The sequence below is a fragment of the uncultured Psychroserpens sp. genome (assembly GCF_947501425.1).
GTDB lineage: Bacteria > Bacteroidota > Bacteroidia > Flavobacteriales > Flavobacteriaceae > Psychroserpens.
On sequence record NZ_CANMVN010000001.1, the window covers coordinates 230,686 to 288,356 of the forward strand.

The following is a 57,671-nucleotide window of genomic DNA, read 5'->3' on the forward strand; positions in this document are numbered from 1 at the left end:
GAAATTGAATGTTCACATACCCTTCTTTATCCAAAAACACTTTCTGATTAGCATTTTTGTAGATATGCTGATGTTGAGAATTAGAAAATGCGAAGTCAGCAATATGATTAAAAAACCTATTATTGAACTCAACAACAGTGCGATAACTCCGATAATTAATTGGTAGATTTTTTACTTTTTTTTCAATATGAAACGGATTTCCTTCAGAATACAGATCTATAAACTGTTCTGCTCTTCCGCCTCGCCATCTGTAAATAGCTTGCTTGGCATCACCTACTAGCATAGCTGTTCCTATTTCACCTTTTAAGTTTTGTCCAGTTACAGCATTACTTACTAGCGGAATTAAATTCTCCCATTGAAGCACAGAAGTATCTTGAAACTCATCAATAAAATAGTGTTTAAATTTTTCACCTATACGTTCATAGATAAAGGGTGCAGGTTGTGTTTTGATCTCGTTATTAATGATAGAATTAAATTCAGAAATCAACAATAAGTCGTCTTCATCTTTAATATCCTGAAGTGATTTTGAAATAGCACTCAAGACAGATAATGGTGTGATATTTTTAAGAGCATTATTTAGAAATTTAGAGCTATAAACCAATTGTTTGATGGTAAGATAGCTAGCCTCTATTTCTGGCAGTAAATCGTCTATAGCCCTTGCCTTTTGTTCATCTAATTTGGAGCTATAAATTTTAGTGCGTTCAGCTAAATTTCCTTGTAAGTTATTACTGTATAATCCTGTAAAATTAAGAGCACCAGCTTTTTTGAAATGATTAGGTAGCGTTTGTCTGGTAAAGTCTTCAAACTCTAAACCATTTGATCTAATAGATGTCAAAATAGTCTCTGAGCGGGCAATAATTTGTTGTTCAACCTCTTTTTGTTGTTTTTGTAATTTAGTTTTTAATGCTTTAAAGTCGTCTAATGTTTTATCTTTTAACCTATCTAGGTAAGGAATTTCATTCTCATTGACCAGTAGTTTTGCAATGTTGTTAAAGTCATACGAAATGTCCCAGCTTTTGTCGTCATCAGTCTTCTCAATGGCAAAATCTACCAACACTTTTGTGAGTTCTTCATCACTTCCAGCTTTATCAATGAGTTTGTCTACAGCTTTACCAAGCATGGTTGTTGTATCTAGTTCAACTTCAAAGTTTACAGGAAGTTTGAGGTCGTATGCAAAAGTTCGGATGAGCTTATGGTTAAACTTGTCAATGGTTGAAATATCAAAAGCAGCATAATTGTGAATGATGCGTTCTAGAATCTGTTGAGAATTTCTATGGAGTTGTTTTGGTTCTATTTGTAATTCGTCAACCAGAACTTTAAACATGCTATTTGGTGATTCCAGAATTGAGGCTTCTGAAAATAGTTTAAGCATTTCAATAAGGCGCGCTTTCATTTCGCCAACAGCCTTATTAGTAAATGTAAGAGCAAGAATATATCTAAAGGCTAACTGGCTTTGCGATTGAAATAGAAGTTTGAGATAGTCTTTAACTAACGTAAAGGTTTTTCCGCTTCCTGCAGAGGCATTATAAATAGTTAAAGGGGATTGGTTTTGCACGCTTAAAATTATAAAAACTATCTATGAGTTCATAGGCATTTAATATTTTTAATTGCGCTGTTTTATCCTTAAATTTGGTATCATTAAATATTAACATTTAAAAAACTAAATATTATGGCTTTCGAATTACCGAAATTAAAATATGCATACGACGCATTAGAACCACATATCGATGCGCGCACAATGGAAATACATCACACTAAACATCATAATGGTTATACCACAAAACTAAATGCTGCTATTGAAGGTACAGATTTAGAAGGAAAATCTATAGAAGAGATTTTAGGAAACCTTGATATGGATAACAAAGCTGTTAGAAATAATGGAGGAGGATTTTACAACCACTCTTTATTTTGGGATGTAATGAACCCGGAAGACAGAGGTTATCTTTCTGGAGACTTAAAGGATGCTATTGAAGCAGAGTATGGATCAAAAGATGCGTTTGTTGAAGCATTCAGTAAAGCAGCTGCTACTCAGTTTGGTTCTGGATGGGCTTGGTTGTGTGTTCACAAAGGAGGAAAAGTTGAAATTTGTTCTACACCTAATCAAGATAATCCGTTAATGCCAGGAGTTACTTGTGGTGGAACACCAATATTAGGATTAGATGTTTGGGAACATGCATACTACTTAAACTATCAAAACAGAAGACCAGATTATATTGATGCCTTTTTCAAAGTCGTCAACTGGAATGAAGTTGAAAGACGTTACGCTGAGGCAAAGTAACGACCTAGTGTCATAAATAAACAAAGCAAACTCAATCGGGTTTGCTTTTTTTATACCTCAGAAATACAACTGGACGACAAATCTATTGCGGACTAAAAATGAAAAAAGCCGGACGAGAGTCCGACTTTTTTGCCCCAAATCTACCATAAACTTAACCTACTTATGTTATGGTGAAACAAATATAACAGCACTTTTATTTAATATTTTAATTTATTAGACCAACGACGAATAAATTGGCTTAAACGGAAAAATCAGTGTTTCTGAGGGTTTCGCAATGTGAAATGAATCACAAGTTTACATAATAAGCAAAACGTATTGATTAACAGAAGTTTATAAGCCTTTAAAAAAGAGTGGTAAAAGGAGTAAGCATTTAAAGTTTAAAGGAAGCTTATTTCAATAAAAAAAGGTGAACAGAAGTTCACCTTTTTTTGCCCCAAATCTACCATGAACTTAACCTACTTATGTTATGGTGATACCAATGTATGTGTTATTTAGCTAAAGCCTTATAAATATTAGACGAAATGCACTTTTATCAGGTAAAAAGCACTTTTTTTAGGATAAAGTGCCAAGAATGAGCATTTTATCTAGTAGGCCCTTTCTTTATTTCCTTCATAAAAATTGACGAAAGCTCTGTTGACAACCCTATTTCCTCCGGCTGTTGGATAATTACCTGTAAAGTACCAATCTCCCAGATTTTTTGGACATGCTTCATGTAAGCTTTCAATAGGTTGGAAAATGGTCTTTACTTTAGCTTTAACAGAATCATCAGAAATTAATTCTGCTATTTTATCTGAGATTTGATCAGCTGTAAATTGACTGTATAGGTCTTTGACAAAGTTTTTAACTTCGGTGTCTTTTAGTTCTAATTGTGCTTTACACTTGTGATAAACCTCCTCAACCATATGGTATTTATCATTTTCCTTGAGCAATTCTAACATGGCTCTAAATGCAATGAGGCTTTCGAGATTAGCCATATCAATACCATAACAATCAGGATAACGAATTTGTGGTGCTGAGGATACAACAACAATTTGTTTTGGGTTTAGCCGATCCATCATTTTAATGATACTCTTCTTTAGTGTAGTTCCTCTTACAATACTATCATCAATAATAACTAGGTTGTCTTGAGGTTTGATTACACCATAGGTAACATCGTAAACGTGTGCAACGAGATCATCTCGACTACTATCTTCAGTAATAAATGTTCTCAGTTTTACATCTTTAATAGCAATTTTTTCTATTCGAGGTCTTTCAGATAATATATCTGTGACATGCTGTGCTGATAATTTTCCATTACCATCTAAAATGGCTTTGGTCTTTCGCTCATTAAGATGTTCTTCAACAGTTTCTATCATTCCGAAGAACGATGTTTCTGCAGTATTTGGAATAAAAGAGAATACGGTATTCTTAGTATCAAAGTTAATAGCCTCTAATACTTTTGGCATCAATAATTTTCCTAGTGTTTTTCGCTCTTGATATATTTCAGCGTCACTTCCTCTGGAGAAATAGATACGTTCAAAAGAACAGGCTTTTCGTTCTAAAGGTTCAATGATTTGTTCAATGAAGACTTCACCAGACTTCTTGGTAATGATAGCATGTCCTGGATCTAATTCTTTCACATCATCAAAATCAACATTAAAAACAGTTTGAATTACCGGACGTTCTGATGCGACTACAACCAATTCGTCATCTTCATAATAATAAGCTGGTCTTATACCAGCTGGATCTCTGAGAACAAATGAATCACCATGACCTAAAAGTCCAGCCATAGCATAACCTCCATCCCAATTTTTAGATGCTTTTTTTAAGATCTTAGCAACGTTTAAGCGTTCAGCTATTAAAGGAGAACATTCACTTTTACTATATCCTTCTTTTTTTAATCTCTTATAAATTTTTGCAACAGCATCATCTAAGAAGTGACCGATTTTTTCCATGATTGTAATGGTATCGGCTTTTTCTTTAGGGTGTTGTCCAAGTTCAACCAATCCATCAAATAGTTGGTTTACATTGGTCATATTAAAATTTCCTGCTACGATGAGGTTTCGATGCATCCAATTATTTTGTCTCAAAAATGGATGTACACTTTCAACACTATTTTTACCAAAAGTACCATAACGCACATGCCCTAAAAGTAATTCGCCTATGTAAGGAATGTGTTTTTTTTGCAGAGCTACATTGTTTTGGTATTCTGGGTGTTCCGTTAATTCATCATTGATTCGCTGATTGATTTGGGCAAAAATATCTTGTATGGGTTGTTGAGCAATAGAGCGCACTCGACTTATATATCGTTCTCCCGGAGTTGTGTCTAATTTGATACTTGCAAATCCAGCACCATCTTGTCCGCGATTGTGTTGCTTTTCCATCATGAGGTACATTTTGTTCACGCCATAAAATGCACTTCCATATTTTTCTTTGTAATACTCTAATGGTTTTTTAAGTCTTATGAGTGCAATTCCGCACTCATGCTTTAAAGCATCGCTCATTGTTGTGTTCTTATTTTTGAGTGTTCCAAAATTATAAATTTTGGGTTTAGTATTAAATAAAAAACGCGCTCATTTTTGAGCGCGTTGGTTTATGACAATTCAATATTAAATTGTGTGAGTTGCTTAAATTGCTGCATACGTTTATGGACTTCACTATTCTCTAAGTTCACCATACGCTCTGTTCCAAATTTCTCTACACAGAAAGAGGCTAGTGTTGATCCGTAGATCACAGCATTCTTCATGTTTTCAAACGAATAATCTTCAGTTTTTGCTAAATAGCCTGCAAATCCACCAGCAAAAGTATCTCCTGCACCTGTTGGATCAAACACTTCTTCTAACGGAAGAGCAGGAGCATAAAACATATGATCATTGTGAAATAATAATGCACCATGTTCCCCTTTTTTAATCACTACGTACTTTGGACCCATTTCATGAATCTTTCGAGCTGCTACAACTAGCGAATACTCTCCGGTTAATTGTCTGGCTTCTTCATCGTTAATGGTAATAACATCTATTTTCTTAATCACATTGTGTAAATCTTCAAGAGCACAATCCATCCAAAAGTTCATCGTATCTAAAATGACAAGCTTAGGTTTGGTAGTCATTTGTTCTAAAACACCCATTTGTACTATGGGATGAAGGTTACCCAACATTACAACTTCAGCATTTTTGTAAGCTTCAGGTACTACAGGATTAAAATCTGCTAAAACATTAAGTTCAGTGACAAGCGTATCACGAGAGTTCATATCGTTATGATACTTTCCACTCCAAAAAAATGTTTTGCCTTCTTTTACAATTTCCACACCATCAATGTTGACGTTTCTTTCTGATAATAAATCTAAATATTCCTGTGGAAAATCTCCTCCTACCACAGAAACTGCAGCAGCATCTACATTAAAATGAGAAGCAGCTAAACCAATAAAGGTTGCTGCGCCACCAAGAATTTTGTCTGTTTTACCAAAAGGAGTTTCAATAGCATCAAAAGCTACTGTACCTACAATTACTAATTTGCTCATAAAGCGTTTTAAAATTTGTTCACCTTCACACTAAAATGCGATGGCGTTTGAGGTTGCAAATATACGTTTTTTAAGGACTAAAAAACGAATTTATTTTCTCCCAAAATCTGCAGGGATTTCTCCCCAAGCTTTGGTTTCCCATTTTACAATAGTAGTTGTATAGCTGTTGTTTTTCAACCAGTCTACTGCGCGATCTACTAAGTCAAATAAGGTCTTGTTTTTTTCATTGCGCTCTAATTTGGTATTGCAGGTTTTCTTCTTTACCCAACTCATAGCTGTTCTGGAATCGGTATAAATGATAAGGTCACTACCTTTCTTTTTGAGTAAAGCAAGTCCGTGAACAATTGCCAAGAATTCACCAATATTATTAGTCCCCTCCTCAAAAGGACCTTGAATAAAAAGCTGTTTTTTACTTTTAGTGTCTACACCACGATATTCCATCTTTCCTGGATTACCAGAGGAGGCCGCATCTACAGATATTGATTTATAATTAGGTTGTCCAATTTTTTTAAGTTGTTCATCCGAAAGTTCGCTCTTAAACTTCTTATGTTTTCCCACATAGTCTTTATAGTTGCCCTTATATGCTTTTTTTGCTGCATCAAATGTTGCAAACGATTTGTATTGAGCACCTTGAAAATCTTTAATTTGGGCTTTACAATCATCCCAAGATTCGAAGACTCCTGTATGATGTCCTTTCCAAACAGTGTAATATTTTTTCTTTTTTTTACTCATCTAACAACTGTGCTACAACCTTCGGAAAGTGTTCCATTTCCAATTCATGAATCTTTTTAGCAACATCTTGAGCAGTGTCTAATGAATGGATTTCACATTTCGCCTGAAAGATAATTGCTCCTTCATCATAATTTTCGTTTACGTAATGAATGGTTATTCCTGTTTCTTTTTCATTATTAGCAACAATTGCTTCATGAACATGCATACCATACATCCCTTTTCCGCCGTATTTTGGTAATAGAGCTGGATGAATATTAATGACTTTATTTGGAAATGCGCTTAAAATGTGCTCTGGAAATTTCCAAAGGAAACCTGCTAATACAATGAGATCTGGTTTGGAAGCCTTTAAAATATCTAATACATCTTCTGTTTTTGTAAAGGCTATTCTGTTGAATGACAAGGCGCTAACTTTTAGTTTTTTAGCACGATCTAATACTTTGGCATGAGGATTGTTAGTGAGTACCTGAATGACAGAAGCATTTTCTCTGTTGTGAAAAAACTTAATTAAATTTTCAGCATTAGTGCCACTTCCGGACGCAAAGATTACAATACGTTTCATTTACAGACAAAGAGTTAGTGTTATTCGAAAACAAAAAAAAGAATAATAAATAACAATTAGACCGTAAAAGATAAATTCTTAAAAGTTATTTTAGTAAATTACAAACACATTTTTAATGTAAAGGTGTGTATTAAAATAAAGTTTTTTTATTTTTGCGACCTAATTAAAACTTAAAATTAAAAAATTATGTCAGACATTGCATCAAGAGTAAAAGCGATTATCGTAGACAAATTAGGAGTTGATGAAAACGAAGTTGTAACTGAAGCGAGCTTCACTAACGATTTGGGAGCAGATTCATTAGACACTGTCGAGTTAATCATGGAATTCGAAAAAGAATTCGATATTCAAATTCCAGACGATCAAGCTGAAAATATCGCAACAGTTGGTCAAGCTGTATCTTATATAGAAGAAGCAAAATAAGAACTCTATTTTTATGGAATTAAAGCGAGTAGTAGTTACCGGTTTAGGAGCACTTACACCAATTGGGAATACCAAAGATGAATATTGGGATGCCCTTGTTTGTGGAAAAAGTGGTGCCGCACCTGTTACGCATTTTGATGCTGAAAAGTTCAAAACGCAATTCGCTTGTGAAGTAAAAAACTTTGAAGTTACTGACTTTATTGACAGAAAATTAGCAAAGCGAATGGACAAGTTTTCGCAGTATGCTATGGTTGCTTCTGATGAAGCAATTGTAGACTCGAAACTTGACCTTGATAAAGTAGACAAATTAAGAGTTGGAGTAATTTGGGGAGCCGGAATAGGAGGTTTAGAAACATTTCAGGAAGAAGTGTTAAACTATGCTGCCGGTGATGGTACGCCTCGTTTTAATCCATTCTTTATTCCAAAAATGATTGCTGATATAGCACCTGGAAACATATCTATAAAATATGGTTTTATGGGTCCTAACTACACAACGGTTTCTGCCTGTGCATCTTCCGCTAATTCAATGATTGATGCTCTAAACAATATTCGTTTAGGTCATTGTGATGTTGTAATTACTGGTGGAAGTGAAGCTGCAGTTACTATTGCTGGTATGGGAGGATTTAATGCTATGCACGCTATGTCTACTCGTAATGATAGTCCCGAAACAGCTTCCAGACCATTTGATGCAAACCGAGATGGTTTTGTATTGGGTGAAGGAGCAGGAGCTATTGTTTTAGAAGAGTACGAACATGCAAAAGCAAGAGGAGCTAAAATTTATGCTGAAGTAGTAGGTGGAGGATTATCATCTGATGCTTATCACATGACAGCACCTCATCCAGACGGTATTGGTGTTGTTGCAGTTATGAAAAATTGTTTACAAAACGCAGGTTTAAATCCTGAAGACGTAGATCATATTAATACACACGGAACATCAACACCTTTAGGTGACGTTGCCGAATTAAAAGCTATATCTGAAGTATTTGGTAGCCACGCTAAGAACATAAATATTAATTCAACGAAATCTATGACGGGTCACTTGTTGGGTGCTGCAGGAGCAATTGAGGCAATCGCTTCAATCTTAGCTATTGAGCATGGTGTCATACCTCCAACAATCAACCACGAAACGGTTGACGAAAATATAGATCCAGAATTAAATTTAACACTTAATAAAGCACAGAAAAGAGATATCAAAATTGCTATGAGTAATACGTTTGGATTTGGCGGACATAACGCTTGTGTATTATTCAAAAAAATAGACTAAATCCCGAATGAGCTTCATTCGTAACATATTAAAAAATTCCCGTGCCCATAAGGACGGGAATTTTTTTTTATTACTCAACGATATTCTAGGCTATAAAGTCAAGAATAAATCCCTTTACATCAAAGCGTTTACGCATCGCTCGATGAACATTAAAGATAAGGACGGGAATGCCATCAACTATGAACGGTTAGAATTTGTTGGAGATGCCATGCTTGGTGCAGTTATAGCTTCCTATTTGTTTGAAGAAGTACCTCATGGAGATGAAGGTTACCTGACCAAAATGCGATCTAAAATTGTAAGTCGGGAACATCTTAACGAACTAGGAAAAGAGCTTAACCTTATTGAGTTGGTTGAAAGTAAAATTCCAAAGGCAAATTTCGGAAACAATATTCATGGTAATCTTTTTGAAGCTCTTGTAGGCGCCATTTATCTAGATAAAGGATATAAGTACTGTGAGCAGTTTATTCATAAGCGTGTCATCAAACCACATGTTGATATTGAAACCTTAGAAGGAAGAGTGATCAGCTATAAGAGTTTGCTGATAGAATGGTGCCAAAAAGAAAAGAAAACATTTGATTATAACGTTTATGAAGACACAGGAAATGATGATCTTAAACATTTTTCTGTAAAATTATCAATAGACGAAAAAGTAATTTCCAAGGCAAGAGCGACTTCAAAAAAGAAAGCTGAAGAAAAGGCTTCAAAGCGTGCGTTTTTCGCATTTCAAAAAGAAATTAGCAGAGCTTTTTAAATCTGTATTTCTTAACAAATACAAAACTTACCAACTATAACGTTTTCGTTGTTCTGCTTGATTAAGATTAACCAAAACTTCACATTTTTATAGCTTTTATATATTATATTTACAACTTGTAGTTGATAAATTATGGCATTACACAAGTTAGTTGTTGACGATTTTTATGATGCTTCTTTTTCGCTTCTGGCTATTCATTGCAGGCTAGAAGATTATCGATTGGCTTACCTTCTTAATAAACACTTAGGACTTAATTTAGAACGAAAACCAAAAGACTTAGACTACAATTATTTCGCAGCCTCATTCTCTATTTATGAATGGGAAGACAAAAAATTTGATACTGTCTGGAACCTAGTATCTAATATTTGTAAAAAAGAGGAAGCTGCGCTCCAAAGTTCAGGTTCGTTATTTGAAAATCAATCAATGGTTACCCGAACCTTTAACCTATTACCAGAATTGAAAACAGTGGATTATCTTATTAAAGTCTCAAATGAACACCGAAATTTCAATGAGAAACAAATCCTAAATAACATACAATCTATACCACAGATCATTACAACTTACAGTGTAGATGTTGACCAAATAAAATCTAAAGAACACTTAATTTTTGATTAATGTTAAGAACAAAGAAAACTAAAATAGTAGCAACATTAGGACCAGCAACAAGTAGCAGAGAGGTGCTAAAAGCTATGTTGGAAGAAGGTGCTAATGTATTTAGAATTAATTTCTCACATGCCGATTACGATGACGTCAAAGAGCGTGTTGACATTATAAGATCCCTAAATGAAGAATTTGGTTTCAATGCTTCCATTCTTGCTGACCTTCAAGGACCAAAATTAAGGGTAGGCGTTATGAAAGGTGAGGTCATTGTTAATGAAGGTGATGAAATTGTATTTGCTACAGGAGAGCGTTTTGAAGGCACAAAAGAACGTGTCTATATGACTTATGACAGATTTCCTCAGGATGCAAAACCAGGAGAACGCATTCTATTAGATGATGGAAAGTTAATCTTCGAGGTCGTATCTACTGATAAAAAATCTGAGGTAAAAGCTCGTGTTATTCAAGGAGGACCATTGCGCTCTAAAAAAGGAGTGAACCTTCCTAATACTAATATTTCTCAACCAGCTTTAACTGAAAAGGATATTGAAGATGCAATTTTTGCTTGCAGTTTACAGGTAGATTGGATTGCATTATCATTTGTTCGCCATGCTGAAGACCTCATGCAATTAGAGGAATTAATCAAAGAAAACAGTAATCATAAAATTCCAATTATTGCCAAGATTGAAAAGCCTGAAGCAGTAGAAAATATCGACAAGATTGTCGCCTATTGTGATGGATTAATGGTGGCTCGTGGTGATCTTGGAGTTGAGATTCCTGCTCAGGAAGTCCCTTTAATTCAGAAAAAACTGGTATTGCGTGCTAAGCGCGCCAGAATTCCTGTGATCATTGCCACGCAAATGATGGAAACCATGATTACTAGCTTAACACCAACACGTGCTGAGGTTAATGATGTCGCCAATTCAGTTATGGATGGAGCTGATGCCGTAATGCTATCTGGAGAAACTTCTGTGGGGAATTATCCAGTGCAAGTCATCAGTCAGATGGCGCGAATTATTAGAAGCGTAGAAGATTCAGATTTGATTCAGGTGCCACAATCACCACCTCATATTCGTACGAAGCGTTACATTACGAAATCCATTTGCTACCACGCTGCAAATATGGCCAACGAGATTAATGCCAGAGCTATTTCTACATTAACCAATAGTGGTTATACAGCCTTTCAAATATCAGCTTGGCGACCAAGTGCACATATTCTGGTATTTACTTCTAACAAACGAATCCTAACCCAGTTAAGTCTGCTTTGGGGTGTTGAGGCATTCTACTACGACAAGTATGTCAGTACAGATGAAACTATCGAAGATGTAAACGCCATAGCTTGTAAAAAAGGGTATCTGGAAGTAGGAGACATGTTAATCAGTTTAGCTGCTATGCCTATCCAAGATAAAGGAATGGTAAATACGTTACGTGTGACTGAAATCACGAGTTGTAGTTTTTAATCCTACACCAAGTCTTCGGATTATAAATGCGTTTGTCATTTAGAGTGTAACGAACAATCTCAATTTGGTGTGTCAAACTAAGCTTTTTAGCCTTTACAGTTAAGCTAATAGTACCTCCGCTAAAGTTTCAGCGACACGTGGGTGGCGAAGTAGGCTAGTGTAATTTGGGCGTTTGCTACTTCACTAAAGTTTCATAGCACTGCGCTTTCTGCTTTATCTTTTTACAGGTTCTCGATACAATGCTTTCCTTTGGTTGCATCTAACTCGAACTGTTGTAAAAAGGATGCCACATCAATCGCTAACGCTTGAGGCAATTATTATAATAAGAATCCAGTTGTAGTCATATGATTCATTTGTTAATTTTGATCTTATGAAAAAGCTATTGGTATTAGTTATTTTGACTTTGATGTTTTATTCATGTGTAAGTACAAAGTTTGATTGTATTGATAAACGTGCATGTAGAGAATATGAGAAGAGACTAGATTCTCTTTCTGGTTTTTTATTTTTTCAAAAAAACCTAACGAGTTCTACAGACAAATGGTTTGATGGTTTTTTTGAAAAAATTACAGGTCATAACTCTGAAGCTGATATATCCTATAATGGAATTGATCCGCCCACGATTAACGATTATAGTGCCTGGACCAGTTGGTATGTTCGCTACCATAATCGCTTGAGATTTGATAAAAAAGAAAATCAAGTTTACGTTAAAAAAAGCTATTTAAAATACCTCGAAGAAGATGCAAAACAAGTAGAAAGTAGAGATATTTTAATTTTTTCTAATGACGGTCCTGTTTTGATTTATTTAAGTGATAAAGTCAATGGTAATGTCCCTAATGTTGATCCTAATCAGCACCATATACACAGTAATCTAGAGGATATAAAAGCAGTTTTTAATATTTTAGACCTTCACGATACCATCATGGAATTGTATACTTATCCGTTAAATCAAGGTGATAAAGGCTATATTGAGTTCAATTCAAAAGCAACAAAAACATCAAAAGGTGTTAACCTGTTTATACAAATGAATATGGGATTTGCTTTGCATACCGATACTTACTTTGTCTTAATTGAAGACAAGGCAAAAGCTATTAAGGTTTTAGAAGACTTAGCACACCAGTTTAGAGATAACCCTAAAGGATTTCAAAAACTTATTAAGGAATTAAAGCTTTAAAATCAACCTTGTAAATTCTACTGGAACCATTGTCGTATTTATTGATCTCTGAAATGAGCTCTTCAACATTGGTAAATCCACCTTCTTTTTGCTCAACATTACTCCTTCTACTAGTAAAATACAAGGTTTGATTGTGAACAAACGGACAAAAATCAGTTTGTTTAGAATTGATCTCTGCACCTAAGTTTTCTGCAGGAGACCATGTTCCATTGATGTTTTTACTTATGTATAGATCTCCAGCTCCAATACCATCTGGCCGACGCCAACCACCAAAAATAAGATAGGATTCATCAGGTGCAATAAAGGCATTAAACTCAGCCCCTTTTGTATTCACACCTTCACCCAAAGGCACAGGTTTGCTGTAGCTATTGTTTTGCCATTGACTCATAAAAATGTCATCAGCAGATTCTAATTCTTCTTTGATACAGGTAAAGTACAAATTATGGTTGCTGGCTACTGCAGGATAGAACTCATCAGCTTCAGTATTTATCGGAGCACCTAAATTTTTAGGTTGTGACCATTCAGCAGAAACAGAAGCACGTTCAACATACCAAATATCATAGTCTTTAGCATTAGTACTATCTTTAGAAATAGGTCTGTTAGATGCAAAATACAGCTTCAAATTATCTGGAGATAAAAACGGTTCTAAATCTGTGTATTTGCCAGAGAAACTACTAATTTTTGGATCTTGCCAAACCTCATTCTCTCTCTTAATTGACATAATTACTGAAAGTTCTCTTCCAGGACTTTGCAATGAGAAGTAAGCTTCATCTTCGTTGGTATTAATTGTAAAATCTCTAACATTTGTAAATTTTGAAAAGATATGTTCTGCAAAAGGCTGGACACCTTCCTTAGGAATTTCGGTTATTTCTATTGTCTTTTCTTGAGTTGTCTCTTTGGTATTTTGACAAGCAAAAATTATCAGTAGCAATACAAATAAAAGGATTGATTGTGTACGTTTCATGATTGTAAGTTTTAGTCGGTAACATAAACTTAAGAAATTCAACACATTAAAAATCGAACTTTAACTGTACGCTAACAGATTTTTTTTCTTGCTTTGAAGGTTTAGGTTTGTTAGCATCAGTATTTAAATTAGATAACGAGATTCCTAAAAGCCTTACAGAATTATTAAGCTTTTCCTGATACAGTAAATCTTTGGTGGTTTCCAAAATAATACTCTTATCACTAACAAAGTATGGAAGCGTTTTACTTCGAGTTTGGAGTGTAAAATCACTATATTTTATTTTTAAAGTTACTGTTTTTCCAGCCACGTTACTTTTGTGGAGTCGTTTGGCAACTTCTTCAGCAATATGATCTAATTTTTCGAGCATAAAGATTTCCGAAGATAGATTTTCGCTAAAGGTTCGTTCGGCAGCCAGTGATTTGCGAATGCGATTAGGTTTCACTTCACTGTTGTGAATTCCGCGAACTACATAGTAATAGTAACGTCCAGATTTTCCGAAGTTCTCATCGAGATACTCCAGAGATTTTGACTTAAGGTCTTTTCCTGTAAAGATACCTTTCTGGTACATTTTTTCGGCAGTGACTTTTCCAACACCATAAAATTTCCTAATGTCTAAGTCCTCCAGAAATTGGAGCACTTCCTCTGGATTGACTGTCTTCTGTCCGTTAGGTTTGTTGTAGTCACTTGCTACTTTAGCAATAAATTTATTGATAGAAATTCCTGCCGAAGCGGTTAGTCCGACTTCATTAAAAATTCGAGCTCTAATCTCCTGAGCAATTAAAGACGCACTTGGGTTTCCTTTCTTGTTTTCAGTAACATCCAGATAGGCTTCGTCAAGAGATAAAGGCTCAACCAAATCTGTATAATCGTAAAAAATACGCCGAACCTTTTTGGAAATTTCTGTGTAACGTGCAAAATCGGTTCTTACAAAAATAAGATCAGGACAAAGCTTTATCGCTAATCTGCCAGACATCGCGCTTTTAACACCAAACTTTCGCGCTTCATAACTTGCAGCGCTAATCACACCTCGTGCGCCACCACCACCAACTGCAATAGGTTTCCCTTTGAGGTCAGGATTGTCCATTTGTGCAACAGATGCGTAAAACGCATCCATATCTACATGAATGATCTTTCTAATTGGTAAATCGTTTGGCATAGTGTAAATTTAGACATTAAATGTCTTTTATTAATGATAGAAATTGAACGAAAGTTTTTAGTGACTTCAGAAAAGTTTAAATCAGAAGCGCATACACAGTATAGAATCATTCAAGGGTTTTTAAATACAGATCCTGAACGAACGGTTAGGATACGATTGAAAGGTGAAAAAGGAATCCTGACTGTCAAAGGTATGTCTTCTGATGACGGTTTATCCCGTTTTGAATGGGAACAGGAAATTTCTAAAACCGATGCTGAAGCCTTATTGCAATTATGCGAAAAAGGAGTGATTAATAAAATACGATATGAAGTTTCTGTTGGGAGTCATTTATTTGAAGTGGATGAGTTCTATGACGATAACCATGGATTAATAATTGCTGAAGTCGAGTTAGAACATGAAGAAGATATTTTTGAGAAACCAGATTGGTTAGGTCAAGAGGTTACTGGAGATATACGTTATTACAATGCACAATTAAGTAAGCAACCTTTTAAATCTTGGATATAAAAAAACCACTCAATTTGAGTGGTTTTTTTATTGTAGTATTGAGTGACTTAAATTAAGCCTTCATTTCGCAACATGCCATTTTGCAATCTTTCTTGCAAGCCGCTTTTTCAGCTGCTGTCATTTTTGCACAAGCTTCTTTATCGCAATCAGCATTACATTCATGTTTTTCAGAAGAAAAAGACTCTACAGTTTTCATGTCTTTTACTTTGTAAGTGTCTCCTGCTTTTGCTACAGCTTCTTCTAATGAATTTGGCGTAACCATGGCTTCGTCATATTCAACCATTGCTAATTCTTTTTCGAAATCTACTTTTGCAGATTTTACACCATCCATTTTGGCAATTTTCTTTTCAATGGTTTTTGCACAACCCATAGCGCAAGTCATACCTTCAATGCCAAATTCTGCTTTCGCATATGTTGCATTAGGATCTAATTTCTTTGCAGCATTAGTATTAATTGCTGTTTCTTCAGTGTCTATCGTTTTTACTTCAGGTGTTTTATCGTCTTTACAGGCAATCATGGCAACTGAAATACATGCGATAGCTAATATGTTTCTAAATGTCTTCATAGTTAAAAATAATAATATTGTGAACAAACTTAATAAATATTGATGTTCCTTGCACTATAATTAACGATTTTTGTGAATTAGTTAAGAATCCTCATGCAAAACACAACTAAGAAATGGTTATTTCTGCTTATTTTATCTCTCATTTGGGGTAGTTCTTTTATACTAATTAAGAAATCGCTTCTAGGGTTATCACCTTATCAATTAGGAGCTTTACGTACAATAATTACAGGTTTATTTTTGTTTGCTGTAGGTCTTAAGAGCATAAAATCTATAGATAAAAGAGAATGGAAATGGGTGGTACTCTCTGGGTTTTTAGGCTCGTTTATTCCTGCATTTCTATTTGCTATTGCGGAAACTGAAATCGACAGTGCGATTACTTCAGTTCTCAACTCACTTGTACCATTAAATGCTATACTATTAGGATTTGCAATATTCAAAATAGGGTTTACAAAACGGCAGTTTTTGGGTGTGGTTATTGGTTTTATTGGAACTAGTATTTTAATCTTGAGAGGTGCAGATCTCAATCCAAATCAAAATTACTTGTATGCTGGATTTGTTATAGTTTCAACAGTCATGTATGCTCTTAATGTCAATATCATTAAGAAATACCTTCAGAATGTCAAACCACTTAGTATTGCTACAGGAAACTATGTTGCTATTGTTATACCCGCAATTATTATTTTACTATGTACCGATTTCTTTTCTGAAAGCACCTATTCACAACCAGATTTTCAAATGTCTGTTGTTTATGTTGCAATTTTATCGTTGTTTGGAACTGCCCTCGCTAAAGTATTATTTAATACACTGATACAAATATCTACACCTGTATTCGCTTCTTCAGTTACTTACCTGATGCCAGTTGTTGCCTTAGTTTGGGGATTACTGGACGGCGAATCGTTTGGATGGATTCAAGTTGTTGCCAGTCTTATTATTTTAATCGGTGTTTACTTGGCCAATAAAAGACATGCATAAAAAAATCCGAAGCAATAATGACTTCGGATTTTTGTATTTCAATAATTTAAGATTTAGTCGAAATCTGCATCACTAACACCTTCGTTTACTTTTACTGATTTTACAATGAAATCAAAACGACGTGGACCAGCAGTTTGTCCAATTTTAAACGGAAACTTGATGCCTCCAACATCTTTATACTCTGAATAGAACACCGATTGTGATCCTGCAGGAGATGATTCTACTTGCTTGATTTTCAATCCAGTTTCTACACTGTAATATAAGGACTTATTTTCTCCAACATTGATTTTATAAGCATTCTCTCCGTCAACATTTTCGATTTTTTCTAAAGTTACTCCACCGTTAAGGTAATTTACTTCTGGGAAAGGAGATGATTCTACTTTAGCCTCTTTCAATTCTTCATCGGTCATATCTTTACGTTGGCCTTGTTGAACAATATATCCACCTTCAGGACTAACAACAGATTTTACAAATGATTGACCCATAGCAGTAACTTCAGACATAGATTGATTTTTAGAGGTTTTTTTCATCTCTAAATTCATCATTACTCCTGGTTGAAGTTCTGCCTCAGCTGTCATGTAAACAGAATTAACTTTATCTAACGCATCTTTTCCTCCGATAGCGTCAATATAAGCTTGCATCACCTTAGTAGCATCCATATCAGCTGGCATTTCTATCTCATACTCAGGCTTCTTAGTTTCATTAGCATAGGCATCATAGTATTTGATTGGAATTCCTGTTTTTTCAAGGTTTTCTAATACCTCACTGCCTTTACCTACAACTACAAAACGTGCATTTTCAGTTTTAAAATATTTGTTTGCCACACGTTTTACATCATCAGTAGTAACTGCATTGATTTTCTGTAAGTATGTTGTGTAGAAATCGTCTGGAAGGTCATTAAGCTTAATATTTAAAGCATATCTGGCTATGGTTTGTGGACTTTCAAGAGCCAATACAAAGTCGCCAACATATTTCGCTTTTGCGTTTTTAAGCATGTCTTGTTCTACAGGTTCTGTTTTGATACGATTAATTTCTTTAAGTGTTTGAACTACTGCACTATCAGTTACCATATTTCTTACAGCTGCACCAGCTCTAAAACGTGCTGCATATTTATCTGTGCCAATACTAGAACGAGCTCCATAAGTATAACCATGCTCCTCACGAAGGTTCATGTTTAAATAACTATTAAATCCACCTCCTAAAATCTTATTAGCAATTAATACCGAATGGTAGTCATCATCTTTCATTTCTAAATCTACATTGTTTGTCAATGAAATATTAGACTGAACGGCATTAGGCATGTCTACAAAGTTAATTTGTGTATACTGAGCATTAGGTGCCTCTTCAGGAACGTTGTAATCTATGTTAACAGATTTTTCCCATTTTCCAAAGTGCTTTTTGATTTGCTTTTGTACATCTTTAAAATCTACATCGCCAACAACAACTAGGTATGCATTATTTGGATTAAAGTATGTTTCATAAAATGCAACCACATCACCAAACGACACATTATTAACAGTCTCTTCGGTAGTAAACTCACCATAAGGGTGTTTTTTTCCGTAAGCTAATGCAGATCCTACTCGTCCTGCAACAGCGTCAACACTTTTTTCGTTAGATTTTAAACCTTCAATAAGTTTTTCTTTTTCTTTTTCAAACTCTTCCTCAGTTAGTAAAGGATTGATGGCTGCATCTGCCATTAATTCTAAAATACGATCTGAGTATTTAGATAAAGATCCTGCAAAAGCTCCACTAAATCCAAAGTTGATATTAGCACCAAGGAAGTCCACTTCTTCATTAAATTCATCTTTAGGAATATTTGTTGTTCCATTTCCTAGCATACTTCCTAATAGACTTTCAACGCCTGCCTTTTCTCCAACAGTCATTGGCTTATTGTCTATAGTTAATGAGTAAGAGACTCTTGGTAATTTATGGTTTTCTACAACCAAAACAGTCATCCCGTTTTTTAGAGTAAACTCATTAGGCTTTTCCAAAGAAATTTTTGGAGCTGGTCCTGGTTCAGGCATTTTTGAACGGTCAACTTGTGCAGATACACCAACCGACATTAAAAATGCTACAATTAATACTGATATGTTTAATTTCATTTTCATTTTATTTTTTAGTTGTCACTTTTTTCTTTTGGTAAGTATTCTAACTCAACACGTTGGTTTGGGTTTAGGTATTTTTTAACCACATCTTGAATCTCTTGTCTTGTAATAGATCGGTAAATATCAATTTCATTATTTATCAAATTGATATCATCGTAAAGCATGTAGTATCTTACCAGAGAATTAGCTATACCCTGAACGCCAGAGTTTGAGTTTACAAATCTGTTTTCAAATTTATTCTGAAGTTTTTGATAGTCTTTTTCAGAAATTAATTCTGTTTGCATTTTTGCTATTTCTTCATCCATTTCAGCAAGCAAATCATCAAGTGATGTGTCTCCTAAAGGTAATCCATAAACAGCATAAATACTATAATCCATTTGCGCAACATTGATAGCGCCAGCCTGTAATGCCATTTTTTTATCATCCACTAATTTTTTGTACAACTTAGATGTTTTACCATCACTTAAGTATGCAGAAACCATATTTAGCACATAAGAATCACGTTCTTTAAAACCAGGTGTTCTGTAAGCAGTGATAATGGCTGGAATTTGAATATTAGGATCACGGTATTCTGCCTTAATTGTTTGGGTAATAGGTGCTTCTTTTGCAAAACTTCTCGTCGGTACAGGTCTGCTTGGAATATCACTAAAATATTTTTTGATCATTTCTTTGGCTTCAGCACTGTCAATATCGCCAGCAACAACTAAAGCGGCGTTGTTAGGACCATACCATTTTTTAAAGTAATCTTGAAATTCTGCTAAAGTTGACGCATCAAGATCAGCCATTTCACCAATGTTTTTGTTCTTATAAGGATGAGCTTTGAACAAGTTTTCACTTACAGCGAATAAAAACTGACCATAAGGAGAGTTGTCATAACGCAGACGTTTTTCTTCTTTTACAACCTCATTTTGTGTGTCAACACCAACTTGGTCAATCACAGGGTGTAGCATTCGTTCTGATTCCATCCATAATCCTAACTCTAGATTATTTGACGGAAAAACTTCGTAATAATATGTACGATCAAGAGATGTGTTTGCATTATTGCTTCCACCATTGGAAGATACAATAGTAAACCATTCGCCTCTGTCAATATTTTTTGTGCCTTCAAATAAAAGGTGTTCAAAAAAGTGAGCAAAACCTGTTCTAGGAGCTTCAGGACTTCCACCTAAATCTTTTCCACCAACATCGTACATTACACCTACGGTGACCACTGGTGCAGTATTATCTTGGTGTAAGATAACATGAAGACCGTTATCTAAATCAAATTCTTCAAATTCAACTTTTTGAGCATTGGCAGAAAATCCAACAACCATCAAAGAAGCCAAAAATAATAAGCATTTTTTCATTTTGAGTTTGTTTTAATTAATGTGAGTTTGTTTTAATTTTTTCAGATGTGTTATGAGTGTTTCATTTTAATGAAATGTTACACAATTTCCACAAAAATAGCGAATAGCATTGCTTTTTTAATGATTTTAAGGTTAAAAATATCTCGAAAAGAATCATTTTTGTATGCTACAGATTTCAATTTGAATTCATCTGTGTTTTCTGAAATGCTAAAAAACACGATAATCTATTGTAAAACGTAGAAAAACGTTTGTAGATTAATTAATTAGAATGTATATTTGCACCCGCTTTCTGAAGAGATAGCATGTATTTTAAACAAAATAATTAATAAAAACGTTACGCTATGTACGCAATTGTAGAGATAGCAGGGCATCAATTTAAAGTTGAAAAAGACCAAAAAGTTTTTGTTAACCGTTTAGCAACAGAAGAAGGTAAGAAAGTTTCTTTCGACAACGTTCTTTTAATTGGAGATGGTAACAATGTAACTTTAGGCGCCCCAGCTATAGACGGAGCACAAGTAAGTGCTAAAGTCTTAAAGCACCTTAAAGGTGACAAAGTGATAGTTTTCAAAAAGAAAAGAAGAAAAGGTTACCGTGTAAAAAACGGACACAGACAATCTTTATCTGAAATCGTAATCGAAAGCATCGTTGCTTCAGGAGCTAAGCCGACTAAAAAGGCTGAGCCAAAGAAAGAGGCTAAAAAAGCTGAACCAAAGAAAGCTGAGGCAAAAGCTGCTGCTCCAAAAGCAGAAGCTAAAAAAGCAGCACCTAAAGCTGCAGCAAAGAAAGCTACTGGTAAAGCTGACGATTTAAAGAAAATTGAAGGTATTGGACCAAAGATCGCGTCAACATTAGTTGAGGCAGGAATTGCAACATTTGCAGATTTGGCAAAAACTAAACCAGCAAAAATTTCTGAAATCATCGCAGGTGTTCGTGGAAATCACGTGACTGACACATGGCCAGAGCAAGCTCAATTAGCTGCTGATGGTAAGTGGGATGAGTTAAAGAAATGGCAAGACGAATTAGATGGTGGTAAAGCTTAATTGCTAAATCACTTAAGTATAACAATATAAAACCTTAAGACAATGGCTCATAAAAAAGGAGTAGGTAGTTCTAAAAACGGTAGAGAATCAGAATCGAAACGCTTAGGTGTAAAGATTTTTGGTGGACAAGCTGCAATAGCTGGTAACATTATCGTAAGACAAAGAGGTAATACACACCACCCAGGTGAAAATGTGTATGGAGGAAAAGACCACACTTTACACGCTAAAGTTGATGGTGTTGTAAAATTCACAAAGAAAAAAGACGGTAAGTCATTTGTTTCTGTTGAGCCTTTTGAAGCTTAATCGAAAAAGTTCTTCAAGAATTTTATCTCAAAATATTTAAAACCCATTCTAATTAGAATGGGTTTTTATTTATAGACTGTCATTCAGAGCGTAGCGATGAATCATTTATAAAAACTCAGATAATATGAGATTCTTCGCTGCGCTCTGAATGACATATGTTAATCCACTATCTTCATCTTCTTCAATAGAAAGCTGGCATTCATATTTTGACAAATACCTTTTTTGAGTTTGTAGTCGAAGTAGAGCTCATCGTTTACAATTTCAGCATCAAAATAATAGTTTTTGACGTCGTTCAATTCTTCAGAAATTTCACACAGACTTAAATCGTGTGTGGCGATGATGCCTGTTGCATTGCCAGCAACTAATTTTTCGACAAATTTTCGAGATCCTATGGCTTTATCAGTACTATTGGTGCCTTTTAATATTTCATCCAGAATGATAAAATAAGGTTCTTTATCAATAGCATCAACAATAAATTTTAAGCGTGTTAACTCTGAAAAGAAGTAACTACTATCATCAGTTAGCGAATCACTGGTACGCATACTTGTAATGAGCTTTACAGGAGAGTAGATGCTGGTTTCTGCACATACAGGCAAACCAACATTTGCCATGACGATATGTAATGATACTGTACGGAGAAATGTACTTTTTCCAGCCATATTGGCTCCAGTAACAATAAAGAACTGTTGATTATCAATAGTGAGATCACTATCAACTCGCTTATCAATATTAAGCAAAGGATGTCCTAGATTTTTAGCTTGAATTACAGGGGCTTCTTTAGAAATCTCAGGAAACACATGTGATGGATGATTAAATGCATAGTTTCCTAAACTATTGTAAGCGTCAAAAAATGACACGACTTCAAACCAGTCTTCGACTTTGTATGCATATTCTGAGATCCATTGCTCTACCTTATAGGTGTTTTTAATGTCTGAAAGTAAATATCCGTTGCCAAAAATTGCTCCAATAAGATTATTACGATTATCTAATGCATCTAAATGTTTTGAGAACTCAGTAAAGATGGTAGAAGCTTTTTTGCTTTCAGACCTAATCTGTTCTTGCTTTTTCTGAAGAAGTTCAGAGGAAAAGGTTTCGTTCTCAATTTGTAATAATAAGGAAGCATATTGTTTAAAAGTGTCTTTAGTTTTATCTGAATTGGCAGCCAGAACATTAATTTTCTTTAAATAACGTCCTGTTATTGCCAATCCAGCAAAAAGCCAATAGCCAAAAAATGCAATGTCTAGAACTTTAACTATTGCTAAAACCAACAAAATTAGAGAGACAATGGTAAATACCCATGGCAGCCATTTCATATATTTTGGGATGACATTTTTATGAGTCTTTAACCAATGAATTATTGCTAGAGCTGGTGTTTCTGTATTTATCAGACTGGCTGTTGCAGCATAAAGCTGAGTCCATTCTGTTTTTTGAGATAGTTCTTTTATGGCTTCCTGACGTTCTTTAATATTAGAGACATTATTTGCTTTTAAAGCATTAGCAAGCTGAACCTGTCCCTCCTTAGAACTTGTACGATTGATGTATTGAAAAAAAGATCCTATTCCGAAGAGATCAATATCTAAACTGTAAAAATGTTTAGGATCTTGAAATGTATCTCCTGAAATTCTATGATGAAAATCTCCTGAACTAATTTTGAGCTCCTCTTCGTTAATATTAACTAAGGCTTTATGGAGTTCTCGTTTTGATTTTGTGTCTGTATATTTTGATAAGAAAAAAATAAAAATAGCTAAACCTACAATTGTACAAGCTGCAACTGTTGACCAATTTGGAATTGTGAAGTAGATAACAATACCTGTAATTACAAACGTGAGTAATCGTAAAGTGCTTAATACTACTAATCGCTTTTGTAAATCACTAACCACTTGTTGATAGGTTTGTAATTTATCTTTATAAAATATATTTGGGTCTGTCATATTTAAATGTAAAATATAAAGAAACAAAAAATCCCAAGATTGCTCCTGAGATTTTTGTTTATTTAAGACGTATGTCTGTCGTTTTTATTTAGCCTTTAAGACTAGCTTTAAGGTACTCTTGATTCATTCGAGCAATGTTCTCTAATGAAATTCCTTTAGGACATTCTACTTCACATGCTCCAGTATTGGTACAGTTTCCAAACCCTTCTTCGTCCATTTGCTTCACCATGTTTAAAACACGATCTGTAGCTTCAACCTGTCCTTGTGGTAATAATGCAAATTGAGATACCTTAGCACCAACAAAGAGCATTGCACTCGAGTTTTTACATGTTGCAACACAAGCACCACAGCCAATACAAGTTGCAGCATCAAAGGCTTTATCTGCATGTTCCTTTTCAATAGGAATAGCATTAGCATCTTGTGTGTTTCCTGAAGTATTTACTGAAATAAATCCTCCAGCTTGTTGGATACGATCAAAAGCTGTTCGATCTACGATAAGATCTTTTACCACTGGAAACGCTTTAGCTCTCCATGGCTCAATATAAATGGTATCACCATCATTAAAACTACGCATATGTAATTGGCATGCTGTAATTTTAGTTTGTGGTCCATGAGCTCTACCATTGATATATAACGAACATGTACCGCAGATTCCTTCTCTACAATCGTGATCAAAGGCAACGGGTTCTTCTTGTTTTTCGATTAATTCTTGATTAAGCACATCAAGCATTTCCAAAAAAGACATATCTGGTGATACATCAGTAACATCGTAATCAACCATGCGTCCTTTTTCACTATCATTCTTCTGACGCCAGATTTTCAATTTTAAATTCATAGCTTGTTTTTTTATTTGTAACTTCTCTCTTTAACTTCAATATTCTCATAAGTCAACTGTTCTTTGTGATGTATAGCTTCACTTGGTTGACCTTTATATTCCCATGCTGATACATATTGATATTCAGGTTTTCTTAAAGCTTCACCGCTTTCAGTTTGATATTCTTCTCTAAAGTGTCCACCTGCAGATTCTTCACGTTCAAGAGCGTCTTTGGCAAATAATTCACCCAGCTCTAAAAAGTCTGCTACACGACCAGCTTTTGCTAGCTCTTCGTTGTATTCATTTTCTGTTCCTGGAACATAAACATCTTTATAGAACTCAGCTCTGAGTTCGGCAATTTCAGTAATAGCTGATTTAAGATCTTCAGCGTTACGTGCCATACCACATTTGTTCCACATAATTTTTCCTAAGCGTTTGTGGAAGTGATCAACAGATTTTGTTCCTTGATTGTTGACTAACTTATCAATATCATTTCGAACTTTTTTCTCAGCTTCATCAAATTCAGGTGAGTTTGTTGGAATAGTTCCAGTTCTAATATCATGAGCCAGATAATCACCAATAGTGTAAGGTAATACAAAGTATCCATCAGCTAATCCTTGCATTAATGCTGAAGCACCAAGTCGGTTAGCACCATGGTCAGAGAAGTTTGCTTCTCCAATGGCATATAAACCAGGAACAGTGGTCATTAAATTGTAATCTACCCAAAGTCCGCCCATTGTATAATGAACAGCAGGATAAATCATCATAGGAGTTTCATATGGATTTTGATCTACGATTTTCTCGTACATCTGGAATAAGTTTCCATATTTATTGGCAATAACTTCTTTACCTAGTTTTTGAACAAGTGCATTATCATTTTCATTGAGACCTTTAACGTGAGCTTGCTCTTTTCCGTAGCGTTCAATAGCGGCAGAAAAATCTAAATACACAGCTTCTCCAGTTTGATTTACACCATACCCAGCATCACAACGCTCTTTAGCTGCTCTTGATGCCACATCTCTAGGCACTAAGTTACCAAAGGCTGGATAACGACGCTCTAGGTAGTAATCTCTATCTTCTTCAGCAAGTTGAGTTGGTTTTAAGCTTCCGTTTCTAATAGCCTCAACATCTTTCATGTGTTTAGGCACCCAGATTCGTCCATCATTTCTTAACGACTCAGACATCAATGTTAATTTAGACTGATGATCTCCGGAAACAGGGATACAAGTTGGGTGAATTTGCGTATAGCAAGGATTTGCAAAAAAGGCACCGCGTTTGTGGGCTTTCCATGCAGCAGTAACGTTGCTACCCATAGCATAAGTTGATAAATAGAAAGCATTACCGTAACCACCTGTTCCAAGAACAACTGCATGAGCAGAATGACGTTCAATTTCACCAGTAACAAGATCACGAGCAATAATACCTCTGGCTTTTCCATCTACTATGACAACGTCTAACATTTCGTGACGTGTGTACATTTTTATTTTACCACGTCCAATTTGACGGTTCATAGCAGAATAAGCACCTAATAATAATTGCTGACCAGTTTGTCCTTTAGCGTAAAAAGTACGTGATACTAGTACACCTCCAAACGATCGGTTATCTAAAAGCCCTCCATATTCTCTTGCAAAAGGGACACCTTGTGCCACACATTGATCAATAATATTTGTAGAGACTTCTGCTAAACGGTATACGTTGGCTTCTCGTGAACGATAATCGCCTCCTTTTACAGTGTCATAGAATAATCTATAAGTTGAATCTCCGTCACCTTGGTAGTTTTTTGCAGCGTTAATTCCTCCTTGGGCAGCAATTGAGTGTGCACGTCTTGGAGAATCCTGAAAGCAAAATGCTTTTACATTGTAACCTAATTCTGCTAAGGTTGCTGCAGCCGAACCACCTGCTAAACCAGTTCCAACAATGATTACATCTATGAGACGTTTGTTAGCTGGGTTAACAAGATTGATTTCGTTTTTATGATTAGTCCACTTTTCTGCCAGTGGTCCTTTAGGTATTTTAGAATCTAAAGCCATATTTAGATGTGTTTTTTAGTGATTAAAATGATGGAATAATGCAATGAAAATGAATCCTAATGGAACAGCAATTGAATATACTTTTCCAAATCCCTTTAATCCTTTTGTGTATTTATTATTTGCTCCAACAGATTGGAACGAAGAATTAAAACCATGTAAAAGGTGAAGTGCTAAGAACACAAAACCTATACAGTATAGTGCGACTCTCCAGATAGGCTCAAATTTATGAACCAATTCTTCATAGTACCTGTAACCGCTATCAGCAACATTAGGGTCTACTAATCCTGACATGTCACCAGCAATGTACTTGGTGTTTATTTCTGGAATCCAGAAATCAATAAAATGAATAACAAGAAATACCAGAATAAAACCTCCACTCCAGATCATGTTTCTACTCATCCACGTAGAGTTACCAGATGGACTATTTTTTGCATATCCAACAGCACGTGCTCTGTTGTTTTTGATTTCCAATACAAATCCCATTACAAAATGGAAAATCACACCAAAGATTAATACAGGTTGCAGTAGGTATTGAATGACCCAAAATGTTCCCATAAAGTGCGAAACATCATTAAATGTGTCAGGACTGAATACCGAAAGGATGTTAATTGCAAAATGTTGTAAAATGAAAATCATGAGGAAGAGTGCCGAAAGTGCCATGGCAAACTTTCTTCCTATCGACGAATTAAAAATTCCGCTCATTATAATTGTAGTTAATTATTTGTACAACAAAGATAGTGTAGATAGCACTGTACTACAAATTTTCGCTTTTATTTTAGTTATTTAGAATGGGTATAATTAAAAGTTGAATCTCGGATTTACAATTGAATTGTATATAGAGCCAAACTGATAGCTAAAACCAAGACTTACAAAATAATTGTAACCTGATTGCAATTGTTGTTGTTGAAGCAGTAGCTCTTCAAGCGATATGTCACCTGCTGGAAGATTAATTTGATCTCTTGTAATTCTGTAACTTCCACTTACATTAAAATTAAATCCCTTAAATATTCGGATGTTAGCGCCTAGGAAAAAACCAAAAGAGTGCAATGATGTATCGTGTAAATATTGATTAAAAGAAGCTTCTCCGTTAATGTTTCCCCATTCTTGTCTGAAACTCCCTCCTAATAAAAATGAATGTTGAAATAGCAGCTCTTTTTCTTCAGCAAAAACTGTTCGTTCAATATAGTCGTTGAATACCATTCCGTTTCTGTAGGATACAATGAGTTGTTTTTTTGCAGATTCTGCATATCTAAAGAAGTTGTATTCTAAGGCAGGTCTAAGTCTCCAAAATAAATCGTAATTGCTAAATGTTGAGGTGCCGATATTTCCGAAGACACCATAAGACCAATGATCGTTGATGCTTATTACATCACTTATATTAAGAGATTTATTATTGTTGATGGCTACAATATCTTCACCATCAAAAGTAAATACCGATTTATTTTCACCGAAATTAGCTCTGAAAGAAAATTTATTTTTTTCAGTCACACGTCGTGCTGAAAGGTTAACATTGAGTCTGCTAAATGTGTTAGACTCTTGTCCGTCAAAAAAGCCATTGGCTCCTACTCTGAACACCCAGTAATTCCAGGGGTCTTTTTCAACAACATCTGTGGTTTCATCCTCAGGACTTGGAACAGAGACAGTCACATCAGATAGATTATCATTAGCAATCCAAAAACGAACTAACCCAAGTTTAATGTACTCCAATGTGCGTCTTCGTTCATCATCGCGTGTCATGTTAGAATCTGTTGAAAACTTTAACTTGTAGTTGATGTTTTCAAATTCATTTTTACCAATAAAATCAATTTCATAGAGTCGTCCTCCGCTTCCATTTCTTTGAGTTACAAAAAAGAGGTGAACATCACTAAGTCCTTGATCTCTTACAAATTGCACATTACCTAGATTTTGTCGCATGTAAGTATTATCACATACATTACAATCGAGAAATATTTTGAGATCATTGTTCAAATTATCTTGTGAAAACACAAAAGAAGTGATGAACAATGCTATAAGTAGTAAGGCGGACTTTAGCATAGTTGATTTTAGTTAGTGTGCAAATATGATATATTAAAATGTAATAGTCTTCCTGATTTAAAAACTTTTAAGTGTATGTAACTGATGATAAAACTAACAAGCGTATTATAGATAAGTGTCAAAAAAGTGTAAAAGAAATGTCAATCTTTTAGAACACATTCTTTTTTTTTGACTTAAAAATAATGGACTTAGTTTTAGTGAAACATATTATTCTGATACTATAGGAATTAATCCTCTTAGTCCCATATCGACAACTTGTTCTCCTGCTTCTGGCTCGTATTTACCATCTGTGTTAACTTCTGTCCATTCGAAACTATTATTTATTGAAAATGATAAGGTCACAGTAATATCTTGTGTTTCATTGCCTGTAATTGTAAACCCATTCTCAAATTCACCTGTTACTACACATGAACCTTGTGGAATAGGCGAGGAGTCAAATAGAGGATTTGGAACAGTAGTTGCTCCTTCTGGTGCCTGACCTTGAGTTGTAAAGCCCAAAGCTTCAAAAGCCCAAAATCCCTGAGCTCTATTGCCATTAACAGCAATAGTGTTTCCGTTGAGATCAAAAGAAGAAATATAAGAATTATAGCCAACAAAACTCGCCAAGGTTCCAGTAATGTCTTGATTGTTAACACGTAAATCAATATTGCCTTCCTGATAGGCTAAAGACACTCTTACCCATTCGTAACTCCCTGAAGACACTTCACTAAGCGGAATAGTTAAAAATGTATCATTATTACCTGCAAATATTGAATTTTGAAAATGTATTGCTTGTGCACCACCAGCAGTAGTTTCATCTCCTTCAAAAATAATTTCACCTGTACCAAGCGCAGTTGTTGCTGTTGGTGCAAATTCAATATAGTTGGCACTCATACGATTTATTGTAGGTGTTTGAGCAGCATTACCTTGAGCCACTGAAACTGGCTGACCAAGATTTCCCAGACGCTCCTGATCAGGGTCAAATTTTAATTTAATAATCAAGTTAGGTGTTGCTGTTTGTAGTGTATCATCCTGATTATCACTACAAGACAAAAGTAGTCCCAGAAACAGAAGTGTAAGTAATTTAAAAGCTTTCATTAATTAAGAGTTTGTATTATAACTCAAATATTATTAAAAAATTATAAGATTAGGACTTATCTAATGCATTTAGATTTTTATTGAACATATCTTTATAGTATTCGTAGTTTTCAGAATCATAATTGCTTTTTGTTTTTTCTAGAACATCTATCGCTTTTTTATAAAACACTTTAGCTTGCTTCATGTCACCTGATTTTGCAAGAGCTTCGGCTTTGCTATCGTAAATATTAGCATCATCTGGATATAACTCAATGGCCCAATTAAAAACTTTTAAAGCTTCATCTGTTTTGTCCAGAGCTAAACAGTCATACCCAAAACTATTAATTTCGTTTATTGATGGCAACACCTTATAATTTGCCCATTCAGACAAATTATTGTAAAATAGTTTTAGGTCTTTAACAAATGGTTGTGAGGCGTCATCAATAAGTGTTTTCTTTTTGTCTTCGGAAATCGTCCAGATTTTAGCCATTTCCTGAAACCCTTTACTAATTGTAAACAAAGGTGTGGTACTATGGTTTTCACCATCCATAACCGTGTAGTAATACATCAATTCTTTTGGATTGTGATATTTGATTACACGATCTAATTTTTCAGCAGAACTTCTAAATCTATTTTCCATACTACCTATAGTTCCTGCAGACATATAGATAAATTTCTTCATAGATGCATTTGATTTAAAGTAGTTGTCAAAACGAGTGACGATCTGCTCATAATCGTAAGACAAGTTTGGGCTAATAGCAATTACAGCTTGAAAAAAGTCTGGTCGAGAGAGTAAGGCGTTGAGTACAAATGTGCCTCCTAACGAATGACCAATAGCTAATTTAAATGGTTCTACCCTGTAATTGTTTTCAACCAATGGGAATACTTCTTTTTCCAGATGATCTTCTAAAAGCTGGGCTTGTCCTATTTCTGTATCTCCCCAATCTTTTTTAGTTCTCTCATCTGCATACATAGGTGTAAATTCTCGCGACCTGTAGGTAGTTTTAATACCAATAATAATGTATTCGTTAAGCTCACCCATTTGCGACATATAATCCATTGTGCCGCTGGTCATATCAAAAAAAGCATCAAACTGGCCGTCAAACAAATAAATGCTTGGATACTTTTGTGTGTTATTTTCAGTATAAGAAAAGGGTACAAATACACGGATTTCGCGTTCTGATTCAAAAACTTTTGAGTCTATCTTATGAGTTTTAGAAACTCCAGAGTACTCTTGGGCATTAGCTATTAGACAAGAGAAAATAAAAATAGCGAACAAGGATAAACGTTTCATAATGTTGTTTTTTGATATTGAACATTACAAATGTAAGTGGGTAAATGCATTAAAAATTGTAAAAATGGGACATTACACTATTTTGAATTTAATACTGTCCAAAAGGTATCTTCAGATCCCAGGTGAGATAAGTTACCAAAAAATTGTTTGGGATTAAAGCCAGTTACTTTTTTAAAATGTTTTATAAAATCAGATTGATCATAGTAATCATTTTGATAAGCTAGATCAGTTAATGCAGGTTTCTGTTTTTGATAGATGTCGATGGCTTTTCTAAATTTTATCAAATTAGAAAACTCCTTTGGAGCACAGTTGAGGTGCTTTTTGAATAAACGCTGTAGCGTTTTTCTGCTAATGTTTAATGTTTCCGAGATTTCTGAGACTCCGAGATGACTATCAAACATAAGATCTATAGCCTTTAATAGTCTTTGGTCTTTGAACGGTTGAATCCTGGCGTCAAAAAAACAATCTAGTTCATAGACTTTTTCTTTGGGATCAGAAAGCGCATAGACCTGCTCCAAGGTTTTGTTTAGCTCATTTCCGAAGTAATCAAAATCAGATTTTGGATCTTCAGTAACAATTGCACTCAACGACTCAGATATAAAATTATTAATACCTAAAGGCTGAAACACAATACCTATCTTATCAAAAGGTGCATGGATCTTTCCAATTCTACTTTGAGAATGAATCCCTGTGTAAATGATTTCTAAGGCTTTTTTTGAATTTGGAGTTACGGTAGATCTATTATCTGAAAAGGAAATTTTAGAGTGTTTGTAAACCGTTATAGCATTTCTAAAATGTGGATAAAAGATGTATTCTTTTGTATAATTTTTTTCTTCTGATGTATTAAAATAGTAGTAAGCAATATACTTACGAAGCGTATCTAATTTTGGTTTAATGGTTATGTAGGTTTCATCAACCATCTTTTATTCTTTTGAAACCGTTGGACTTCCCGTTATTTTTTAATCTGAAAGTCCAACGGTTTTTATTTTACTTCAAACGTCGTTTTTTCATCGCCAATTTGAATTGTATATATGCCTTTAGGCACATAATATTTGTCATTTTTAGCTTTATTAATGTCTATACTAGAGTTCTCTTTAAGTAGTGCTTTCCGTCCTTTTTCTGTAAGTGTTAGATCATAACTTGTATAATTGAACCCTTTGTCGGCATTAACTTTCATCTCATTTAATAATGCCCCTTTTTCAGACAATACTTTAATGGTTTTTTCTTCGGAAACATTAGAATAAAAAGTTATATCAACTTCTGGTTCATACGGATCAAACCATTTGCTCCATGCACTTCCCCATCGTGACGAATATCTAGTGTCATAGATTTTGAATACCGTTTCAGATTTAGATCTCATAGTCTCGTTCATTTGCTGAAGAGGTGCAATATCGGTTTGGTAAATACTTCGTCCGTGAGTACCAAGTAATAAGTGTTTGGCATCTGCCTGAACCACAATATCGTGCACAGCAACATTAGGTAATCCATTGCTAAATGCTTCCCAACTATCCCCTTGATCGAATGAGACATAAGCGCCATTGTCTGTTCCCAGATACAGTACATTTTCGTTTTCAGGATCTTCTTTAATAACATTTACAGGAGACGCAGGAATATTTGAACTTATACTTTTCCAGGTTTGTCCGTAGTCATTACTCATATAAGCATAGACTTTGAAATCATCCCAACGATAACCGTTAAGTGTTGCATATACGCGTTCTTTTTTATGTTGAGATGCTACCAAACGACTCACCCAAAGATCTTTGGGTAGTGTGTTAGAAATATTAGACCAGCTTCCACCACCATCTTTTGTAACATGTATTAAGCCGTCATCACTTCCTGTGTAAATTAATCCGAACTGAAATGGAGATTCGCTAATGGTTGTTAAAGTTCCATAGGCTACATTTCCTTTTTTTCCACCATTGGTCAAATCATCACTAATAGCAGTGAAGTCATCACCTTGATTCATAGAACGCATTAATTTGTTGCCACCTAAGTATAGGATATCCTGATTGTGAGATGATAACAGGATTGGTGTTTGCCAATTAAAACGATAAGGGTTTTCTCCTAATTTATGTTTTGGTTGAATGTATCTTTGGTCTTGAGTTTCGAGGTTTAATCTGTAGTAATTTCCAAATTGAAACCCAGTATATACAATGTTGTTATTTCTACTGTCTATTTGTATTTGCATACCATCACCACCCATGATACTTTTCCATGGATATTGACCATTTTGATGCCAGCTTTTGTTTTCTGGAGAACCGTAGGCACCAACCCAAACACCATTATCTTGTAAACCTCCATAGATGTTATAAGGTTTTGCATTATCTACATTGATGGCATAAAACTGTCCTACAGAAGGCGAGTTGTTCTTAATCCAATTTTCACCATCATCATAAGTGATATTGACACCACCATCATTGCCGTTGATCAAATGATCTGGATTTTTAGGATTGATCCAAAGCGCGTGGTGATCGGCATGTACATTTTCAGCACTTATTGAAGTGAAAGTTTTACCTCCATCTTTTGATTTTACGATTGGAACACCATAAATGTAAATATGATCTGCATTATTTGGTGCTACATAAATGTGTCCGAAATAATACCCATAACTGTAATAGATGTCGTCTAAATAGTCATCATGTGTTTTTTTCCAGGTGATGCCTCCGTCTGTACTTTTGTAAACCTCGGTTCCAATAACAGGCGTATCAAACAACATAGAATTAGCGTCTTCAAGGTATTTAGCAAGATCGATAGGTTCTACATTTCCACTACGCACCATTTGTTTAACGTTATCTGCTCTATATTTCTCTTGGAAACCATTTGTTTTTAAATACGCGTTAAGCTTTTTGTTGTCAAGTGCTAAAAATGATTCGGTGGTCATTGATTTGAAATCGTCTTTATTCAAGGTATTTGATTGTTCCTTTTTGTCTTCGGAAACTCTACGGAATTGACTATCGTGAACGGCATACACAACATTGTCATCATAAATCGCTAAGCCAATTCTTCCAACACCTTGACCTGTTGGGAAACCGCTGTTTTCAGTTGAAACTTTAGTCCATGTGTTACCAGCATCTGTACTTTTATAAATTCCTGAATTATTTCCGCTGCCATCAAAATTCCAAGCTTTTCTGTCTTTGGTCCATGACGATGCAAACATCACATTGTAATTGTTAGGATTGGTTTGAACATCGATAATACCACTCATATTATCAACAAAAAGTTTTTGAGACCAAGTCTTACCTCCATCTGTGGTTTTGTATATCCCACGCTCCTGATTTGGAGAATATAGATGTCCAGTAACTCCAACAACAACTTCATCAGGATTATTTGGGTTGATCAAAATACGACCAATATGGTGAGAATCTTTTAATCCCATATTTTGCCAGGTCTCACCATTATCTGTAGATTTTAGGATCCCAATTCCTGCATAGCTGGATCTGGAACTATTATTTTCTCCTGTACCTACCCAAATGGTTTTACTGTTCCAATCTACAGCGATGTCGCCAACATTTTGAGTGTCTGAAGTGTCAAGAATTGGTGAAAAAGTTGTACCATTATTAGTTGTGTGCCACACACCTCCAGAGGCATATCCAACATAGAATTCAGTTGGATTATCTGGATTTACAGCCAGATCTACAACACGACCACTCATGATGGTTGGCCCCATGTTTTTAAAGGCTACATTTTTGACAAGAGATGACTTAACAAGTTGCTCTTTTTTATTGAGAGCATCCTCAATAATTTGTGCTGATGTTGATGGTTGTTGTGCGTTTAGAAGTAAAGAGGCACCTAAAAAAAGATAGCAAATATGTTTTAACATGATGGTTGATTTTAATGTGCACTAAAGGTAATAAATATAGATGACGGACTTGTCAGAAATTTATAGTAGCGATAACCTTACTTATAAATTTTGTGTAAAAATGTTAATTAAATTGAATAATATTTATTTTTTTAACTAAAAAATTCACTACTTTTCAAAATATTAACTAATAACTTTATTGAAAATGGAAGAGTATTTACCTTTAATTATCCAATTAGTAAGTGGAGCCGTTGGCGGAAACTTAGCTGGATCCCTTATGAAAAAGTTTTCTTTAGGAACCCTTGGTAACTCAATTTTAGGCATTTTAGGAGGCGGACTTGGTGGTCAGCTTTTAGGTATGCTAGTTGGAGGTGCCGAAGCAGCAGAAGCTTCAACAAGTATGGACCTATCAAGTATCCTTGGCAGTGTTGCAGGAGGTGGTGTAGGAGGAGGCGTTCTCATGGCTATAGTGGGAATGATAAAGAAAGCTATGAGTAAATAGCTTACTAGTATATCTTAGATAAAAGGTGTTCAATATTATTTTGAACACCTTTTTCTTTTCTATAATCTACTTATCTTTACCATCATAAAATATGACTTATGAAATATCACAAAATAGATCGCAACTTGTTTGTCAAAAATCGTAAAAACTTCATGTCTAAAATGAAACCTGGTAGTTTAGCGGTTTTTAATTCTAATGACATATACCCTATAAGTGCTGATAGCACAATGCCGTTTGAACAGCATCGCGATATATTTTATTTGAGTGGTGTAGACCAGGAGGAAAGTATTTTGGTGTTATTTCCCGATTGTCCAAAAGCACACCATCGTGAAATCTTATTTTTAAAAGAGACCAATGAACATATTGCTGTTTGGGAAGGTGAAAAATTAACAAAAGATGCCGCTTTTGAAACCAGTGGGATAAAAACCGTGTATTGGCTTCAGGATATGGAAAAAATCATGTTTGAACTTATGACCCAATGCGATACAGTTTATATTAATACTAATGAGCATTATCGCGCTTCGGTAGAAACTGAAACGCGTGAAGACCGATATACTAAGTGGCTAAAAGATAAATATCCAGCACATGCTGTAGCAAAAAGTAATCCTATCTTACAACGCTTACGCTCAGTTAAAGATCAGATTGAATTAGACCTTTTGCAACAAGCTTGTGACATTACTGAAAAAGGCTTTCGTCGCGTATTGAATTTTGTAAAGCCTGATGTTTGGGAGTTTGAGATTGAAGCTGAATTTATGCATGAATTTTTACGTAACCGATCAAAGAAATTTGCATACACACCAATCATAGCAAGTGGTAATAATGCCAATGTCTTACACTATATTGAAAACAACCAACAGTGTAAGACTGGAGACCTCATTCTTATGGATATAGGTGCAGAATACGCTAACTACTCTAGCGATATGTCTCGTACCATTCCTGTATCCGGACGATTTACCGACCGTCAAAAAGAGGTGTATAATGCGGTGAATCGCGTAAAGAATGAAGCTACAAAACTATTAGTTCCTGGAACACTCTGGGCCGACTATCATGTTGAGGTTGGAAAACTGATGACTTCGGAATTGCTCGGACTTGGATTATTAGACAAAGCCGATGTTCAAAATGAAAACAAGGATTGGCCAGCTTATAAGAAGTATTTCATGCATGGCACGTCTCATCATATGGGACTAGACACACATGATTATGGGATTTTGACTGAACCTATGCAAGCCAATATGGTATTTACTGTAGAGCCTGGAATTTATATTCCAGATGAAGGTTTTGGTATTCGTTTAGAAGATGATGTGGTCATACAGGAAAAAGGAGAACCATTTAATCTCATGCGAAATATTCCAATTGAAGCTGAAGAGATTGAGGAACTGATGAATGGGTAATTAAATCAGTTGAGATATTTAGAAGTCTAAAGTGTGAACTTTAGGCTTTTCTATTTCCAACCAATCCAACTCCCAAACAAGTCAGGAGCGCAGGCAATACCCAACCCAGACTATGTTGGGCTAAAGGAATATAACCGATAAGTGTTTTTAGACCTTCCGACGGACGTATGAAACCAATCACATCTGGAATGCTAAAAATAAAAGTGACTATAACCACAGCTCTAAACACCAATGGTGTTGAGAATTGTTTAGGTAATACATTGAGTAAGATCAAAACAATTGTAATTGGATAAATTAATAGTAACACAGGCACAGCGAATAGTATTATGGAGTTGAAATCCAACTGACCAACAACAACACCTAACACACAGGCAATAACAGCTGTGGTAATATATACGGATTGAGAATTGCCTAACAAGCCTTTAAAATAGTCGGCTGTTCCAGCAATAATTCCTACTGCTGTGGTGAAACAAGCTAGCGAAATAAGTATACTTAATACTGTGTTTCCAAAAGTTCCTAAGGAAGCAATACTGATACCTCTAAGCAAATTAGCGCGTTGCATGTCACTGCTCAGTTCTTCGTTGATATTAATTTCAGAACCGTAATACGCCCCAACCGAAATGAGTCCGGCATAAATAATAAATAGTCCGAAACCAGCAATCCATCCCGATTTTGCGATTAATACTTTTTTGTCTTCAAAACTACCTTGATGGCGCATGTTGATAGAGATGATAATTACAGCTCCAACAACGACAGCTCCAATAGCATCAAAGGTTTGATAACCTTCTAAGATTCCAGCAACAACTGGTGTGTCAAATTGTGATGTGCTCGTAAGCATTTCCGAAGAAAAGAGTCCGATGCCTATCACCAACAAAAGCATAATTACAATTAGAGGTGTTAGGAATTTACCAATAAAACTTAATATTTTAGAGCGATTGAGCACAAATACCAAAACCAATGCAAAGTAGATAGCGCTGGTTAGTACCGGACTTGTGCCAAACGATGGATGAATGGCAATTTCGTGCGTAGCGGCTGCAGTTCTTGGTGAAGGTATAGCTACTGCAATAACATAAATAAGGATACAGTATATGAGACTAAACTGAGGCGACACTTTTTTTCCAAAGTCATATAAGGTCCCTTGAAGTTTAGCATGTGCTAAAATTCCAATAATTGGAATCACTACAGCAGTGATCATAAACCCTATGGCTACCCAAAACCAGTTATCTCCTGCATTGTAGCCCAAAAGTGGTGGAAGGAGTAAGTTTCCTGCTCCAAAAAATAGGGAAAATAATGCAAAGCTTGTTATAAAAAGTTCTTTTCTTGAATTCAATTAGTTGGTCTTTTTTAGGTTGAGGTCGTGAAAATCAAAACTGAAATCTGTAATGGGTGCAATGTATTTCATTTTGGCTCCAGTAGCGTTTCCAGATTCGTCAAAAGTAAACAAAACAAAAACATCGGCATCGTAGCTTCGGTTGTTCCATTTAGCTACATATGTTGTTGGGTTGTATGGGAGTAATTCTCCAGTAAGGTAAGGAGAGCGTTCGCATGTTATGGTATAACTATTTCCGTTGTGAGAAATCATAATATTTCCAAACCAATTATCTGTGTAAGTTCCCGTAATTTGAGATGGTTTTGGAAGATCAGTTTGTGTTTTAGCAGTTTCAATCTTAGTATATACATCTACTTTAATACTGTCATTATATTTTAAATAATCTGTATGTCTCTTGCCATAACGTTGTAACCAATCTCTATTGTCATAACCTAAATAACTATCTTTTATGGTATTGGTAATGGTGTTGAATGCCGAACCAACCATTTGGTTAGTAAGCACTACAATGGCCAGATCCAAATCAGGAATCATAGTAAATTGTGTCACAGTTCCAATAAGTCCTCCAGTGTGGTAGACTTGTTTGTAACCTCCTTTAACATCGGTTAAAAACCAGCCTAGTCCATAACCTCGAAAATTAGAATTGTACCAATCTCCCTTTCTAACTCGTAATGGCGTTTGAAGTTGCCAAAGTTCATGAAGTTGTTCAGAGCTAATGAGACGTTGTCCATCAGCCGTCACACCATCATTCATTAAAAACTTTGCCCAAGTCAGCATATCAACTACATTACTCATAATACCGCCTGCTGGATTTGCTGTTTCACTCCAATCATGAGGGATTTGAATCACCTTACCATCAGCTCTGGTATGTGCATCGATAATATTTGATCTATCGGAAACACGATTATAAGACGCTTTACTGCTGCTCATGCCCACAGGTGCCATGATTCTGGTTTCAATAAAATCTTCCCATGATAATCCGCTTACGCGTTTTAAAACTTCGCCAGCTATGATAAACATATTGTTGTTATACTGAAATTGGCTTCTAAAAGAACTTTCAGGTTTTAGATGTTTGACATTGGCTATGATATCATTGGTATCAAAATTATTACCTTCAGGAAAGAACATCAAATCTCCAGCGCCAAGACCAAGTCCGCTTCTGTGCGTGACAAGATCTCTAACTGTAAAATGTTCGGTTACCCATGGGTCGTGTAATTGAAATTCAGGAATATATTTTCTAACGGGATCATCCCATTTGAGTTGTCCCTCATCAACCAACATTGCTAATGCAAAACAGGTAAATCCCTTACTGTTTGAAGCTACACCAACTAAGGTGTTCGCATTCATGTCTTTGTTTGTAGTTAGAGACCGCACTCCATGTCCTTTTGTATATATGAGTTCTCCGTCTTTTAAAACACCTACAGAGATGCCTGGTACATCAAAGGTGGTTAAAGTTTTCTGAATTAATTCATCTAATTTCTGTTCTTCAATTTGAGCGTTGGCAGTTAGAAATGAAACAAGCAAAACAAACAGAATGCATCTTTTTAAGATCATGAGATGTAATTTAGAGATTGTGTTCAAATATAATAAATACTTATGCATGTTTCTGGTTTGAATCAGCTATTCAAATAGTATCTTTGTAGTCTATGGTTTTACACTACAAAAACACACCTGTATTTTACAAAGACGACGGACGAGGAGACGTTGTTCTACTACTTCATGGCTTTCTTGAAAATTCAAGTATGTGGGACAATTTAAAACCTATTATTAAAGAAACTCATAGAGTCGTTACAGTTGACCTTTTGGGTCACGGACAAACAGGCTGTTTGGGATATATTCATACCATGGAAGACATGGCTAATGCGGTTTTTGCAGTCCTTGATCATTTAAAAATTAAAAATTTTACAGTGGTTGGGCATTCGATGGGAGGTTATGTAGCTCTGGCATTAGCCAAGAAGACGCCCAAGTCTATTAATGGATTGTGCTTAATGAACTCTACTTACATCGCTGATGATACAGAGCGTAAAACTATTCGTGAACGCGCTAATGAAATGGCCAAGATTAATTTTGAAAGTGTTGTTCGGCTATCGTTTACTAATTTGTTTTCTTCGGAAAGTAGAATAACCTACAAAGACGAGATGGAAGCGGCATTAACAATTGCATTACAAACATCGCTTCAAGGTTATATAGCAGCTCAGAAAGGGATGAGTGCGAGATTTGATGCATTTGAGTTTTTTAAAACTTTAAAAGCGAAGAAACTTATAATCATTGGACGAAAAGATCCAATAATACATTACGACCGTATATTAAAAGATACAGATGGAACTGATATTGTTTGTGAAGCATTAGCTTATGGGCATATGAGTCATATTGAAAATAAATCAGAATTATCTTACATTATAAATCACTTTGTCGAATAAAAATACTTTTAGACGCATTTAACAACTTTTTTTTCTAAGTTTATAGTCCCCAAATCTAACAGCCATGAAAAAAACTACAAAGACTACAGGTCCGTTAAAAATTTACTGCGATATTTTTGGACACAATTATGAGATGACTAAAAAGGTAACATCTCATGTAAAAGAGTATACTTGTAAATGTTGTAAACGTCAATTAACTACAAGTGGAAATGGTAAGCTCACTGAACTGACACCAAAGTACAAAGAAATAAATGCCATTTTAGAAGATATTTATACACGTAGAATGTCTCGTTTAAAGAAGAAAACACTCAGTTCGTCGATATATTAGCGTAAAATCTTACCTTATTACATGGTTTTCATATATTTAGACATCCTCTAAATTAATAACTAAAAACCATAAATAGGTGAAAAGTCTCTACTGCACAATTTTTGGACATCAATACGAAGTCTCAAAACACATTACTTATCACGTTAAAGAATACAAATGTTCGCATTGTAAATCTCAGGTTACCACAAATGGAAATGGTGGTCTTACACCTTTAACTCCGAAATACAAAGAAATCAATTCGGTATTAGAACGTATTCATAACAGACGCGTCTGTAGAATAAAAAATAAAGAACTTGCAAAAGCCAATGATGAGGCTTTGTTAGACTTTAGTCCTCATTTTTCATAGCATTCCACCCTTTAGCAATAATTGGTATCGCTTGTTCTCCTCTGGTAATAAGTAGTGTTCCCCTGTCCTTTTCAGTCATATAACCAATCACAGTCAGATTAGGATTTCCTTTAATCTTTGGGAAATCATCCTGAGAGATGGTCATTAATAACTCATAATCTTCTCCACCATTAAGTGCAATGGTAGTGCTATCGATATTAAATTCTTCACAAGTTGAAATCACCTGAGGGTCCAAAGGAATCTTATTCTCATAGATTTCTACACCCAAATCACTGTGTTTACATAAATGTAATACCTCAGATGATAGTCCGTCACTAATGTCAATCATTGACGTTGGTTTTACCTCTAGTTTATCAAGAAGTTCAATAATATCTTTTCTGGCCTCTGGTTTTAATTGACGTTCCACAATATAGGTGTACGGACTAAGGTCAGGTTGATTTTGAGGATTGACTTTGAAGACTTCCTTTTCGCGTTCTAAGACCTGTAATCCCATATAGGCTGCGCCTAAATCTCCAGTCACAACCAATAGATCATTTGGTTTAGCGCCAGATCTATAAACGAGTTTATCTTTTTTAGCGGTTCCAATTGCTGTAATAGAAATAATCAAACCAGTGGTTGATGAAGTCGTATCTCCTCCAACAACATCAATATTGTAGAGCTTTGCAGCAGTTTCTATTCCTGCATACAAATCTTCTAAAGCTTCAAGTGGAAAACGATTGGATACTGCAATAGACACTGTTATTTGTGTGGCATTGGCGTTCATAGCGTAGACATCACTTAAATTGACCATTACTGCTTTATAGCCAAGATGTTTGAGTGGTACGTAGCTTAGATCGAAATGTACATTTTCAATAAGCAGATCGGTTGTAACAACAACTTGACTGGACTCAAAATCCAGTACAGCTGCGTCATCTCCAATACTTTTAATTGTAGATGTTTGTTTGATTTCAAAATTTCTGGTGAGATGGTCAATAAGTCCAAACTCTCCAAGCTCTTCTAATGAGGTACGCTGTGGATTTTTATCTTCTATCATACTGCAAAAATAGTAGCTTTTTTGAAGAGATACATTGATAACTCTGTTTTTTTACGGATGATCGAAATGAATAAGTATGCATTTCAACGAAAAAATAAGTATTTTATCGGTGTTTTGGATTTATTTTTCTAAGTTAGCAATCCCAAATCTTTTTAACCTACTATGCAAGCCACAATAACCAACGAGTTACCATGCTCAGTTTTTGGACATAATTTAGAACGCTCATCTTCAGGAATTTCAAATTCTAATGAGTTGTTTTGCAAGACCTGTAATTCTAAAGTAGCAATTGATGCTCAAGGAGAATTCCAAAATTTTCCTATTCAGAATCGTAGTATTAAGGTGGCATTGCGACAATTATTTCTTCTTGGGAGCCAATATTCACGCAAGCAGCTTTCAGTTTAAAATTACTTATTTATCTAATTTCGTTTAATCATTTGTAGATCTTATAATCTTCATAATGAGATTCTATGTTATTATTTGCTAATATAATGTTAGGAGCTATGGATTAAGGCTACTTATGTCTTATATTTGCACTCTATTTAGATAAAATCTATATAAGACATGATTAAAGTATCAGAATCAGCAAAAAAGAAAGTCATCGAGTTGATGACTGAAGATGGCTTTAGCACTGCAACCGACTTTATAAGAGTTGGAGTGAAGAGCGGTGGATGCTCTGGTTTGTCATATGATTTGAAGTTTGACAAAGAACAAAAAGAAGATGATAAAGTCTTTGAGGACAATGGTGTTAAGATCATTGTTGATAAAAAGAGTTTTTTATACTTAATAGGAACAACTCTAGAATATTCAGGTGGCTTAAATGGTGCTGGATTTGTATTTAATAACCCTAATGCCAACCGAACTTGTGGTTGTGGCGAATCATTCTCACTTTAAAAAAGATTTATGAGTAAGTATACTGAAGACGATTTAAGAGAAGAATTAAAGACCAAAGAATACGAATATGGTTTTTATACAGATATTGAGTCTGATACCTTTCCTAATGGGCTGAATGAAGATATTGTTCGCGCTATTTCTAAGAAGAAAGAGGAGCCAGACTGGATGACTGAATGGCGATTAGAAGCATTTCGCGTTTGGAAAGAAATGGCTGAGCCTGAGTGGGCAAATGTACATTACGAAAAACCAGATTTTCAGGCAATCTCTTATTACTCTGCTCCTAATAGTAAACCTAAATACGATAGCTTAGACGAAGTAGATCCTGAGCTTTTAGCCACTTTTGAAAAATTAGGAATTTCTTTGGATGAGCAGAAAAAATTAGCAGGTGTTGCCATGGATGTTGTAGTAGATTCTGTTTCAGTAGCTACAACTTTCAAAAAGACACTAGGAGAAAAAGGAATCATTTTTATGAGCATCTCCGAAGCTATTAAAGAGCATCCTGAACTCGTCAAAAAATACATTGGAACTGTAGTTCCTCAGAAAGATAATTTCTATGCTGCTTTAAATAGTGCAGTATTTAGTGATGGTAGCTTTTGTTACATTCCAAAAGGGGTTAGATGTCCTATGGAACTGTCCACATACTTTAGAATCAATCAGGCTGGAACAGGTCAGTTTGAAAGAACATTGGTTATTGCAGACGAAGGTAGTTATGTAAGTTATTTGGAAGGATGTACTGCTCCTAGTAGAGATGAAAATCAATTGCATGCAGCTGTTGTAGAATTAATCGCCTTAGACGATGCGGAAATAAAATACTCTACAGTTCAAAATTGGTACCCTGGAAATGCCGAAGGTAAAGGTGGTGTTTACAATTTTGTTACTAAAAGAGGTCTATGTGAGAAAAATGCAAAAATCTCATGGACACAAGTAGAAACCGGAAGTGCTGTGACCTGGAAATATCCTTCATGTGTATTGAAAGGTGATAATTCTGTAGGAGAATTTTATTCTATAGCGGTTACTAATAACTATCAGCAGGCAGATACAGGAACTAAGATGATTCACTTAGGAAAGAATACGAAATCAACAATCATTTCCAAAGGAATTTCAGCAGGGAAATCTCAAAACTCTTATCGCGGACTAGTGCAAATTAGCTCAAGAGCTGATAATGCCCGTAATTTTTCGCAATGTGATAGCTTGCTTATGGGTAACGAGTGTGGTGCACATACGTTTCCGTACATAGAAGCAAAAAACAAATCAGCTCAAATAGAACACGAAGCAACAACCAGCAAGATTGGTGAAGATCAGATTTTCTATTGTAACCAACGTGGTATAGACACAGAAAAAGCTATTGCTTTAATTGTAAACGGGTTTAGTAAAGAAGTATTAAACAAGTTACCAATGGAGTTTGCTGTGGAAGCTCAAAAACTATTAGAAATAAGTTTAGAAGGTTCTGTTGGATAAATCAATTACTATGAAAAATCTAAGTATACTACTTGTTGTGTTTGCAGTAATTTTTAGCTGCAAATCAGATCAAAAGACAACCAAAGAAGAGGTAGAGGTTTCCACAGATACTTTAATAGCTGAACCTGGAAAAACTTTGAAGCAGAGTGATGGATTAATTGCTATTCATGGTAATTACCTTTATGATGCTACTCAGAATGCTGCAGTATTACAAACACCAACATTGATGTATGGTATCGTTGTAAATGACAAAGTAGAGGAGTTAAATACACTAGTTGAAGAACATAAAAGTGAACCATATGAGATGGTTCCAGTTACCATTCGTGGCCGTATTTTTAAAAATGAAGCTAACGATCAGGAATGGGAAAATAAAATTGAAATTAAAGAAATACTAAAAGTTTCTAAACCAGACCCAGAAGAAAACGACGTAATAAAATTAGGAAGTAAATAGCTATGTTAAAAATAAATGATTTACACGCAAGTGTAGAAGATAAAGCCATTTTAAGAGGAATTAACTTAGAAGTTAAACCTGGAGAAGTTCATGCCATTATGGGACCAAACGGTTCTGGAAAAAGTACTTTGGCTTCTGTTGTTGCAGGAAAAGAAGAGTATGAAGTTGATAAAGGTGAAATTATCCTTAATGGTGAAAATATAGATGAGTTAGCTGCTGAAGAGCGCGCACACAAAGGTGTGTTTTTATCATTTCAATACCCTGTAGAAATACCAGGTGTTAGTGTAACTAACTTTATGAAAACTGCCATCAACGAGACAAGAAAAGCTAAAGGTTTAGATGACATGCCTGCTAATGAAATGCTAAAAATGATTCGTGAGAAATCTGAGTTGCTTGAAATTGACAGAAAGTTCTTATCACGTTCTCTAAATGAAGGATTTTCTGGAGGAGAAAAAAAGCGTAATGAGATATTCCAAATGGCAATGTTGGAACCTAAATTAGCCATTCTTGATGAAACAGACTCTGGTTTAGATATTGATGCGTTACGAATTGTTGCTAATGGCGTCAATAAACTAAAAAGTAAAGATAATGCTGTAATTGTGATTACACATTACCAACGCTTACTGGATTATATTGTGCCAGATTATGTACATGTTCTATACAATGGAAGAATTGTAAAATCTGGAACCAAAGAGCTAGCACATGAGCTGGAAGAAAAAGGTTACGATTGGATTAAAGAAGAGATAAACGCTTAAACTTTAGGACTAAACACTGAAGATTGACACATGGATTTAAAAGATAAGTTAGTATCGTCATTTATGGCATTTGAGAACTCGGTAGATTTAGATGCTCCCGTTCATGATGTTCGTAGTGAGGCGATAAAGTCATTTGAAGATAAAGGCTTCCCAACAAAGCGCAATGAAGCTTGGAAGTATACATCGTTAAATACGGTTCTCAAACATGATTACAGCGTATTTCCGAAGCAAGAAAATGCTCTGGAATACAGTGAAATTAAGAAATATTTTATTCACGATATTGATTCTTATAAGATTGTATTTGTCAATGGAAAGTATTCATCACATTTATCACAAACGACTCACGATGGAATTGATGTATGTTTGATGTCTGCGGCATTAACGAAGCCAAAGTACAGATTAATTATCGAGAATTATTTTAACAAGGCAGCAACAAAAGATAGTTTATCATCATTAAACACAGCATTCTCCCAAGAAGGCGCTTACATTCATATTCCAAAGAATAAAGTAGTTGAAAAACCAATTCAGATTCTACATTTTTCTACTGGAAATGAATCGGCATTGATGTTACAACCACGTAATCTTATTGTTGTTGATGAAAACTCACATGTTCAAATAATTGAGCGTCATCAGAGTTTAACAGAGAATCCGGTTTTGACTAACAGTGTTACCGAAATTTTTACGAATAAACGCGCTATTGTAGATTATTATAAAATTCAAAACGATAACCATAAAGCATCATTAATTGACAACACGTTTATCAAACAAAAACGTGAAAGTCATGCCTCAGTACATACCTTCTCTTTTGGTGGACAATTAACTCGTAATAACCTTAATTTCTATCAGGAAGGCGAGCGCATAGATTCTACCTTAAAAGGAGTAACGATTATAGGAGATAAACAACATGTAGATCATAATACTTTAGTACATCATATTGAACCTAATTGCGAAAGTCATCAGGATTATAAAGGTATTTTTTCAGATAAATCTACAGGTGTGTTTAATGGGAAAGTAGTTGTGGATAAAATAGCTCAAAAAACCAATGCTTTCCAAGCCAATAACAATATCTTACTAAGTGACAAAGCATCTATAAACACTAAGCCTCAATTAGAGATTTTTGCAGATGATGTAAAATGTTCTCACGGTTGTACTATTGGACAATTAGATGAAAGTGCTATGTTTTATATGAGATCTCGTGGTATACCAGAAAAAGAAGCAAAAGCCTTATTGATGTTTGCCTTTAGTAATAACGTTTTAGATTCAGTGAAAATTCCTGAGATCAAACAGCGTATTACAAAGATTATTGCAAACAAATTAGGAGTTAATATTGGGTTTGATCTTTAACAAATTCAATGTTGCTTACTTGTCCGTCACAAGACAATAACATGCCTGTTATTTTGCCATTCTTGTTGTGTGTAAAATGATATAGTGTTCTGTTACGATTTCCAAAACTATTTAATTGAATAGGATATAATGAGAGGTCTTCATGATTCTTATAGCTTAACTTGAGCGTGTTTTTGTCAGTATAAAAATGATAAACAGTTTTTAATTCTTCGGAATAATAGTTACCCACAAAATCGTTCAAATTAGAAGGAGTTTCAGTAGTTATTTTAGCACGTTTAAAATAAAAAGGTGTCCCTCCAAATGTAACTATCATATCATAATGCTCAGTTTTGTTGAAGTCATACTTTACATTTTGTGAATTAAATCTAACAAATAGATTTTTATCACTTTGAATTAGTGGTATGGGGTTTTTCCTAAAGAGCTTTTCGCTTTTAAGGTATCATTGTCGTTAGTTATATACATAATCATGTCACTATTTAACTCTTTATAATCACCAATAAATTGCTTTATGTTTTGTGGTGTAAAAACGACAGGTGTATTTGTTATTTTTACATCTTTTTCTTTAGATACTAGCAACATGTCTAAAATTTTGTATGAGATTGGAACTGGATTTATAGATTGTAAATTGGTCATAATAATGATGCCTATTTTTTCTTCAGGAACTGTTATTAATTGTGATTGGCCTCCATAACCAAATCCGCTATGGCTAACAACTTCATAACCTTTATAATCATCTATCATTAACCCTCTTCCATAAGAGACTTTTTTTCCACCAATAAGGGTGTCTTGGGTTTTTAAGAACTCTGCTAGCTCTACAAATTGAGGGATTTGCCCATTAAGCATCTTCATCCAGATAATCATATCGTTGAGGTGGCTTCCCATACTTCCAGCACCATAACTTAGTTGAGGGTTAGTATTACTTATGAAATTATCATTTTGTTTTTGATAGCCTACAGCTTTATTCTTAATAGTCTTTCCTAGAGAGACTCTTACAAATGTATCTTTCATTTCCAAAGGGATGAGAACTTTCGCTTTTAAATAATCATCTAAATTTTGGTTGGTTATTTGTTCAACAATTAATGCTAAAAGATTATAGTTTGTATTTGAATAAATGAATTTTTCTCCAGGAATATTATTGAGATGTTTTTGTCGCTTGGCAAGCTCTAAAACCGTTTGATTGTCATAATAATCTCTATCATAATTAAAACCCGATAAATACATTAAGGTATGATAATTACGTATACCACTTGTATGATTTAGTAGATGTTTGATTTTTATAGATTTACCATACTCAGGAAATCCTGGAAAAAATTGCAATATATTATCTTCCAAATCTAGTTTATCCTCTTTAATCAAAGTCCATATGGCAGCAGCTGTAAATTGTTTACTCACTGATGCTAAACTAAAAACGGTAGAGTCTGTGTTTTTTATACTGTAGTCTAAATTTGCTATTCCGATCCCCTTTGAATATAAGACATCATTAGATCTAATAACACTAATGGCTAATCCTGGTTCATTTAGCTTGGTGTAATTTTGTATGAGCGTATCAATGCGATTCTCTAGTTGATTTTGTGCGCTACTGATTGTAGGATACAATGCAGCAATGATTAGGCAAAGAACTTTTAACTTTGACATTGCTTGTATTTTTGATAAAAGTAGGTTGGAATTAAACCGAAATTTAAAAATAAGAACCCAATAAAGACAATGATTCCTCTGTAAGGCCATGTTAAAAATTCAAACATGGCGCCAATGCCAAGAATAAAGAAGGTGATAAACCCGAGAATATAAAATGATTTTTTCATAGCTGTGTGATTCAAGAGATTTTATGGATTGATTTTTTATATCTAGAATAAAAATGAATAGGAAGTATTACCAAAATAGAAATGAGTATTGCTCCAAGTAACCAGATATTAGCATAAGGCCATTGCATCATTTGAAACACTAAACTCATAATTAAAAGGAAAATGACTATAAAGCCAGCAGAAAATTTCAACTTATTTATCGTTATTATCTCTCTCGCAAATTTCTGCATATTAGTTTCTCGCTGTAAATTTTGAAAACTAGCATAGCCACCAAACTTTTGAAGTGCTTCTTGATATAAGGAATCAAAATCACCAGACTCTTTTGCTTCAATATAGGTGCAAATATGGTCCAATACATCTTCTCTTAAGTCCTTAGATTCAACACCATAAAGGATTAAGTTTTTTTCTATAAATTCAATTTGTTGCTCAGATAATATCATAATTTTTGAGTTTCAGAATTAAAAATGAGATGTAACGTATCTATAAAATCGTTCATTTCATTTGTGACTTCCTTGACTTTTTGCCTGCCTTCTTTAGTCACCTTGTAGTATTTTCTAACACGTTTACCTATAAACACTTTTTCGGTATCCAGTACACCTTTTGCTTCCAGCTTATGCAATATTGGATACAAAGCGCCTTCTGAAATATCGATTTTACCAGAGGTCATTTTTTTTACCTCTTGTGTAATCTCATAACCATACATTTTTTCTCTACTACTTATTAATTTTAAAATGATGGGTTGTAATGTTCCTTTTGTGAGTTCTTTATTATACATATGACAAATATACATTTTATTTAAATGTATTTGAATAAAATATTAAAAAATTTATAAGTTTTATTTTCTGAATATCATTTTAATCAAACATCTCGTACCTTTGCAGCTATGATAAACATCGAAAAAATCAGAGAAGATTTCCCAATCTTAAATCGTGAGATTAACGGAAAACCTTTAATATATTTTGATAATGCTGCAACCTCTCAAACACCACAGCAGGTGATTGATGTTATTGTGGATTATTATACAAATTACAACGCTAATATCCATAGAGGTGTCCATACACTCAGTCAGGAAGCTACTGATCTTTATGAGCAGGCAAGACTAAAAATTCAGAAGCATTTTAATGCCAAACACAACTATGAGATCATTCTAACTTCTGGTACTACTCACGGATTAAATTTGGTAGCTCAAGGGTTTTCAGATTTACTCAGTAAGGAAGACGAAGTACTCGTGTCTGCATTAGAACATCACAGTAATATTGTACCATGGCAAATGCTATGTGAGAGAACAGGAGCAACTCTAAAAGTCATTCCTATGAATACTAACGGTGAACTGATCTTGAGTGATTATAAAGCCCTACTCTCTGAACGTACCAAACTCGTTTTTGTTAATCATATCTCAAATGCCTTAGGAACTATTAATCCTATTGAAGCCATGATACAAAGTGCTCATGAGGTTGGAGCAGCTGTTGTAGTTGATGGAGCACAGGCATGTCCACACTTAAAACCAGACCTTCAAGCCTTGGATGTCGATTTTTATGTCTGTGGTGCTCACAAAATGTGCGGACCAACAGGAGTTGGTATGCTCTACGGAAAAGAGGAGTGGCTGGAAAAATTACCACCTTATCAAGGTGGAGGTGAAATGATTGATCAGGTGACTTTTGAAAAAACAACTTATGCTGGATTACCTCATAAGTTTGAAGCTGGTACGCCAAATATCTGTGGAGGTATTGCTTTTGGAACTGCTGTAGATTACATGAATACAGTTGGGTTTGATCAAATAGCCGCTTACGAAAATGAACTTCTGCATTATGCTACAGATGCCTTGTCTAAAATAGAGGGTTTAAAGTTCTACGGAACTGCTAAAGAAAAGACGTCTGTGATTTCTTTTAATATTGAAGGGATTCATCCTTATGATATTGGCACAATTCTAGACAAAATGGGAATAGCGGTTAGAACAGGACACCATTGCGCACAGCCTATAATGGATTTCTATAACATTCCAGGAACAGTTAGAGCGTCTTTTGCATTCTACAATACAAAGGCTGAAATTGATGCTTTAGTTGAAGGGGTTAAGAAAGCGAAACTAATGTTGAGCTAGATTCTATTTTATTAATTACATGATCCCAAAAACAGAAAACTCTGTCTTAAAACTACGGAAAAACCATAATTCAGACTGTTGTAAACATTATTTTTTAAAATATTAATATTTTTTTAACATTTTATTTAGTATTGCGTATTAAAAATTATATATTCAGCAGAATTTTTAATTAAAATGTATAAATATGAAGAAAATGTTATTGAGCTTAGCGGCTCTAGCCCTGATTTTCACCTCATGTGAAAATGACCAAAATGAAATTTCTCAAGAACAAAACAAAGTAGACATGAGCGACTTCTTTGTGTATACTGAAACCAATGAAAATGGTGGTGAACAAAGAAACGGTTTAACACAATGTTATTCAATGACCAATTTGAATAGGCTTTTAAACGAAGATCCACAGTTGTATAAAAAAATGTACGATATCGAATACCAAACGAGATCAAACATTTTATTTAAACCAGGAAACGGAAATGGAAACGGAAATGGAAATGGAAATAATGGCGGCGACGGCGGCGATGGAGGTGGTGGTACTCCAGATAATCTTGGTGTAATTACTATTCCTGTATATGTTCATGTTATTTATAGTAATTCTCAGCAGAATATTAGCAGCACACAAATTAACTCTCAAATGAATGTGCTTAATGATGATTTTAGAGCAACAAATAATGATGTAAATCAAGTTCCTGGAGAATTCTCTGGATTAGTAGCTGATAGCGAAATTCAATTCACTTTAGCTGGCACATTTAGATATGCAAACTCTACATCATCATGGGGAACTAATGATGCTATGAAAGCAGCTTACCCTCCTGTAACTCCTGAAACACACTTAAATATTTGGGTATGTAATATTGGTGGTGGAATCTTAGGATATGCACAGTTCCCTGGTGGACCTTCTGCAACAGATGGTGTAGTAGTCTCTCCACAATATTTCGGAACCACAGGATTTGTATCTGCTCCTTTTGATGGAGGTAGAACTTTAACTCACGAAGTTGGACACTACCTAAACTTACGTCATATTTGGGGTGATGGCAGATGCAAACGAGATGACTTTGTGGCTGATACGCCTTCATCAGATGCTCCTAATTACGGCTGTCCTTCTTATCCAACTGTAAATTGTAGATCAAATGATATGACTATGAATTACATGGATTATGTTAATGATGATTGTATGTATATGTTTTCTGAAGGGCAAAAAGCACGTATGAGAACGATTTTTGAATCTGGAGGACCAAGAGCAGCTATGGCTAACTAGAATTCAGTTTTATAAATATCAGAAAGGATGTCTTTTCAAGGCATCCTTTTTTATTTGATTTGTATTCATATTCACTTTGGCTTCTTTTTTGTATTATTACTCATAATAACACGTAACAGTAAATTATGAAACTAGCACTATGTATTGTTCTTATGCTCATTTCGGCAAAAGAATGTGATAAAAACAAAACAGAACTATCTAATAATGTAGTGTCATCTGAGACAACTACCGAAATTTCAGAACGAAAAATGCAGGACAGTACAAGAATTACCTATCAGGCATCAACAAGAGGCTTTTTCATGAGAATATGGTTTGAAGGAGATTCTGTTATGATTTCAAAAGACTATAATTTAAAGGAAGTTAATAGGTATGCATTTCCGCAGGAAGAGAAAGAAACCTTTTTAAAACTATTGAGTGAAATTGATGAAACCAATCTTCCTGAATTGAAAGCACCTACTAGCGCACATCGTTATGATGGTGCTCAAATGGCTTGGCTAGAGATTACAAAAGACGAGGAGGTCTACAAAACCAATATTTTTGATCATGGAAAGCCACCTAAAGCAATTTACGAGTTAGTAGAAAAAATACTATCAATCAAAACCATGCTTGAGAACCAATAGAGATGTCGTATCTTTGCAACAATAATTTTGAAGGGTTTTAATTAAACCAATAATGCAAGACTTAATATGACAATTTCAGAAATACAAGAAGATATTATAGATGAGTTTTCAATGTTTGATGATTGGGAAGAACGTTACCAATATATGATTGATCTGGGCAAAACTTTGCCACTCATTGAAGAACAATATAAAACTGAAGATAACATCATTAAAGGATGTCAAAGTAAAGTTTGGGTGCATGCAGAAATGAAAGATGATAAAGTTGTTTTTACAGCAGATAGTGATGCTATTATTACCAAAGGTATTATCGCCATTCTAATCAGAGCCTTTTCAAATCAACATCCTAAAGCTATTATTGAAAGTAATACTGATTTTATCGACCAAATTGGTTTAAAAGAACATTTATCACCAACACGTGCTAACGGATTGGTAAGTATGATCAAACAAATTAAAATGTATGCATTGGCATACCAAACACAGTTAAACTAATACTAATGAGTGATACAACAATTGACACCAATATATTAGGAGAGAAAATAGTAAGAGTTTTAAAAACTATTTATGACCCCGAAATTCCTGTAGATATTTATGAGCTGGGTCTTATTTATGATGTATTTGTAAATGAAGATTATGATGTAAAAATCTTAATGACCTTAACAACACCAAATTGTCCTGTTGCTGAAACCCTTCCACTAGAAGTTGAAGAAAAGGTAAAATCTTTAAATGATGTTAAGTCGGCTGAGGTTGAGATTACTTTTGATCCACCTTGGAGTCAGGATCTTATGAGTGAAGAAGCAAAATTAGAATTAGGCATGTTATAGTATGGCTGAAGAAATTGTTAATAGAGTTGCTCTCAGTAAACTTATGGTTGTAGATCTAGAAGACTATTATCCAGAAGGAGAGCGTTTTGTTTTTGACATCAAAGATTGGCTCTATGAAGGCCTAGTGCTAAGAGAAAAAGAGTTTAGACAATATGTTAAAGATTACAATTGGTCTGCACATCAAGATCAATTTGTAGCACTAACCTGCTCTTCTGATGCTATAATTCCTGCTTGGGCTTTTATGTTGCTCACTATTGAGTTGCAATCCTATACCAAAAAGGTTTGTGTAGGTGACCTTGAAACCCTTGAAACTTCAATTTATCAGGATGTTATAAATGCACTCGACCCAGAACCATACAGAGATAAACCTGTAATCATAAAAGGTTGTGCTAACAAGCCTGTGCCTACCAATGCTTATATTATGCTCTCAAATATGCTTAAGCCCATAGCCAAATCTATTATGTATGGAGAAGCATGTTCTTCTGTGCCTCTTTTCAAAAGAAAATAATGATATGCTTTTGTGACTTTTACAAATTACAAGTGTCTTATATCAGGTAAAAGAGTATTAAAAACCTGATTTTTACTGTAAATTATTGGTGTTCAAGTAGCTAAAGAATTATATTTGCACATTAATTAATAAATTAAAAATTATTAAAATTTAAATTATGACTAAAAAATTACTTTTAACATTTGTATTGATGTTATCAATCTCTTTTGGTTTCTCTCAAACTAAAGAAGAATTAGAAGCTCAAAAAGCTGAAAAACAAGCAGAAGCAGATGCTGCTCAAGCTGAGGCAAACGCTTTACAGGCACAAATAGACGCTTTACCTGGTTGGAGAGTTGGTGCATTTGGTGTCATTGGAGGAAGCTTATCTGACTTCAATAATTGGTATGCACAAGGTGCTCCTAATAACTCATCTGGTAACATTGGTTTTACAGTAAACGGTTATGCTAACTTAATCCAGGATAAATTTTTCTGGAGAAATGCATTAACCACTAATTTAAACTGGACTAAACTAGACAATAAAGATAATCCGAATGATAGTGATGATTTCGAACCTACAACAGATGTGTTTAATATTTCATCTTTATACGGAAGAAATTTAACCGATAAATTGGCGGCTTCTGCATTACTAGAATATAGAACTACAATTTTAAATAATTTTAATGATCCTGGATATTTAGATCTTGGTATTGGTGCGACATGGACTCCAATTGAAAATTTAATTGTAGTAGTTCACCCATTAAACTATAACTTTGTATTTGCCGATAATGATACCGTATTTGAATCATCTTTAGGAGCAAAGATTGTTGCAGATTACACAAGATCTATTGGTGCTGTGAACTTTAAAACAAATTTATCAGCATTCCAAAGTTATAAGAGTGGCGATTTATCGAATTGGACTTGGACGAACTCATTTAGCTATACTTTATGGAAAAACATTGGTGTAGGTTTTGATTTTGGTTTAAGAAACAACAAACAAGAAGCACTTAATTTTGCTTTGGCAAACTTTACAGGTGATGCTGAAGATGCTCCTACGTTTGACAATGTAGATAACGACTTACAAACATACTACACACTTGGATTAACCTATAAATTCTAAGTATTAGTTTACATATTTAAAAAAGCATCCTGATAATCTCAGGATGCTTTTTTTATTTAGTCAAAATCTTCTTCAGAGTAATCGGGATATAAAAAATGATTGTAAGGAAACCGTGTAACATGGATCTCTCTTACTTCATCGTACACTCGTTTTTTAAAAGTGTCAAGATTCTTTTTGTTCAATGCTGAAATGAATAGTGCATTATTCCCAACCCTATTCATCCATGTTTTTTTCCACTCTTCAAGCGAATAGTGAGATGAGGTTCTTTCGGTAACCAAATCGTCATCATCAAAAGGTTCGGCTTTATAAGCATCAATTTTATTGAAGACCATTATTGTTGGTTTATCAGAGCTATCAATCTCACCCAGAATTTTATTAACAGACTCAATGTGCTCTTCAAAATTAGGATGCGAAATATCAACTACATGAAGCAAAAGATCAGCCTCACGAACTTCATCTAACGTACTTTTAAAAGACTCCACCAATTGCGTTGGAAGTTTTCTTATGAATCCAACAGTATCGGTAAGCAAAAATGGAAGATTCTGGATGACCACTTTTCTAACTGTAGTATCTAATGTAGCAAAGAGCTTATTTTCAGCAAAAACGTCACTTTTACTAACAACATTCATCAACGTAGATTTACCTACATTGGTGTAACCAACTAAAGCAACACGAACCATTTTACCACGATTACCACGCTGAACAGCCATTTGTTTATCAATGGTTTTTATTTTTGCTTTCAATAAAGCAATCTTATCTCTTACAATACGTCTATCGGTTTCTATTTCAGTTTCACCAGGTCCACGCATTCCAATACCACCTTTTTGTCTTTCAAGGTGTGTCCACATCCCTTTTAATCGTGGGAGTAAATACTCACACTGGGCTAATTCTACTTGAGTACGAGCATAGCTGGTCTGAGCTCTTTGAGCAAAAATATCAAGGATTAAATTTGTTCGATCCAGTACTTTACAATCTAATATTTTACTGATATTTCGTTCTTGTGCAGCAGACAGTTCATCATCAAAAATAGCTGTCCCGACCTCATGGTCTTTAATGTATTTTTGGACTTCTTCCATCTTACCCGAGCCAATGAAGGTCTTAGGGTTAGGCATATCCATTTTTTGAGTAAAACGTTTTAAAACGTCACCACCAGCAGTGTAGGTCAAAAACTCCAATTCATCTAAATATTCTTTAGATTGTTCTTCGTTTTGATCTCTGGTAACAACACCAATAAGAACGGCTTTCTCTAGTTCAATATTCTTTTTTTCAATCATATATGCAAATTAAAGACAAAGTTACATAATTGAATGTTCGTCTATTGCATTTTAAAACTTAAATTTGTGATGTGAATTCTCAGAAACCTAAAACTATAACCCATACAATTGCATTCTATAATCTCGAAAATCTTTTCGACATCTATAATGATGCAACTAAGTATGACGATGACTTTCTTCCAAGATCAGAACGTCGCTGGACTAAAAAGCGGTACGATCGAAAAATCTACAAACTAGGTCAGGTTATTTCAAAAATTGGTTTTGAAAACACTCAAAAGCCACCCTCAATAGTTGGTTTGGCAGAAGTTGAAAACAAAAATGTACTTCGAGATTTAATTGAGAGTGAAGATTTGGAATCTTTTTCCTATGATTTTGTTCATTATGATTCTCAAGATGAAAGAGGAATTGATGTCGCTTTAATTTATGATAAATCGGCGTTTAAAGTTCTAAATTCTAAAACTTATTCTGTTTATTTAGAAGACGACATTGGAGATCAAGATTACACTCGAGACATCTTGTTGGTATCTGGTATTCTTCATTCTGAAAAAGTGCACTGTATTGTTAATCATTGGCCATCGAGAAGAGAAGGTGAAAAAGAGTCTAATCACAAAAGATTAAAAGCAGCTCAAAAGGTTATTGAGATTATAGATGAAATCAAATCTGTAGAGTCTGATGCAAAGATTTTAGTTATGGGAGATTTTAACGATAACCCCGGAAATGATAGTATAAAATTCTTAACTCAGCAAGCTTCACTTTATAATCCAATGGAAACACTACTATCCTACAATAGAGGAACGTTGAATCATAATTTTAAATGGAATTTATTTGACCAAATATTATTTTCAACTAACTTTTTTGAAACTGAAAAAAATGCCCTAAGATTTGATGAGGCTGATATTTTTGATGAAAAATTTTTAACGCAATATAAGGGTAAGTTTAAAGGTCAACCATTCAGAACTTTTGTTGGAAGAAAATACAAAGGAGGATACAGCGATCATTTCCCTGTGTATGTTCAATTGAATATAACTGAATTATAAGTTCTTAAAGTCTTTTTCTTTTTGTCGATAATAATTGCGCTTTATCTATTATAACATTGTTAACAGTATGTTAACTATCATTTTTTTTATCTTCGGTTACTTATATGAGTCTTAGACATTAAGACCATTTTTGTCGAGAATATTCCAAACTCCCCAACGGACTAAATTTAAGACGCTAACTATCAATTAATTAAAATAATTTAATAGCATTCATTAACATGAAAAAAATTATCCTCTCGTTAACATTCCTATTTGCTTTTTCAATTTGGTGTG

Annotated in this window: 59 protein-coding genes (2 of these 59 only partly in view); 31 read left to right on the plus strand and 28 right to left on the minus strand. The window is 34.6% G+C overall.

Annotated elements, in window-relative coordinates:
* Positions 1 to 1,555 carry the beginning of an exodeoxyribonuclease V subunit beta gene (locus tag Q0951_RS01075; protein WP_299333137.1) on the minus strand. 1,595 nt of this gene lie to the left of the window's left edge, so 1,555 of the gene's 3,150 nt are visible here — the first part of the coding sequence; it begins with the start codon at positions 1,553 to 1,555; the stop codon falls past the left edge of the window.
* A gap of 114 nt (positions 1,556 to 1,669) precedes the next feature.
* Between Q0951_RS01075 and Q0951_RS01080 the strand changes: the two genes are divergently transcribed.
* Positions 1,670 to 2,278, plus strand: coding sequence for a superoxide dismutase (locus Q0951_RS01080; RefSeq protein WP_299333139.1), 609 nt, complete (start codon positions 1,670 to 1,672; stop codon positions 2,276 to 2,278).
* A gap of 584 nt (positions 2,279 to 2,862) precedes the next feature.
* Here Q0951_RS01080 and Q0951_RS01085 read toward each other — a convergent pair.
* The 4 genes from Q0951_RS01085 to purN all read right to left on the minus strand — a co-directional run bounded on the left by Q0951_RS01085 (position 2,863) and on the right by purN (position 7,068).
* Positions 2,863 to 4,761 carry an amidophosphoribosyltransferase gene (locus Q0951_RS01085; protein WP_299333141.1) on the minus strand — a complete coding sequence of 633 codons (1,899 nt, stop codon included), beginning with the start codon at positions 4,759 to 4,761 and terminating at the stop codon, positions 2,863 to 2,865.
* Positions 4,762 to 4,850: 89 nt separating this feature from the next.
* Complete coding sequence (locus Q0951_RS01090) at positions 4,851 to 5,777, minus strand: PfkB family carbohydrate kinase (RefSeq protein WP_299333144.1); 927 nt, start codon at positions 5,775 to 5,777, stop codon at positions 4,851 to 4,853.
* A 90-nt stretch (positions 5,778 to 5,867) separates the two neighbouring features.
* A complete protein-coding gene (locus Q0951_RS01095; protein ID WP_299333146.1) occupies positions 5,868 to 6,509 on the minus strand; it encodes a ribonuclease H family protein in 642 nt (213 codons plus the stop codon).
* Positions 6,502 to 7,068: a phosphoribosylglycinamide formyltransferase gene (gene purN, locus Q0951_RS01100; protein ID WP_299333148.1), complete on the minus strand. Its 567-nt coding sequence runs from the start codon at positions 7,066 to 7,068 to the stop codon at positions 6,502 to 6,504. The genes Q0951_RS01095 and purN overlap by 8 nt, the downstream gene beginning before the upstream one ends.
* Positions 7,069 to 7,254: 186 nt before the next feature.
* Between purN and Q0951_RS01105 the strand changes: the two genes are divergently transcribed.
* From Q0951_RS01105 to Q0951_RS01130, 6 genes are all read left to right on the plus strand, one after another.
* Entirely contained in the window at positions 7,255 to 7,488 is a 234-nt protein-coding gene (locus Q0951_RS01105) for an acyl carrier protein (protein WP_013750595.1), read from the plus strand.
* 13 nt (positions 7,489 to 7,501) lie between these two features.
* Positions 7,502 to 8,752: a beta-ketoacyl-ACP synthase II gene (gene fabF / locus Q0951_RS01110; RefSeq protein ID WP_299333150.1), complete on the plus strand. Its 1,251-nt coding sequence runs from the start codon at positions 7,502 to 7,504 to the stop codon at positions 8,750 to 8,752.
* A gap of 7 nt (positions 8,753 to 8,759) precedes the next feature.
* On the plus strand, positions 8,760 to 9,503 hold the full coding sequence (gene rnc, locus Q0951_RS01115; RefSeq protein WP_299333152.1) for a ribonuclease III: 744 nt from the start codon (positions 8,760 to 8,762) through the stop codon (positions 9,501 to 9,503).
* 132 nt (positions 9,504 to 9,635) lie between these two features.
* The gene (locus Q0951_RS01120; protein ID WP_299333154.1) at positions 9,636 to 10,118 is read left to right on the plus strand and encodes an IPExxxVDY family protein; all 483 of its coding nucleotides are present in this window, start codon (positions 9,636 to 9,638) and stop codon (positions 10,116 to 10,118) included.
* On the plus strand, positions 10,118 to 11,560 hold the full coding sequence (gene pyk / locus Q0951_RS01125) for a pyruvate kinase (RefSeq protein ID WP_299333156.1): 1,443 nt from the start codon (positions 10,118 to 10,120) through the stop codon (positions 11,558 to 11,560). Before Q0951_RS01120 ends, pyk begins: the two co-directional genes overlap by 1 nt.
* 370 nt (positions 11,561 to 11,930) lie before the next feature.
* Positions 11,931 to 12,731: a hypothetical protein gene (locus Q0951_RS01130; protein WP_299333158.1), complete on the plus strand. Its 801-nt coding sequence runs from the start codon at positions 11,931 to 11,933 to the stop codon at positions 12,729 to 12,731.
* Here Q0951_RS01130 and Q0951_RS01135 read toward each other — a convergent pair.
* Both Q0951_RS01135 and dinB read right to left on the minus strand, forming a co-directional pair.
* Positions 12,712 to 13,695, minus strand: a complete 984-nt coding sequence (locus Q0951_RS01135; protein ID WP_299333160.1) for a hypothetical protein — start codon at positions 13,693 to 13,695, stop codon at positions 12,712 to 12,714. The genes Q0951_RS01130 and Q0951_RS01135 overlap by 20 nt on opposite strands.
* A 46-nt stretch (positions 13,696 to 13,741) precedes the next feature.
* Positions 13,742 to 14,851, minus strand: coding sequence for a DNA polymerase IV (gene dinB, locus Q0951_RS01140; RefSeq protein WP_299333162.1), 1,110 nt, complete (start codon positions 14,849 to 14,851; stop codon positions 13,742 to 13,744).
* Between the two features lie 33 nt (positions 14,852 to 14,884).
* Here dinB and Q0951_RS01145 point away from each other — a divergent pair, with 33 nt between their 5' ends.
* Complete coding sequence (locus Q0951_RS01145; protein ID WP_299333164.1) at positions 14,885 to 15,355, plus strand: CYTH domain-containing protein; 471 nt, start codon at positions 14,885 to 14,887, stop codon at positions 15,353 to 15,355.
* 52 nt (positions 15,356 to 15,407) lie between these two features.
* Here Q0951_RS01145 and Q0951_RS01150 read toward each other — a convergent pair whose 3' ends face one another.
* Positions 15,408 to 15,920, minus strand: a complete 513-nt coding sequence (locus Q0951_RS01150) for a heavy metal-associated domain-containing protein (protein WP_299333167.1) — start codon at positions 15,918 to 15,920, stop codon at positions 15,408 to 15,410.
* Positions 15,921 to 16,013: 93 nt separating this feature from the next.
* Between Q0951_RS01150 and Q0951_RS01155 the strand changes: the two genes are divergently transcribed.
* Positions 16,014 to 16,892, plus strand: coding sequence for a DMT family transporter (locus Q0951_RS01155; RefSeq protein ID WP_299333170.1), 879 nt, complete (start codon positions 16,014 to 16,016; stop codon positions 16,890 to 16,892).
* 53 nt (positions 16,893 to 16,945) lie between these two features.
* Here the strand turns inward: Q0951_RS01155 and Q0951_RS01160 are convergent, their stop codons facing one another.
* Both Q0951_RS01160 and Q0951_RS01165 read right to left on the minus strand, forming a co-directional pair.
* Entirely contained in the window at positions 16,946 to 18,994 is a 2,049-nt protein-coding gene (locus tag Q0951_RS01160) for a pitrilysin family protein (protein WP_299333172.1), read from the minus strand.
* A 14-nt stretch (positions 18,995 to 19,008) separates the two neighbouring features.
* Positions 19,009 to 20,343: a pitrilysin family protein gene (locus Q0951_RS01165; RefSeq protein ID WP_299333175.1), complete on the minus strand. Its 1,335-nt coding sequence runs from the start codon at positions 20,341 to 20,343 to the stop codon at positions 19,009 to 19,011.
* 341 nt (positions 20,344 to 20,684) lie between these two features.
* Here Q0951_RS01165 and rplU point away from each other — a divergent pair, with 341 nt between their 5' ends.
* Both rplU and rpmA read left to right on the plus strand, forming a co-directional pair.
* The gene (gene rplU / locus Q0951_RS01170; RefSeq protein ID WP_299333177.1) at positions 20,685 to 21,383 is read left to right on the plus strand and encodes a 50S ribosomal protein L21; all 699 of its coding nucleotides are present in this window, start codon (positions 20,685 to 20,687) and stop codon (positions 21,381 to 21,383) included.
* A 42-nt stretch (positions 21,384 to 21,425) separates the two neighbouring features.
* Positions 21,426 to 21,686 carry a 50S ribosomal protein L27 gene (gene rpmA, locus Q0951_RS01175; protein ID WP_260095894.1) on the plus strand — a complete coding sequence of 87 codons (261 nt, stop codon included), beginning with the start codon at positions 21,426 to 21,428 and terminating at the stop codon, positions 21,684 to 21,686.
* 158 nt (positions 21,687 to 21,844) lie between these two features.
* On the opposite strand, the gene Q0951_RS01180 is transcribed toward rpmA, so the two are convergent.
* From Q0951_RS01180 to Q0951_RS01220, 9 genes are all read right to left on the minus strand, one after another.
* The gene (locus tag Q0951_RS01180; RefSeq protein WP_299333187.1) at positions 21,845 to 23,617 is read right to left on the minus strand and encodes a DNA mismatch repair protein MutS; all 1,773 of its coding nucleotides are present in this window, start codon (positions 23,615 to 23,617) and stop codon (positions 21,845 to 21,847) included.
* An 88-nt stretch (positions 23,618 to 23,705) separates the two neighbouring features.
* Positions 23,706 to 24,452: a succinate dehydrogenase/fumarate reductase iron-sulfur subunit gene (locus tag Q0951_RS01185; protein WP_299333190.1), complete on the minus strand. Its 747-nt coding sequence runs from the start codon at positions 24,450 to 24,452 to the stop codon at positions 23,706 to 23,708.
* A gap of 11 nt (positions 24,453 to 24,463) precedes the next feature.
* Positions 24,464 to 26,461: a fumarate reductase/succinate dehydrogenase flavoprotein subunit gene (locus tag Q0951_RS01190; RefSeq protein ID WP_299333193.1), complete on the minus strand. Its 1,998-nt coding sequence runs from the start codon at positions 26,459 to 26,461 to the stop codon at positions 24,464 to 24,466.
* 15 nt (positions 26,462 to 26,476) lie between these two features.
* Positions 26,477 to 27,163, minus strand: coding sequence for a succinate dehydrogenase cytochrome b subunit (locus Q0951_RS01195; RefSeq protein WP_299333195.1), 687 nt, complete (start codon positions 27,161 to 27,163; stop codon positions 26,477 to 26,479).
* Positions 27,164 to 27,259: 96 nt separating this feature from the next.
* Complete coding sequence (locus tag Q0951_RS01200) at positions 27,260 to 28,495, minus strand: hypothetical protein (protein WP_299333197.1); 1,236 nt, start codon at positions 28,493 to 28,495, stop codon at positions 27,260 to 27,262.
* 207 nt (positions 28,496 to 28,702) lie between these two features.
* The gene (locus Q0951_RS01205; protein WP_299333200.1) at positions 28,703 to 29,572 is read right to left on the minus strand and encodes a hypothetical protein; all 870 of its coding nucleotides are present in this window, start codon (positions 29,570 to 29,572) and stop codon (positions 28,703 to 28,705) included.
* A 49-nt stretch (positions 29,573 to 29,621) separates the two neighbouring features.
* Positions 29,622 to 30,845 (minus strand): alpha/beta hydrolase-fold protein, encoded by a 1,224-nt coding sequence (locus Q0951_RS01210; protein ID WP_299333203.1) that lies wholly within the window; start codon positions 30,843 to 30,845, stop codon positions 29,622 to 29,624.
* A gap of 77 nt (positions 30,846 to 30,922) precedes the next feature.
* Positions 30,923 to 31,765, minus strand: coding sequence for a helix-turn-helix domain-containing protein (locus tag Q0951_RS01215; RefSeq protein ID WP_299333206.1), 843 nt, complete (start codon positions 31,763 to 31,765; stop codon positions 30,923 to 30,925).
* 62 nt (positions 31,766 to 31,827) lie between these two features.
* A complete protein-coding gene (locus tag Q0951_RS01220; protein WP_299333209.1) occupies positions 31,828 to 34,665 on the minus strand; it encodes a glycosyl hydrolase in 2,838 nt (945 codons plus the stop codon).
* A gap of 184 nt (positions 34,666 to 34,849) precedes the next feature.
* Between Q0951_RS01220 and Q0951_RS01225 the strand changes: the two genes are divergently transcribed.
* Complete coding sequence (locus tag Q0951_RS01225) at positions 34,850 to 35,146, plus strand: hypothetical protein (RefSeq protein WP_299333212.1); 297 nt, start codon at positions 34,850 to 34,852, stop codon at positions 35,144 to 35,146.
* Positions 35,147 to 35,244: 98 nt separating this feature from the next.
* Positions 35,245 to 36,537: an aminopeptidase P family protein gene (locus Q0951_RS01230; RefSeq protein ID WP_299333214.1), complete on the plus strand. Its 1,293-nt coding sequence runs from the start codon at positions 35,245 to 35,247 to the stop codon at positions 36,535 to 36,537.
* 40 nt (positions 36,538 to 36,577) lie between these two features.
* Here Q0951_RS01230 and brnQ read toward each other — a convergent pair whose 3' ends face one another.
* Together brnQ and Q0951_RS01240 are read right to left on the minus strand one after the other, a co-directional pair.
* A complete protein-coding gene (brnQ, locus tag Q0951_RS01235) occupies positions 36,578 to 37,867 on the minus strand; it encodes a branched-chain amino acid transport system II carrier protein (protein WP_299333216.1) in 1,290 nt (429 codons plus the stop codon).
* The gene (locus Q0951_RS01240; RefSeq protein WP_299333851.1) at positions 37,868 to 39,418 is read right to left on the minus strand and encodes a serine hydrolase; all 1,551 of its coding nucleotides are present in this window, start codon (positions 39,416 to 39,418) and stop codon (positions 37,868 to 37,870) included.
* A gap of 92 nt (positions 39,419 to 39,510) precedes the next feature.
* Here Q0951_RS01240 and Q0951_RS01245 point away from each other — a divergent pair, with 92 nt between their 5' ends.
* The 3 genes from Q0951_RS01245 to Q0951_RS01255 all read left to right on the plus strand — a co-directional run bounded on the left by Q0951_RS01245 (position 39,511) and on the right by Q0951_RS01255 (position 40,958).
* The gene (locus tag Q0951_RS01245; protein ID WP_299333218.1) at positions 39,511 to 40,284 is read left to right on the plus strand and encodes an alpha/beta hydrolase; all 774 of its coding nucleotides are present in this window, start codon (positions 39,511 to 39,513) and stop codon (positions 40,282 to 40,284) included.
* A 64-nt stretch (positions 40,285 to 40,348) separates the two neighbouring features.
* A complete protein-coding gene (locus Q0951_RS01250) occupies positions 40,349 to 40,612 on the plus strand; it encodes a hypothetical protein (RefSeq protein ID WP_299333220.1) in 264 nt (87 codons plus the stop codon).
* Between the two features lie 76 nt (positions 40,613 to 40,688).
* Positions 40,689 to 40,958, plus strand: a complete 270-nt coding sequence (locus Q0951_RS01255; RefSeq protein WP_299333222.1) for a hypothetical protein — start codon at positions 40,689 to 40,691, stop codon at positions 40,956 to 40,958.
* Here the strand turns inward: Q0951_RS01255 and thiL are convergent.
* On the minus strand, positions 40,939 to 41,991 hold the full coding sequence (gene thiL / locus Q0951_RS01260; RefSeq protein ID WP_299333225.1) for a thiamine-phosphate kinase: 1,053 nt from the start codon (positions 41,989 to 41,991) through the stop codon (positions 40,939 to 40,941). The genes Q0951_RS01255 and thiL overlap by 20 nt on opposite strands.
* Positions 41,992 to 42,153: 162 nt before the next feature.
* On the opposite strand from thiL, the gene Q0951_RS01265 reads away from it, so the two are divergent.
* The 6 genes from Q0951_RS01265 to sufD all read left to right on the plus strand — a co-directional run bounded on the left by Q0951_RS01265 (position 42,154) and on the right by sufD (position 46,890).
* The gene (locus tag Q0951_RS01265; RefSeq protein WP_299333227.1) at positions 42,154 to 42,393 is read left to right on the plus strand and encodes a hypothetical protein; all 240 of its coding nucleotides are present in this window, start codon (positions 42,154 to 42,156) and stop codon (positions 42,391 to 42,393) included.
* A 159-nt stretch (positions 42,394 to 42,552) separates the two neighbouring features.
* Positions 42,553 to 42,882 carry an iron-sulfur cluster assembly accessory protein gene (locus Q0951_RS01270; protein WP_299333229.1) on the plus strand — a complete coding sequence of 110 codons (330 nt, stop codon included), beginning with the start codon at positions 42,553 to 42,555 and terminating at the stop codon, positions 42,880 to 42,882.
* Between the two features lie 9 nt (positions 42,883 to 42,891).
* On the plus strand, positions 42,892 to 44,340 hold the full coding sequence (sufB, locus tag Q0951_RS01275; protein ID WP_299333232.1) for a Fe-S cluster assembly protein SufB: 1,449 nt from the start codon (positions 42,892 to 42,894) through the stop codon (positions 44,338 to 44,340).
* Between the two features lie 10 nt (positions 44,341 to 44,350).
* Positions 44,351 to 44,791, plus strand: coding sequence for a hypothetical protein (locus Q0951_RS01280; protein WP_299333234.1), 441 nt, complete (start codon positions 44,351 to 44,353; stop codon positions 44,789 to 44,791).
* Positions 44,792 to 44,793: 2 nt separating this feature from the next.
* Positions 44,794 to 45,546 carry a Fe-S cluster assembly ATPase SufC gene (gene sufC, locus Q0951_RS01285; RefSeq protein ID WP_299333236.1) on the plus strand — a complete coding sequence of 251 codons (753 nt, stop codon included), beginning with the start codon at positions 44,794 to 44,796 and terminating at the stop codon, positions 45,544 to 45,546.
* 30 nt (positions 45,547 to 45,576) lie between these two features.
* Complete coding sequence (sufD, locus tag Q0951_RS01290; protein WP_299333239.1) at positions 45,577 to 46,890, plus strand: Fe-S cluster assembly protein SufD; 1,314 nt, start codon at positions 45,577 to 45,579, stop codon at positions 46,888 to 46,890.
* Here sufD and Q0951_RS01295 read toward each other — a convergent pair.
* From Q0951_RS01295 to Q0951_RS01315, 5 genes are all read right to left on the minus strand, one after another.
* The gene (locus tag Q0951_RS01295; RefSeq protein ID WP_299333241.1) at positions 46,868 to 47,203 is read right to left on the minus strand and encodes a hypothetical protein; all 336 of its coding nucleotides are present in this window, start codon (positions 47,201 to 47,203) and stop codon (positions 46,868 to 46,870) included. The genes sufD and Q0951_RS01295 overlap by 23 nt on opposite strands.
* An 80-nt stretch (positions 47,204 to 47,283) precedes the next feature.
* On the minus strand, positions 47,284 to 48,525 hold the full coding sequence (locus Q0951_RS01300; protein WP_299333244.1) for a serine hydrolase: 1,242 nt from the start codon (positions 48,523 to 48,525) through the stop codon (positions 47,284 to 47,286).
* Positions 48,513 to 48,692, minus strand: coding sequence for a hypothetical protein (locus Q0951_RS01305; RefSeq protein WP_299333247.1), 180 nt, complete (start codon positions 48,690 to 48,692; stop codon positions 48,513 to 48,515). The genes Q0951_RS01300 and Q0951_RS01305 overlap by 13 nt, the downstream gene beginning before the upstream one ends.
* Positions 48,693 to 48,703: 11 nt before the next feature.
* Positions 48,704 to 49,132, minus strand: coding sequence for a hypothetical protein (locus Q0951_RS01310; protein WP_299333250.1), 429 nt, complete (start codon positions 49,130 to 49,132; stop codon positions 48,704 to 48,706).
* On the minus strand, positions 49,129 to 49,467 hold the full coding sequence (locus tag Q0951_RS01315; RefSeq protein ID WP_299333253.1) for a PadR family transcriptional regulator: 339 nt from the start codon (positions 49,465 to 49,467) through the stop codon (positions 49,129 to 49,131). Before Q0951_RS01315 ends, Q0951_RS01310 begins: the two co-directional genes overlap by 4 nt.
* 108 nt (positions 49,468 to 49,575) lie before the next feature.
* Between Q0951_RS01315 and Q0951_RS01320 the strand changes: the two genes are divergently transcribed.
* From Q0951_RS01320 to Q0951_RS01350, 7 genes are all read left to right on the plus strand, one after another.
* Entirely contained in the window at positions 49,576 to 50,790 is a 1,215-nt protein-coding gene (locus Q0951_RS01320) for an aminotransferase class V-fold PLP-dependent enzyme (protein WP_299333256.1), read from the plus strand.
* A gap of 184 nt (positions 50,791 to 50,974) precedes the next feature.
* Positions 50,975 to 52,042: a zinc metalloprotease gene (locus tag Q0951_RS01325; protein ID WP_299333258.1), complete on the plus strand. Its 1,068-nt coding sequence runs from the start codon at positions 50,975 to 50,977 to the stop codon at positions 52,040 to 52,042.
* A 125-nt stretch (positions 52,043 to 52,167) separates the two neighbouring features.
* The gene (locus Q0951_RS01330; RefSeq protein WP_299333260.1) at positions 52,168 to 52,662 is read left to right on the plus strand and encodes a hypothetical protein; all 495 of its coding nucleotides are present in this window, start codon (positions 52,168 to 52,170) and stop codon (positions 52,660 to 52,662) included.
* A gap of 66 nt (positions 52,663 to 52,728) precedes the next feature.
* Positions 52,729 to 53,151 carry a SufE family protein gene (locus Q0951_RS01335; RefSeq protein ID WP_299333262.1) on the plus strand — a complete coding sequence of 141 codons (423 nt, stop codon included), beginning with the start codon at positions 52,729 to 52,731 and terminating at the stop codon, positions 53,149 to 53,151.
* Between the two features lie 5 nt (positions 53,152 to 53,156).
* Complete coding sequence (locus tag Q0951_RS01340; RefSeq protein ID WP_299333264.1) at positions 53,157 to 53,483, plus strand: DUF59 domain-containing protein; 327 nt, start codon at positions 53,157 to 53,159, stop codon at positions 53,481 to 53,483.
* A gap of 1 nt (position 53,484) precedes the next feature.
* On the plus strand, positions 53,485 to 53,991 hold the full coding sequence (locus Q0951_RS01345; protein ID WP_299333266.1) for a DUF2480 family protein: 507 nt from the start codon (positions 53,485 to 53,487) through the stop codon (positions 53,989 to 53,991).
* A 157-nt stretch (positions 53,992 to 54,148) separates the two neighbouring features.
* The gene (locus Q0951_RS01350; RefSeq protein ID WP_299333269.1) at positions 54,149 to 55,087 is read left to right on the plus strand and encodes a DUF3078 domain-containing protein; all 939 of its coding nucleotides are present in this window, start codon (positions 54,149 to 54,151) and stop codon (positions 55,085 to 55,087) included.
* A 56-nt stretch (positions 55,088 to 55,143) separates the two neighbouring features.
* Here the strand turns inward: Q0951_RS01350 and hflX are convergent, their stop codons facing one another.
* Positions 55,144 to 56,361, minus strand: a complete 1,218-nt coding sequence (gene hflX, locus Q0951_RS01355; RefSeq protein WP_299333272.1) for a GTPase HflX — start codon at positions 56,359 to 56,361, stop codon at positions 55,144 to 55,146.
* A gap of 71 nt (positions 56,362 to 56,432) precedes the next feature.
* Between hflX and Q0951_RS01360 the strand changes: the two genes are divergently transcribed.
* Positions 56,433 to 57,398 carry an endonuclease/exonuclease/phosphatase family protein gene (locus tag Q0951_RS01360; RefSeq protein ID WP_299333274.1) on the plus strand — a complete coding sequence of 322 codons (966 nt, stop codon included), beginning with the start codon at positions 56,433 to 56,435 and terminating at the stop codon, positions 57,396 to 57,398.
* A 218-nt stretch (positions 57,399 to 57,616) separates the two neighbouring features.
* A protein-coding gene (locus Q0951_RS01365; RefSeq protein WP_299333276.1) for a gliding motility-associated C-terminal domain-containing protein crosses the window boundary here: on the plus strand, positions 57,617 to 57,671 show its 5' end (the start). Its footprint extends 5,357 nt past the window's final position; 55 of the gene's 5,412 nt are visible here — the first part of the coding sequence; its start codon is at positions 57,617 to 57,619; its stop codon lies off the right edge, out of view.

Excerpts from the sequence above, each read along its gene's own strand:
- Q0951_RS01080 (WP_299333139.1), top strand. The coding sequence starts at position 1,670 with ATGGCTTTCGAATTACCGAAATTAAAATATGCATACGACGCATTAGAA.
- Q0951_RS01085 (WP_299333141.1), bottom strand. The coding sequence starts at position 4,761 with ATGAGCGATGCTTTAAAGCATGAGTGCGGAATTGCACTCATAAGACTT.
- Q0951_RS01090 (WP_299333144.1), bottom strand. The coding sequence starts at position 5,777 with ATGAGCAAATTAGTAATTGTAGGTACAGTAGCTTTTGATGCTATTGAA.
- Q0951_RS01095 (WP_299333146.1), bottom strand. The coding sequence starts at position 6,509 with ATGAGTAAAAAAAAGAAAAAATATTACACTGTTTGGAAAGGACATCAT.
- purN (WP_299333148.1), bottom strand. The coding sequence starts at position 7,068 with ATGAAACGTATTGTAATCTTTGCGTCCGGAAGTGGCACTAATGCTGAA.
- Q0951_RS01105 (WP_013750595.1), top strand. The coding sequence starts at position 7,255 with ATGTCAGACATTGCATCAAGAGTAAAAGCGATTATCGTAGACAAATTA.
- fabF (WP_299333150.1), top strand. The coding sequence starts at position 7,502 with ATGGAATTAAAGCGAGTAGTAGTTACCGGTTTAGGAGCACTTACACCA.
- rnc (WP_299333152.1), top strand. The coding sequence starts at position 8,760 with ATGAGCTTCATTCGTAACATATTAAAAAATTCCCGTGCCCATAAGGAC.
- Q0951_RS01120 (WP_299333154.1), top strand. The coding sequence starts at position 9,636 with ATGGCATTACACAAGTTAGTTGTTGACGATTTTTATGATGCTTCTTTT.
- pyk (WP_299333156.1), top strand. The coding sequence starts at position 10,118 with ATGTTAAGAACAAAGAAAACTAAAATAGTAGCAACATTAGGACCAGCA.
- Q0951_RS01130 (WP_299333158.1), top strand. The coding sequence starts at position 11,931 with ATGAAAAAGCTATTGGTATTAGTTATTTTGACTTTGATGTTTTATTCA.
- Q0951_RS01135 (WP_299333160.1), bottom strand. The coding sequence starts at position 13,695 with ATGAAACGTACACAATCAATCCTTTTATTTGTATTGCTACTGATAATT.
- dinB (WP_299333162.1), bottom strand. The coding sequence starts at position 14,851 with ATGCCAAACGATTTACCAATTAGAAAGATCATTCATGTAGATATGGAT.
- Q0951_RS01145 (WP_299333164.1), top strand. The coding sequence starts at position 14,885 with ATGATAGAAATTGAACGAAAGTTTTTAGTGACTTCAGAAAAGTTTAAA.
- Q0951_RS01150 (WP_299333167.1), bottom strand. The coding sequence starts at position 15,920 with ATGAAGACATTTAGAAACATATTAGCTATCGCATGTATTTCAGTTGCC.
- Q0951_RS01155 (WP_299333170.1), top strand. The coding sequence starts at position 16,014 with ATGCAAAACACAACTAAGAAATGGTTATTTCTGCTTATTTTATCTCTC.
- Q0951_RS01160 (WP_299333172.1), bottom strand. The coding sequence starts at position 18,994 with ATGAAATTAAACATATCAGTATTAATTGTAGCATTTTTAATGTCGGTT.
- Q0951_RS01165 (WP_299333175.1), bottom strand. The coding sequence starts at position 20,343 with ATGAAAAAATGCTTATTATTTTTGGCTTCTTTGATGGTTGTTGGATTT.
- rplU (WP_299333177.1), top strand. The coding sequence starts at position 20,685 with ATGTACGCAATTGTAGAGATAGCAGGGCATCAATTTAAAGTTGAAAAA.
- rpmA (WP_260095894.1), top strand. The coding sequence starts at position 21,426 with ATGGCTCATAAAAAAGGAGTAGGTAGTTCTAAAAACGGTAGAGAATCA.
- Q0951_RS01180 (WP_299333187.1), bottom strand. The coding sequence starts at position 23,617 with ATGACAGACCCAAATATATTTTATAAAGATAAATTACAAACCTATCAA.
- Q0951_RS01185 (WP_299333190.1), bottom strand. The coding sequence starts at position 24,452 with ATGAATTTAAAATTGAAAATCTGGCGTCAGAAGAATGATAGTGAAAAA.
- Q0951_RS01190 (WP_299333193.1), bottom strand. The coding sequence starts at position 26,461 with ATGGCTTTAGATTCTAAAATACCTAAAGGACCACTGGCAGAAAAGTGG.
- Q0951_RS01195 (WP_299333195.1), bottom strand. The coding sequence starts at position 27,163 with ATGAGCGGAATTTTTAATTCGTCGATAGGAAGAAAGTTTGCCATGGCA.
- Q0951_RS01200 (WP_299333197.1), bottom strand. The coding sequence starts at position 28,495 with ATGCTAAAGTCCGCCTTACTACTTATAGCATTGTTCATCACTTCTTTT.
- Q0951_RS01205 (WP_299333200.1), bottom strand. The coding sequence starts at position 29,572 with ATGAAAGCTTTTAAATTACTTACACTTCTGTTTCTGGGACTACTTTTG.
- Q0951_RS01210 (WP_299333203.1), bottom strand. The coding sequence starts at position 30,845 with ATGAAACGTTTATCCTTGTTCGCTATTTTTATTTTCTCTTGTCTAATA.
- Q0951_RS01215 (WP_299333206.1), bottom strand. The coding sequence starts at position 31,765 with ATGGTTGATGAAACCTACATAACCATTAAACCAAAATTAGATACGCTT.
- Q0951_RS01220 (WP_299333209.1), bottom strand. The coding sequence starts at position 34,665 with ATGTTAAAACATATTTGCTATCTTTTTTTAGGTGCCTCTTTACTTCTA.
- Q0951_RS01225 (WP_299333212.1), top strand. The coding sequence starts at position 34,850 with ATGGAAGAGTATTTACCTTTAATTATCCAATTAGTAAGTGGAGCCGTT.
- Q0951_RS01230 (WP_299333214.1), top strand. The coding sequence starts at position 35,245 with ATGAAATATCACAAAATAGATCGCAACTTGTTTGTCAAAAATCGTAAA.
- Q0951_RS01240 (WP_299333851.1), bottom strand. The coding sequence starts at position 39,418 with ATGATCTTAAAAAGATGCATTCTGTTTGTTTTGCTTGTTTCATTTCTA.
- Q0951_RS01245 (WP_299333218.1), top strand. The coding sequence starts at position 39,511 with ATGGTTTTACACTACAAAAACACACCTGTATTTTACAAAGACGACGGA.
- Q0951_RS01250 (WP_299333220.1), top strand. The coding sequence starts at position 40,349 with ATGAAAAAAACTACAAAGACTACAGGTCCGTTAAAAATTTACTGCGAT.
- thiL (WP_299333225.1), bottom strand. The coding sequence starts at position 41,991 with ATGATAGAAGATAAAAATCCACAGCGTACCTCATTAGAAGAGCTTGGA.
- Q0951_RS01265 (WP_299333227.1), top strand. The coding sequence starts at position 42,154 with ATGCAAGCCACAATAACCAACGAGTTACCATGCTCAGTTTTTGGACAT.
- Q0951_RS01270 (WP_299333229.1), top strand. The coding sequence starts at position 42,553 with ATGATTAAAGTATCAGAATCAGCAAAAAAGAAAGTCATCGAGTTGATG.
- sufB (WP_299333232.1), top strand. The coding sequence starts at position 42,892 with ATGAGTAAGTATACTGAAGACGATTTAAGAGAAGAATTAAAGACCAAA.
- Q0951_RS01280 (WP_299333234.1), top strand. The coding sequence starts at position 44,351 with ATGAAAAATCTAAGTATACTACTTGTTGTGTTTGCAGTAATTTTTAGC.
- sufC (WP_299333236.1), top strand. The coding sequence starts at position 44,794 with ATGTTAAAAATAAATGATTTACACGCAAGTGTAGAAGATAAAGCCATT.
- sufD (WP_299333239.1), top strand. The coding sequence starts at position 45,577 with ATGGATTTAAAAGATAAGTTAGTATCGTCATTTATGGCATTTGAGAAC.
- Q0951_RS01295 (WP_299333241.1), bottom strand. The coding sequence starts at position 47,203 with ATGATAGTTACATTTGGAGGGACACCTTTTTATTTTAAACGTGCTAAA.
- Q0951_RS01300 (WP_299333244.1), bottom strand. The coding sequence starts at position 48,525 with ATGTCAAAGTTAAAAGTTCTTTGCCTAATCATTGCTGCATTGTATCCT.
- Q0951_RS01305 (WP_299333247.1), bottom strand. The coding sequence starts at position 48,692 with ATGAAAAAATCATTTTATATTCTCGGGTTTATCACCTTCTTTATTCTT.
- Q0951_RS01310 (WP_299333250.1), bottom strand. The coding sequence starts at position 49,132 with ATGATATTATCTGAGCAACAAATTGAATTTATAGAAAAAAACTTAATC.
- Q0951_RS01315 (WP_299333253.1), bottom strand. The coding sequence starts at position 49,467 with ATGTATAATAAAGAACTCACAAAAGGAACATTACAACCCATCATTTTA.
- Q0951_RS01320 (WP_299333256.1), top strand. The coding sequence starts at position 49,576 with ATGATAAACATCGAAAAAATCAGAGAAGATTTCCCAATCTTAAATCGT.
- Q0951_RS01325 (WP_299333258.1), top strand. The coding sequence starts at position 50,975 with ATGAAGAAAATGTTATTGAGCTTAGCGGCTCTAGCCCTGATTTTCACC.
- Q0951_RS01330 (WP_299333260.1), top strand. The coding sequence starts at position 52,168 with ATGAAACTAGCACTATGTATTGTTCTTATGCTCATTTCGGCAAAAGAA.
- Q0951_RS01335 (WP_299333262.1), top strand. The coding sequence starts at position 52,729 with ATGACAATTTCAGAAATACAAGAAGATATTATAGATGAGTTTTCAATG.
- Q0951_RS01340 (WP_299333264.1), top strand. The coding sequence starts at position 53,157 with ATGAGTGATACAACAATTGACACCAATATATTAGGAGAGAAAATAGTA.
- Q0951_RS01345 (WP_299333266.1), top strand. The coding sequence starts at position 53,485 with ATGGCTGAAGAAATTGTTAATAGAGTTGCTCTCAGTAAACTTATGGTT.
- Q0951_RS01350 (WP_299333269.1), top strand. The coding sequence starts at position 54,149 with ATGACTAAAAAATTACTTTTAACATTTGTATTGATGTTATCAATCTCT.
- hflX (WP_299333272.1), bottom strand. The coding sequence starts at position 56,361 with ATGATTGAAAAAAAGAATATTGAACTAGAGAAAGCCGTTCTTATTGGT.